Here is a 57,671-nt window from a genome sequence, read left to right on the forward strand (position 1 = left end):
AACATCATTCACGTTTCCGGCAAAGTTAATCCGGCAGACGATATTGAAGTTATCAATACCGAGCTGGCTCTGGCGGATCTCGACACCTGTGAACGTGCGATTCACCGCGTACAGAAAAAAGCCAAAGGTGGCGATAAAGACGCGAAAGCCGAGCTGGCGGTACTGGAAAAATGCCTGCCACAACTGGAAAACGCAGGTATGCTGCGCGCGCTGGATTTAAGCGCAGAAGAAAAAGCAGCTATTCGTTACCTGAGCTTCCTGACGTTGAAACCGACGATGTACATCGCTAACGTCAACGAAGACGGTTTTGAAAACAACCCGTATCTGGACCAGGTGCGTGAAATCGCGGCGAAAGAAGGTTCTGTTGTCGTTCCGGTTTGTGCTGCTGTTGAAGCCGACATTGCCGAACTGGACGACGAAGAACGTGACGAATTTATGCAGGAGCTGGGACTGGAAGAGCCGGGTCTGAACCGTGTGATCCGTGCCGGTTATAAACTGCTGAACCTGCAAACTTACTTCACCGCCGGGGTGAAAGAAGTGCGCGCATGGACCATTCCGGTTGGTGCAACCGCGCCGCAGGCTGCTGGCAAAATCCACACTGATTTTGAAAAAGGCTTTATCCGTGCACAAACCATCGCGTTTGAAGATTTCATCACTTACAAAGGTGAACAAGGCGCGAAAGAAGCAGGAAAAATGCGTGCAGAAGGTAAAGATTACATCGTTAAAGATGGCGATGTGATGAACTTCCTGTTTAACGTTTAATTCCGCGTCATCTCCTGACGGTTAATAATGAGCCATTATGTGAATCGCACATAATGGCTTTTTTACGCCTGCTACGCTGCTTCTTTCAATTCTGAGCTACCAAAACTCATAATCAGACTTCTGGCAATATTAACAATGCGGTCTTTATGTGATAACAATCACAGTGCATTAACTGTTCAAGATTTTGTCATGAAAAAAACATTTACCTTCAGCCTGTTAGCAATTGTCTTTGCGAGCCTGTTAAGTGCTTGTGTTCCTCACCATCATCACCGCCACAGCGATGGCCCGCGTGGTCCTGCTGCTTCCGGTAAGCCAATGCCACCTTCAAATGGTGGGCCAAATCATGGCAGTCATGGTCGCTATTAATTAGCAAGTCATACGCGGGAGAGTGCATACTCCCGCTATCCCCGGCGCTTAAACTGCCCCGCATCAATGCCATATTGTTTCATTTTTCGCCACAGCGTGGTGCGACCAATTCCAAGTAACGCCGACATTTCCAGAATACGTCCGTCAGTCACCTGGGCGGCGTTAATAATCGCTTCTTTTTCGACTTCCGCAAATGACAGACTGGTGGAAAGACGCGTGGCGCTGATATCTTCTGTCGCCTGTTCGGTAAACAGATGTTCAGGCAAATTACTGACGCGAATACGCCCGTTGTCGCTGCTCAGGGCAAGGTTCTCAATGACGCTATACAGTTCAAAATCATTACCGGGCCATGCGCAGGAGACCAAACGAGCAAGCGCATCATCATCAATCTTCAAACGGGTTGAGAAGCGTTTTTCGAGATTACGCAATTTATTATTCACCAGCGCCGGAATACTGCCGCGCCGCATACGCAGAGGCGGGATGGTAATTTCAAATGCATGGAGCGCGTAATAAAGCTGGCGACTAAAGCGATTTTGTTCCACCAGCATTGCCAGATCTGCGGTCGTTGTGGCAATCACTTTGACATCAATCGGGATTAAACGCCGCGCATCCAACCGCGTGATAACGCCCTGCTTGATGACCTGAAGCAATGCTGACTGTAACTCCACCGCCAGATACTCAATCTTTTCGAGAAACAGCGTGCCGCCGTGTGCCAGTTCCAGACGACTCAGACGGCCATTTTTATTCTCCGTGCGATCGCCGCCAATAAATTCTTCCACCAGCGTCGTATCACCATATAACTCGCAATTGACGGCGATATAGGGACCTGCGGCGCGTTCGCTTTCATTATGAATCGCCTGACTTAACAGGGCTTTACCAACGCCTTCTTCTCCACAAAGTAACACCGGAAAACTGCTGCGCGCCGCCTGACGACCAAAATGAATCAAGCGGCGGGTTTGCGGATCATCCTGTGGCATATGAGCAAAAGTATGACTAACTTTGCCTAATTGACTGGTCATCAATTGCCGCATCTGTTCCACTGGATGCAGCAGCAGAATAAAGCTGGTTCCCTGAGCTTCAACTATCGGTTTAAGGGTAATGACCGTATCAATAAACTGGTGCTGACTTTCAAAGGTCGCTTCCACATGTTTGAGCGGATGTGCCTGTTTTATTGCCTGTTGCAACACGGCGGGTAACGTTAACAGTTCCGTGATTGCTCTTCCCTGACTTGCCGTCACATCCAGACGTAAAACACGCGCCGCCTGAGCATTGATAAATTGCAGATTACCCTGCTCATCCCAGCTAATCACGCCATCGTCCATACTTTCTAACAGGGCGTTAAGCTGATTTAAATGCCGATTAGTTTCAGCCAGCAAACTGTCCGTTAGCAGTAAGTTTCCCACCTCGCGAGCAATTGCCAGCGTCAACGGCAAATCGGCTGCTGTCGATTGTTCCGCCGGACACGCCAGGGCTATCGTCCCCGTCAATCGCCCCTTGCTGTCAAACAGCGGCGTTGCACAAAATGCCCATTTCCAGAGCGCCTGTTTAAAATGTTGATCGGCTATCGTTTTCACCGCCTGACCAGAGATAGCCGCTAACGATAACGCACAAGTACCGATGATTCCTTCGGCACAATAAGTGCCGTCATTAAATCCCAACGCACTAAGCTGCTCCATAGTCTGTGGATCACCATAACGGCTAAGGATGCAGGCAGTTTCATCGAGAATAAGCAAAACGCACGCTCGTGGCGCCATATATTCCAGGGCATCTTCCAGCGCCGCCTGACCAAGTGTCAGCATCGCCTTTTTACGCCGACAGATAGTAGCAAATGTCACGCCCTGGGCCTGGTGCGGTATGCTCCACGCTTCCCGTTTCATCAGTTTGCGGCATCGCTCCCAGGATGCTGCAATCCAGGGAGAGTTAGCCTGGTCATCGTTGTGAAAACCGCCTCTCATATTCCACTCGCTTCTGGCAAAAGGTGTTCTGACTCGCAATTTTAAGTATCAGGGCATTCTTATGTTCCATTATGGAACATTTATTAAAACATATGTTTCACCATGAAACATAATTTGTATGAATTTTCTTTTCCTAAGTCTGATGCACAATGGATTCATCGGCAGTCAGTGGTCGCCGTGTCGTTGAACATCATCCATGCCCTACGATAATTGCTGGAGCAAAATAATGAAAAAATTGATCAATGATGTGCAAGACGTACTGAACGAACAACTGGCAGGGCTGGCGAAAGCGCATCCTTCGCTGACATTGCATCAGGATCCGCTGTACGTCACACGAGCCGATGCACCGGTTGCCGGAAAAGTCGCCCTGCTGTCAGGCGGCGGCAGCGGGCACGAACCGATGCACTGCGGTTATATCGGTCAGGGAATGCTCTCGGGGGCTTGTCCGGGCGAAATTTTCACTTCACCGACCCCCGATAAAATCTTTGAATGCGCCATGCAAATTGATGGCGGCGAAGGTGTACTGCTGATCATCAAAAATTACACCGGCGATATTCTTAACTTCGAAACAGCAACCGAATTACTCCACGACAGTGGCGTAAAAGTGACCACGGTGGTCATTGATGACGACGTCGCGGTGAAAGATAGTCTTTATACCGCCGGGCGGCGCGGTGTTGCCAATACGGTATTAATAGAAAAACTTGTGGGTGCGGCGGCGGAACGTGGCGACTCACTGGACGCCTGTGCGGAACTGGGGCGTAAGCTGAATAATCAGGGGCACTCAATTGGTATCGCTCTCGGTGCCTGTACCGTTCCAGCCGCTGGCAAACCCTCATTTACGCTGGCAGATAATGAGATGGAGTTTGGCGTCGGTATTCATGGCGAGCCGGGTATCGATCGTCGCCCCTTCTCTTCCCTTGATCAAACCGTCGATGAAATGTTCGACACACTGCTGGAAAATGGCACATACCATCGCACACTACGCTTCTGGAATTATCAACAAGGAAACTGGCAGGAAGAGATACAAACCAAACAGCCGCTACAATCTGGCGATCGGGTGATTGCGCTGGTCAACAATCTCGGCGCCACGCCACTTTCTGAGCTTTACGGCGTCTATAACCGTCTGGTTACGCGTTGTCAGCAAGCGGGGCTGACTATCGAACGTAATTTAATCGGCGCGTATTGCACTTCACTGGATATGACCGGTTTTTCCATCACCTTACTGAAGGTTGATGACGAAACGTTGGCGTTATGGGATGCCCCAGTCCACACCCCGGCGCTGAACTGGGGTAAATAAGGAGATAACGATGTCACTGAGCAGAACTCAAATTGTTAACTGGCTTACTCGCTGTGGGGAAATCTTCAGCAAAGAGAGCGATTATCTTACCGGACTGGATCGTGAAATTGGCGACGCTGACCACGGGCTAAATATGAATCGAGGATTTAGCAAAGTGGTGGAAAAACTACCCGCCATTGAGGACAAGGATATTGGTTTCATCCTCAAAAATACCGGTATGACGCTGCTTTCCAGCGTCGGTGGTGCCAGTGGTCCGCTATTCGGTACATTCTTTATTCGCGCCGCGCAGGCAACTCAGGCGCGCCAAAGCCTGACGCTGGAAGAGCTTTATCAGATGTTCCGCGATGGTGTGGACGGCGTAATCAGCCGGGGGAAAGCCGAACCTGGCGATAAAACCATGTGCGATGTCTGGAAACCAGTGGTTGAGTCGTTACGCCAGTCCAGCGAGCAAAATCTCTCTGTTCCGGCGGCGCTCGACGCAGCCAGCGGAGTGGCTGAATCCGCTGCACAAAGCACGATTACGATGCAAGCTCGCAAAGGCCGTGCCAGTTATCTCGGTGAACGCAGTATTGGTCACCAGGATCCTGGCGCGACCTCAGTGATGTTTATGATGCAAATGCTGGCGTTAGCCGCGAAAGAGTAAGGAATTGGTGATGGTAAACCTGGTCATAGTTTCACATAGCGCCCGGCTGGGTGAAGGTGTCGGTGAATTAGCCCGTCAGATGTTAATGAGCGATAGTTGTAAAATCGCCATTGCCGCAGGGATTGATGACCCGCAAAATCCCATTGGTACTGATGCCGTCAAAGTGATGGAAGCCATCGAATCCGTTGCTGATGCCGACCATGTGCTGGTTATGATGGACATGGGAAGCGCGTTATTGAGTGCAGAAACCGCTCTGGAATTGCTGGCGCCAGAGATCGCCGCAAAAGTACGTTTGTGTGCAGCGCCATTGGTCGAAGGAACTCTGGCGGCAACGGTTAGCGCGGCATCGGGTGCAAGTATCGACAAAGTTATTCATGATGCTATGTCTGCGCTGGAAGCCAAACGCGAACAACTGGGTTTACCGTCATCCGCCACTGAGATATCTGACACATGCCCGCCGCACGATGAAGAAGCCCGTTCCCTCGCTGTGGTGATTAAAAACCGTAACGGCCTCCACGTGCGCCCGGCCTCTCGACTGGTCTATACCTTATCGGTATTTAATGCAGATATGTTGCTGGAGAAAAACGGCAAATGCGTCACGCCGGAAAGTATTAACCAAATTGCGCTATTACAAGTCCGCTATAACGATACTCTGCGCCTGATCGTGAAAGGGCCAGAAGCTGAAGAGGCGCTGGCCGCTTTCCGCCAGTTGGCTGAAGATAACTTTGGTGAAACAGAAGATATTGCGCCACCAACTCTGCGCCAGGTTACTCCTGTCACGGGTAAAGCCTTTTATTATCAACCGGTTTTATGCACAGTACAGGCAAAATCAATCCTGACGGTGGAACACGAACAGGAACGATTACGCCAGGCTATTGACTTTACGTTGTTAGACCTGATGACGTTAACGGCAAAGGCAGAAGCAAGCGGGCTTGACGATATCGCCGCGATCTTTTCCGGTCACCATACTCTGTTAGACGATCCTGAACTACTGGCGGCAGCAAGCGAACTTCTTCAGCATGAACATTGCACCGCAGAGTATGCCTGGCAGCAGGTTCTTAAAGAACTTAGCCAGCAATATCAGCAGATTGATGATGAATATCTGCAGGCGCGCTATATCGATGTGGATGATCTTCTGCATCGCACCCTACTCCATCTGACACAGACAAAAGAAGAACTACCGCAATTTAGTACACCGACCATTTTGTTGGCAGAGAACATTTATCCCTCCACCGTGCTGCAACTGGACCCGACGGTCGTTAAAGGCATCTGCCTTAGTGCCGGAAGTCCGGTATCCCACAGCGCCTTAATTGCCCGTGAACTGGGTATTGGCTGGGTTTGCCTGCAGGGGGAAAAACTGTACGCGGTACAACCTGAAGAGACGTTAACTCTGGACGTTAAAACCCAACGTTTTAGCCATGATGGCTAAAACAGTGTTCGGATGGCATCGCTACGATGCCATCCGAAAAAGCCGTACGCTATTAGCCAGCGTACTGACCATGTTGTAAATCCTGTACTACTTTGTTCATTTTCGCTTCATTCAACAGATAAAACTTAATAGAAATTGCAGTCAGGAAGTAGAAGAATGCCGGCAGGAGGGTAAACAGTAACACTACGCCCTGTACTGAATTAGCGGATTGAGTTGTGCTACTGGTTGCATAACCATAATAAGCCAGTACCCAACCAATCACCGCCCCACCTACCGCAACACCCAGTTTGATGACAAAAATATTCGCAGCAACGTTCATCCCCGTAATACGACGACGCGTTTTCCATTCACCATAGTTATTCGCATCGGTAATCATTGACCACTGGAGCGCACCATTTCCGCCCTGAATAATCTGAATTGCCAGATGAGCCAGTAATGGAATAATCCAGTATTCCACCGGCAGGAAATAACAGAGCACGCCCAACGCTGCGTTAATAATATTAACCCAGAATGAAAGTTTAATTTTACAAAAGCGAGTACCAAATGGTTTCGCCAGTACAGAACCTAACATAGAAGCAAACATTCCGCCGAGCATAAACCACGTAAGAATATCTGAACCTTTATTTAAAACGGTATTAACATAATAAACAACAGCACCGCCACGGATAACCACCGCCACCAGCATCATAAAATTATAAACAGAGAGAATGCGCCACTGATCATTCTTAAAAAGAATCTTCAAATCGCGCGCGATATTCAGATTTTCTTCCTGAATAGGTTGTACACGCTCTTTGGTGGTCAGGAAACAAATTAAGAACATAATGCAGCCAATAACGCCAAAAACCGCCATCGCAATCTGGATACCAGTAGCCCGGTCCCCAGGAGAGAGGAAGTCAGCGACAGGCAGGATAAATGCAGTACCTAACGCACCACCAATAGGCGTGATGGCAAAACGCCAGGATTGCAGTGACAGGTTTTCACGCGGATCGGACGTCAACGCCGCGCCCAATGAGCAGTAAGGGATATTAATGGCCGTATACATTAATGTCATAAATATATAGGCGGCAACCGCATAGACAACCTTACCGCTGTCAGAGAAATCAGGAATGGAGTAAACCAGCACGCAACTGACCGCAAACGGTACACAGATGGCCAACAGCCACGGACGGAAACGCCCCCAACGAGATGAGGTTGCATCGGCGATTGCCCCCATAATCGGATCGGTAATTGCATCCAGTAGACGCACCAGTAAAAACATGGTTCCCATTACGGCTGGCGGCAGACCATAAATATCGGTATAGAAATAAGCGAGGATGGCAACAGAAGAATCAAAGACGATATGGCTGGCAGCATCACCCAGGCTATAGCCTATTTTTTCTTTTATTGGCAATTTTTCCACATTAGACATGTTTTATCCTTATCTATAAATTTACTTCACGTAATACCTTTCACTGGCGCAATTCTTCACGGAAGTTTTTGGTCGGTCTATTATGTTTTTTCATTAAATTCTTATGATTTTTTTCTTCTGTGATCGCACAGCAAAAGTCACTGCCCATTTAATAAACAACATATATTTTGTGAATATATTGCAACACTATTTATGCCTTTAATTACACCATCCATATGCCTGACACTTCGCAGAATGAGATTTCAATCATGCAGTTGCCGCGATCCTGAACTAAGGTTTTCTGATACTTGATTACCGTTTTGTTCGGTATCGCCAAAGGAGAATGATTGATGAAACCACGTGTCCCTCGTCACCTGCAAAGAATGGCGTTAATTCCCACCACCGTTTTATTGTGTTTTGCCACGCTATCGGCACAAGCGGAAGAAATCGCTGTCACACCACAATCGCCTGATATTTTGTTGGGACCGTTGTTTGACGATGTGCAAAACGCCAAACTTTTTCCTGATCAAAAAACCTTTGCCGACGCCGTGCCCAACAGCGACCCGCTAATGATCCTCGCTGATTACCGGATGCAGCAGAACCAGAGCGGGTTTGATTTACGGCACTTTGTGAAAGTTAATTTCACTCTGCCAAAAGAAGGCGAGAAGCATGTCCCACCGAAGGGACAGTCGCTGCGTGAACATATTGATGGACTTTGGCCGGTATTAACCCGCACAACGGAAAGCACCGAAAAATGGGACTCTCTGTTGCCATTGCCGAAACCCTATGTCGTGCCAGGAGGCCGTTTTCGGGAAGTGTATTACTGGGACAGTTACTTCACCATGCTGGGGCTTGGCGAAAGCGGTCACTGGGATAAAGTGGCGGATATGGTGGCGAATTTTGGTTATGAAATAGATACTTATGGACATATTCCCAACGGGAACCGCAGCTACTATTTAAGCCGTTCGCAGCCGCCTTTCTTTGCATTGATGGTGGAGTTACTGGCGCAACATGAAGGCGACGCCGCGTTGAAACAGTATCTGCCGCAACTACAAAAAGAATATGCTTACTGGATGGACGGCGTTGAAAATCTGCAAGCCGGGCAACAGGAAAAGCGCGTTGTAAAGCTCAAGGATGGCACCATTCTTAACCGCTACTGGGACGACCGCGATACACCTCGTCCGGAATCATGGGTAGAAGATATCGCTACCGCTAAAAGCAATCCAAATCGTCCTGCCACTGAAATTTACCGTGACCTGCGTTCTGCCGCCGCATCTGGCTGGGATTTCAGCTCGCGCTGGATGGACAATCCACAGCAGTTAAGTACATTACGCACCACCAGCATCGTACCGGTCGATCTCAATAGCCTGATGTATAAAATGGAAAAAATCCTTGCCAGCGCCAGTAAAGCCGCCGGGGATAATGCGATGGCCAGCCAATACGAAACGCTGGCGAATGCCCGTCAGAAAGGGATCGAAAAATACTTGTGGAATGATCAACACGGCTGGTATGCCGATTACGATCTGAAGAGTCATAAAGTACGTAATCAGTTAACTGCCGCCGCCCTGTTCCCGTTGTACGTTAATGCAGCAGCGAAAGATCGCGCCAGTAAAATGGCAACGGCGACCAGAACGCATCTGCTGCAACCTGGCGGACTGAACACCACCTCGGTGAAAAGTGGGCAGCAATGGGATGCGCCAAATGGCTGGGCGCCGTTACAATGGGTCGCTACTGAGGGATTGCAAAACTACGGACAGGAAGATGTGGCGATGGACATTAGCTGGCACTTTCTGACCAATGTTCAGCACACCTATGACCGGGAGAAAAAGCTGGTGGAGAAATATGATGTCAGCACCACCGGAACAGGTGGCGGTGGTGGCGAATATCCGTTGCAGGATGGTTTTGGTTGGACCAACGGCGTAACGCTGAAAATGTTGGATTTGATCTGCCCGAAAGAAAAACCGTGTGACAACGTTCCGGCAACGCGCCCGACCAGTGCTTCCGCAACGCAGCCAACAAAAGTCACAGAACCCACACCTTAATCTTTTCTTCTCCCGACAGCGTCATTCTGCTTATCTGGATGACGTTGCCGTTTTATCTGGTTTTCAAACACCGTGAGATTTACACATAATTTGAAAGCGGATAGTGATGCCTGCACCGCTATCCGCCAGAAAGATTACGTTATTCTCTTCGCAGGAGGCGGAATACCCCCAGCACCAGGATAGCGCCGACCACCGCCACCAGGAAGCTATGTAAATTAAAACCACTGATGGAGCCGCCAATGCCAAACATGGTCGCCAGCCAGCCGCCGACAACCGCACCGACTATCCCGAGAATGCAGGTCAGGAAAAATCCACCACCATCACGCCCTGGCATGATCAGCTTGGCGATAATGCCGGCTATCAGGCCAAAAATAATCCAGGCAATAATTCCCATGTTCAGGCCCTCGTTTCGATGAATCGGACGCAAGAAATGCTTACGTCAACGCTCTAAGTATAGGCAAGCACAGGATCAATGGTGGGAGGCTGTCGGTTGAATTAGTCGTAAGTTGTAAAAAAAATTCACGCATTTGTATTAAGTTTTGTTAGTCCCTACCGATAAACCAAAGACAGTTTGTCGGTCAGGAGTTTTTCCGCGTGAGTCATTACCATGAGCAGTTCCTGAAACAAAATCCGTTAGCAGTCCTGGGCGTTTTACGCGATTTACATAAAGCCGCAGTACCACTGCGTATCAGTTGGTCAGATGGTCAGTTGATCAGCAATATACTGGCGATAAGCCCTGATAAACTGGTGCTGGATTTTGGTAGTCAGCAAGAAGACAACAATGCCGTGCTTAAAGCGCGACAAATCACTATTACCGCCGAAACGCAAGGCGCCAAAATCGAATTTACCCTTGCTCAATTACAGCAAAGTGAATATTTGCAGCTTCCGGCGTTTATCGCCACTCCCCCTCCCGCATTATGGTTTGTGCAACGACGCAGATATTTCCGCATCTCCGCCCCACTTCATCCGCCTTATTATTGTCAGACCAAACTGGCGGATAACAGTACGTTACGTTTTCGCCTGAGTGATTTATCACTAGGTGGCATGGGTGCATTACTGGAAACGGAAAAACCGGCCGGATTGCACGAAGGTATGCGCTTCGCACAGATTGAAGTCAACATGGGACAATGGGGCGTTTTTCACTTTGACGCCCAGTTACTGACCATCAGCGAGCGCAAAGTGATTGATAGCAGAAATGAAACTATCTCCACTCCCCGCCTGAGCTTTCGTTTTCTTAACGTCAGCCCGACGGTGGAGCGGCAATTACAGCGGATTATATTCTCACTCGAACGGGAAGCCCGGGAGAAAGCGGACAAAGTGCGCGACTGAGTTACATCGCGTCCAGCGCCTGCTCAAGTTTGTAGATATAGCGTGGAGCCTGCGGTGCAGGGTGATTTCTTGCTACGTGATCGAGGAACTCATCAGCATCCAGATCATTAATTTTGCTGATCGCTTTTTTCCGATCTGATGAGAAAGTCCGCAGCAACGCACCAGCCCCGTTAGCGTATGACACCACCAGCGCATATTGCAGTACCTTCGGATCTTCAATGCCTGCCAGCGGGCCGGTTTCCAGAATATTCAGGTAAGCCGCCCCCATTGAGATATTACGCTCCGGGTTTTTCAGCTCGCTGGTCGTCGGCTCGCCACTCCAGCCCATACGGCGATAAACATCACGTCCGGAGGTTGAGGCTTTTAACTGCATTAAACCAATAGCATTCGATTTACTTACCGCGTTCGGGTTACCACCCGATTCGATAGCGATAATTGCCGTGATCAATTGCGGATCGACGCCCCAGGCCGCTCCGGCTTTCTGACTTATTGGCATCCACTGCATCGCACGTTGTACCGGGACTTTCGCATTCCACGGCGGGTTCGTATAGTCATGTTTTGAAGAACAACCCGCTAATAACACAATCAAAAAGGCAAACCATCTCAATTTCACTTCATCAATCCTTATAGCCTGGAATCGCCGTTGAGGTGACAACGGCACACCTAAGCGGCATGATATACATTTCGTTTCTGTTGTCAGCAAGGAATTGCCATGTCTCTGTTTCACTTAATTGCCCCGTCGGGTTACTGCATTAATCAGCACGCCGCACAGCGCGGCGTTCAGCGCCTTACCGATGCGGGGCATCAGGTCAATAACGTCGGGGTTATTGCCCGTCGCTATGAACGTTTTGCTGGTACGGAAACGGAGCGTCTGGAAGATCTCAATGCCCTTGCCAGACTGACCTCACCCAACACCATCGTGCTGGCAGTACGCGGCGGTTACGGTGCCAGTCGCTTACTGGCGGATATTGACTGGCAGGCTCTGGTGGCTCGCCAACAAAATGATCCGTTGCTTATCTGCGGGCATAGCGATTTTACGGCCATTCAGTGCGGTCTTCTGGCACAAGGCAATGTCATCACCTTTAGCGGCCCGATGCTGGTGGCAAATTTTGGCGCGGATGAGCTGAATGCCTTTACCGAGCACCACTTCTGGCTGGCGTTACGCAATGAAACGTTCAGCATTGAATGGCAAGGGGAAGGCCCGGCGTGTCAAACAGAAGGAACATTGTGGGGAGGCAACCTCGCGATGTTGATTTCGCTTATCGGTACGCCGTGGATGCCACAAATTGAGAACGGTATTCTGGTACTGGAAGACATCAACGAACATCCGTTCCGTGTCGAACGCATGTTGTTACAGCTTTATCATGCTGGAATTTTACAGCGCCAGAAGGCGATTATTCTCGGTAGCTTCAGTGGCAGCACGCCCAATGATTATGATGCGGGTTACAACCTGGCGTCGGTGTACACGTTCTTGCGTTCCCGCCTGTCGATTCCGCTGATTACCGGCCTCGACTTTGGTCATGAACAACGCACAGTGACGCTGCCGCTGGGTGCACATGCTATCCTCAAAAACGACAAAAACGGCACACAATTGACAATTAGCGGTCATCCTGTTCTGAAAGCGTAAAAAAATCACGCTTCCGGGCTAACTAAAACGCTGTTTCTGCCGTGAATATGGTAGGTTTATAGCACGAGACAGCGTAATCAGGAGTAACCGACCGTTGGATGCCGCAACAATTATTAGCCTTTTTATCTTAGGCTCCATCCTTGTCACCAGCAGTATTTTACTTAGTTCATTTTCTTCCCGCCTTGGCATTCCGATTCTGGTTATTTTCCTGGCGATCGGTATGCTGGCTGGAGTCGATGGTGTCGGCGGCATTCCGTTTGATAATTATCCTTTTGCCTACATGGTAAGTAACCTGGCACTGGCGATTATTTTGCTCGATGGCGGAATGCGCACCCAGGCCAGTTCATTTCGCGTGGCGTTAGGACCTGCACTTTCACTGGCGACGCTGGGCGTGCTTATCACCTCCGGTTTAACCGGCATGATGGCGGCATGGCTGTTTAATCTTGATTTGATTGAAGGCTTATTGATTGGCGCAATTGTCGGCTCCACCGACGCCGCAGCGGTCTTTTCTCTGCTGGGCGGCAAAGGGCTTAACGAACGTGTTGGCTCGACGCTGGAAATAGAGTCCGGCAGCAATGATCCGATGGCGGTCTTTCTGACAATAACCCTGATTGCGATGATCCAGCAGCATGAAAGCACTATTAGCTGGATGTTCGTTGTCGATATCCTGCAACAATTTGGCCTGGGGATCGTAATCGGTCTTGGCGGGGGTTATTTACTGCTGCAGATGATTAACCGCATCGCCCTGCCTGCGGGCTTGTATCCATTGCTGGCATTAAGCGGCGGTATTTTAATTTTTGCTTTAACCACGGCGCTGGAAGGCAGCGGCATTCTGGCAGTTTATCTGTGCGGTTTTCTGCTGGGTAATCGTCCGATTCGCAACCGCTACGGCATTCTGCAAAATTTCGACGGCCTCGCCTGGCTGGCACAAATCGCTATGTTCCTGGTGCTGGGGCTGTTGGTTAACCCGAGCGACCTGTTGCCTATTGCCATTCCGGCGCTCATTTTGTCTGCATGGATGATTTTCTTCGCCCGCCCCCTTTCGGTATTTGCTGGATTGCTACCGTTCCGTGGCTTCAATCTGCGCGAGCGCGTGTTTATTAGTTGGGTTGGATTACGCGGCGCAGTGCCGATCATCCTGGCGGTATTCCCGATGATGGCGGGGCTGGAGAATGCGCGTCTGTTCTTTAATGTCGCCTTCTTCGTAGTTCTGGTTTCACTGCTATTGCAGGGAACATCGCTGTCGTGGGCAGCGAAAAAAGCCAAAGTGGTGGTTCCGCCAGTGGGACGTCCGGTATCACGCGTTGGGCTGGATATTCATCCGGAAAATCCGTGGGAGCAGTTTGTTTACCAATTGAGTGCCGATAAATGGTGCGTGGGCGCGGCGCTGCGCGATCTGCATATGCCAAAAGAGACGCGCATTGCGGCACTGTTTCGTAATAACCAGTTGCTTCACCCCACCGGCAGCACACGACTGCGCGAAGGCGACGTGTTATGCGTGATTGGTCGGGAACGAGATCTTCCGGCACTCGGAAAACTGTTTAGCCAGTCGCCGCCGGTCGCGCTTGATCAACGCTTCTTTGGTGACTTCATTCTCGAAGCCAGCGCGAAATATGCCGATGTGGCGCTGATCTATGGTCTGGAAGACGGTCGGGAGTATCGCGATAAACAGCAAACGCTGGGTGAAATTGTTCAGCAATTGTTAGGTGCGGCTCCGGTTGTCGGCGACCAGGTGGAGTTTGCCGGGATGATCTGGACGGTGGCTGAGAAAGAAGATAACGAAGTGTTGAAGATTGGCGTTCGGGTGGCGGAGGAAGAAGCCGAATCTTAAGTTTGATGCGGCTGATATCGCCGGATGCGATGCTTACGCATTTTATCCGGCTTGCCACAAGTTACACCGTCACAACAGGTACACGTAGCGCCAGCGCGCACATCAACTCATAGCCCACCGTTCCGGCAGCGGCGGCGACATCATCAATTTTGATCTCCTTGCCCCACAGCTCAACTGGCGTACCAATACCCGCCTGCGGGCAAGGCGTCAAATCGACCGCCAGCATATCCATCGAGACTGTCCCCACCGTCATGGTGCGCACGCCGTCCACTAAAACAGGTGTTCCGGTTGGTGCATGACGCGGATAGCCGTCGGCGTATCCGGCGGCGACAATGCCGATTCGCTGCTCATCGAGCGCAGTATAGCGACCGCCATAGCCCACACGTTCGCCCGCTTTTAGCGTCTGAACACCAATAATCTCACTGCTTAACGTCATTACCGGACGTAATCCGGTATTGGCGATATCGCGCCACTGACCGGACGGCGAAGCACCATATAAAATAATGCCAGGTCGAACCCAGTCAAAATGCACTTCCGGATGCCACAGGGTTGCCGCCGAATTAGACAACGAGCGCCGACACTCCAGCCCTTCCGCTGCCTGCTCAATACGCGCCATCGCGCCGGAAATCCCATCAGGATGCTCCGCATCGGCAAAATGCGACATCAGCGTCATTTCGCCAACGTTCGCCATCGCCCGCAGCTGCTGCCAGACAGTGAGCACGCGATCGGGCTGGAACCCCAACCGATTCATCCCACTATTCACCTTAAGGTAAATATCCAGCGGCGCTTTTAGCCGCGCATTTTGCAGTGCTTTGAGCTGCCAGTTACTGTGCACGCAGGTGGTCAGGCGGTACTGGTCATAAATTTCCAGATCCTGAGCGTGAAAAAAACCCTCCAGCATCAGGATTGGCCCTTTCCAGCCGCGCTCGCGCAGGATAATAGCCTCTTCAAGATTAAGTAACGCAAAACCATCGGTCGCCCCGAGCGCGCTCCAGATACGCTCGATACCGTGCCCGTAAGCGTTCGCTTTTACCACCGACCAGACGCGCGCGTGCGGCGCGGCCTGGCGGACAATGGTCAGATTTTGTTTTAATGCCTGCAGATCGAGGCTGGCCTGTATCGGACGAGTCATCTCGATTCCTTAACTGTGCGCGCCATGTAAATGGCCTGGACGTGATGGCGTAAATCCACGACTGTAGCGCGCTACACTTAGATCCTCATACGGGATCGCTGGCGTGCGCCCTGACAGCAGATCGCTTAACAACTGACCGGAACCGCAAGCCATCGTCCAGCCAAGCGTGCCGTGACCGGTATTCAGCCACAAATTTTTAAAGCGTGTACGCCCCACAACCGGCGTGCCGTCTGGTGTCATCGGGCGCAGACCGGTCCAGAAAGTAGCCTGCTCAACATGGCCGCCGCGCGGATAAAGGTCGCGAACCACCATCTCCAGCGTTTCACGACGCGGTTGCAACAGCTCGGTGTTAAAGCCAACAATTTCCGCCATCCCGCCGACGCGGATACGGTTATCGAAACGGGTAATAGCGATTTTGTAGGTTTCATCAAGAATGGTGGACACCGGCGCACCGTCTTCATGCGCAATCGGAATGGTCAAAGAATAACCTTTCAGCGGATAAACAGGGATATCGACAATGCCCTTGAGCATCGCCGTCGAGTAAGAGCCAAATGCCATAACATACGCATCGGCCTTAATCACCTCATCACCACACTTCACGCCATAGATCTGCTCGCCGTCACAAAGCAGTTGATCGACTGGTGTATTAAAGCGGAATTTAACCCCCGCCTGTTCCGCCATTCGCGCCAGATTCTGGGTAAAGAGCTGACAGTCACCGGTTTCGTCATTGGGTAGTTGCAGGCCGCCAGTCAGTTTGTGCGCAACTTCCGCCAGCGCAGGTTCCACTTCCGCCAGGCGACTGGATTCCAGCAATTTATATGGCACGCCTGCATCTTCCAGTACGGCGATATCGCGAGTGGCGTTTTCATACTGTTGTTCAGTGCGGAACAGTTGCAGCGTCCCGCCCTGCCGGCCTTCATACTGGATATTGGTTTCGGCGCGCAATGCTTTCAGGCAATCACGGCTGTATTCTGCCAGGCGCACCATCCGCCCTTTGTTTTCCATATAGTGGCTGGTGTCACAGTTACGTAACATTTGCCACATCCATTTCAACTGGAATTGCGAACCATCGAGACGAACCGCCAGCGGCGCATGGCGCTGGAACATCCATTTAATCGCTTTTAAAGGCACGCCTGGCGCCGCCCACGGCGCGGCATATCCGGGAGAAATTTGCCCGGCATTTGCTGCGCTGGTTTCCAGTGCTGCGCCCGGCTCCCGATCAATGACGGTGACCTCATGTCCTGCCTGATTTAAATACCAGGCGCTGGCAACGCCTACCACACCACTTCCCAGTATGACAACTCGCATAGCCACTCCGATAACGGTAGATACAGTAAAAGAACAATAATCCAATTACATCTTGATAACCCAGATGAAAATATTATTCAACATATGGCTTTTTTATGGTGAGCTGGCTCACATCTCCCTGACTCTGCGGGAATATGGCGTCTTTGGTATCTCCTGCTGGTCGAGCTTTATATCCAGCAGAAAATTCCGTTCAGAAGCTAATTATTGGCACTCCGATAATAAGAAATCGCAAAGAAAAAAATTCTCCAGCGACGCGGTTTTTAACTGGTGTTCTATGCTTGAAATGAGGTGCTCCACACAGAGAGCGCCGACAACAATGAGGTGCGCGTATGGCGACGATCGATTCTATGAATAAGGACTCCACACGTTTGAGCGATGGACCTGACTGGACGTTCGACCTGCTGGATATTTATCTGGCAGAGATAGACCGGGTGGCAAAACTCTACCGGCTGGATACCTACCCGCACCAGATTGAAGTAATTACATCAGAGCAAATGATGGATGCCTACTCCAGCGTCGGGATGCCAATTAACTATCCGCACTGGTCGTTTGGCAAAAAGTTTATTGAAACCGAGCGTCTGTATAAGCACGGTCAGCAAGGGCTGGCCTATGAAATCGTTATTAACTCTAATCCGTGCATCGCTTACCTGATGGAAGAGAACACCATTACCATGCAGGCGCTGGTGATGGCTCACGCCTGTTATGGCCATAACTCTTTCTTCAAAAACAATTACTTATTCCGTAGCTGGACCGATGCCAGCTCGATTGTCGATTACCTGATTTTCGCCCGCAAATACATTACCGAGTGCGAAGAACGCTATGGCGTTGATGAGGTAGAAAAGCTGTTGGACTCGTGCCATGCGCTGATGAACTACGGTGTGGATCGTTATAAACGCCCACAAAAAATCTCGCTGCAAGAGGAGAAAGCCCGGCAGAAAAGTCGCGAAGAGTATCTGCAAAGCCAGGTCAATATGCTCTGGAGAACGCTGCCTAAGCGCGAGGAAGAGAAAACCGTTGCCGAAGCGCGCCGCTATCCATCCGAGCCACAAGAAAACCTGCTCTATTTTATGGAGAAAAATGCGCCGCTGCTGGAATCATGGCAGCGTGAAATCCTGCGCATTGTACGTAAAGTGAGCCAGTATTTTTATCCGCAAAAACAGACTCAGGTGATGAACGAAGGCTGGGCGACCTTCTGGCACTACACCATCCTTAACCATCTGTATGATGAAGGGAAAGTGACCGAACGTTTTATGCTGGAGTTCTTGCATAGCCACACCAATGTGGTCTTCCAGCCGCCCTATAACAGCCCGTGGTACAGCGGAATTAATCCGTATGCCCTCGGATTCGCTATGTTTCAGGATATTAAACGGATTTGTCAGTCGCCAACGGAAGAAGACAAATACTGGTTCCCGGATATCGCCGGTTCCGACTGGCTGGAAACGCTGCATTTCGCGATGCGTGACTTCAAAGATGAGAGCTTTATCAGCCAGTTCCTGTCACCGAAAGTAATGCGTGATTTCCGCTTCTTCACAGTACTGGATGACGATCGGCATAATTATCTGGAGATTTCCGCCATTCATAATGAGGAAGGTTATCGGGAGATCCGTAACCGTTTATCGTCGCAATATAACTTAAGTAATCTGGAGCCGAATATTCAGATCTGGAACGTAGATTTACGCGGCGACCGTTCGCTGACGCTACGTTACATTCCACATAACCGCGCACCACTGGATCGGGGGCGTAAAGAAGTGCTGAAGCATGTACATCGCCTGTGGGGGTTTGATGTGATGCTCGAACAGCAAAACGAAGACGGCAGCGTTGAGTTACTGGAACGTTGCCCGCCAAGAATGGGAAATCTGTAAATATCCCTCCTCGTTTGAGGAGGGTTTATTTTGCCGGATGCGGCGTAAACGTCTTATCCGGCTTATAGAACATAGCAAATTCAATATATTGAAGGCCTGATAAGCATAGCGCATCAGGTAACTATGCATTAGTCATCAGTATGGATGGATTATCGCCCCTGAATGGCTAAATCACCCGGCAGGTTTTTCTGCATCCGGTGCCAAATCTCGCCACTCTCATGCCCATAGCGGCGTACTGTTTCGTAAACCTGGTCGTGGGCGCCTTCACTGCACAACGCAGACAGCTTGTGGTAGAAGCCCAGCGCCAGACTACGCGCTTCCGGATTGGCGAAATAGTGACGACCAATGCGCGTATACAACCCTTTCATTCCGTTAAGGATCAGACCATAAATCGGGTTACCAGAGGCAAACGCCAGACCGCGAAAAATGTTGTAATCCAGATCAGCAAAAGCGTCTGCGTGATCGGCCACTTCATTAGCCGTTGCCAGCACTTCCTGCGCTTTATCAGGATGCTGGCGAAACGCGGTACGAATAAAAATGGTCGAAATATTGGTACGCACTGACAGCAAATTATCTATGAGTTGCGGTACACTTTCGTGATCCAGTCGCGCCAGCGTCTCAAGGATATTCAACCCGGAGGTTTCCCAGAAATTATTCACCTTCGTCGGTTTGCCGTGTTGAATGGTCAGCCAGCCGTCTCGCGCCAGGCGCTGTAACACTTCGCGTAACGTCGTTCTCGTTACACCAATTAATTCTGAAAGTTCACGTTCTGCGGGCAAAATAGTCCCGGGTGGGAAGCGGTTATTCCAGATACTTTCAATAATGTACTCTTCCGCGAAACCCGCCGGGCTTTGCGCCTTAATGACCATAGTGAGATTTCCATAACACAGCAAAACAAAGTTGGACTCATCATACCAGAGGGCTAACAACGCTGATAGCAGACAAAAAGAAGAAAAAAGGGATCAAGGCTTCATTTTCTGTATCTCTTTCCCCTTGACTATCAAGACTTGCCTCGATCCCCCCTGACCGTTAAGCTTTGCGTTCTAACATAAAAACATCATTTATTATTTGTAAGGTAAGGGAAACCATCATGGAGATCTCCTGGGGCCGCGCGTTATGGCGCAATTTTTTGGGTCAGTCACCTGACTGGTACAAACTTGCCCTTATTATTTTCTTAATTGTTAACCCGTTAATTTTCCTCATCAGCCCTTTTGTTGCTGGCTGGCTGCTTGTCGCGGAATTTATTTTCACTCTGGCGATGGCTCTGAAATGCTATCCGCTGCTCCCCGGCGGTCTATTGGCTATCGAAGCTGTCTTCATCGGCATGACCAGTGCGGAACACGTCCGTGAAGAGGTGGCGGCAAATCTTGAAGTCTTACTGTTACTGATGTTTATGGTGGCGGGCATCTATTTTATGAAACAGCTTCTGCTGTTCATATTTACCCGTTTACTGTTAAGCATTCGCTCCAAAATGCTGCTGTCACTCTCTTTTTGCGTGGCGGCGGCGTTTCTCTCTGCGTTCCTCGATGCCTTAACCGTAGTTGCTGTGGTGATCAGCGTTGCTGTTGGTTTTTATGGTATTTATCACCGCGTAGCTTCTTCCCGCACCGAAGATACCGACCTGCAAGACGACAGCCATATCGACAAGCATTACAAAGTGGTTCTGGAGCAGTTCCGTGGTTTTCTGCGTAGCCTGATGATGCATGCGGGTGTCGGCACTGCATTAGGCGGCGTGATGACTATGGTAGGCGAACCACAGAACCTGATCATTGCCAAAGCTGCTGGCTGGCATTTTGGCGATTTCTTCCTGCGCATGTCACCGGTGACCGTCCCTGTCCTGATTTGCGGTCTGTTAACCTGCCTGCTGGTGGAGAAGCTGCGTTGGTTTGGCTACGGCGAAACGCTGCCGGAGAAAGTCCGCGAAGTGCTGCAACAGTTTGACGATCAAAGCCGCCTCCAGCGTACACGTCAGGATAAAATTCGTCTGATTGTCCAGGCGATTATCGGCGTCTGGCTGGTCACCGCGCTGGCGTTGCATCTGGCAGAGGTCGGCTTGATTGGTTTGTCTGTCATTATTCTGGCGACATCACTGACCGGTGTAACTGATGAACATGCAATCGGCAAAGCCTTCACCGAATCTCTGCCATTCACCGCACTGTTGACGGTCTTTTTCTCGGTAGTGGCGGTGATTATCGACCAACAACTGTTCTCCCCAATTATCCAGTTTGTATTGCAGGCATCAGAACACGCTCAGCTATCGCTGTTTTATATCTTCAACGGTTTGCTGTCTTCAATTTCGGATAACGTCTTTGTAGGGACGATTTATATCAATGAAGCAAAAGCGGCAATGGAGAGCGGTGCTATTAGTATGAAGCAATATGAACTGCTGGCAGTCGCCATTAACACCGGAACCAACCTGCCCTCCGTCGCCACGCCGAACGGACAGGCAGCGTTCTTATTCCTGTTGACCTCAGCACTTGCGCCATTGATACGTCTTTCTTATGGCCGCATGGTGTGGATGGCTCTGCCCTATACTCTCGTACTGACCCTCGTCGGATTACTCTGCGTAGAGTTTACTCTTGCTCCTGTAACTGAATGGTTTATGCAAATGGGGTGGATTGCAACGCTTTGATAACAACTTACCGGGCATATTTATGCCCGGTTTGCCTTTCCGCCCGATAATTGTTCAATTACATCCTATTTTTACTCCCTCCTGGTGGCGCAACGAATGAATTGGTTTAAACTGCGCATTCGATGCATATTGCAGGGAAATTATTATGTTGCGATTTTTGAACCAATGTTCACAAGGCCGGGGGGCGTGGCTGTTAATGGCGTTTACCGCTCTGGCACTGGAACTGACGGCGCTGTGGTTCCAGCATGTGATGTTACTTAAACCTTGCGTGCTCTGTATTTATGAACGCTGTGCGTTATTCGGCATTCTGGGCGCCGCGCTGATTGGCGCTATCGCCCCGAAAACTCCGCTGCGTTATGTGGCGATGATCATCTGGCTGTATAGTGCTTTTCGTGGCGTGCAATTAACTTACGAGCACACCATGCTCCAGCTCTATCCTTCACCGTTTATGACCTGTGATTTCATGGTCCGATTCCCGGACTGGCTGCCGCTGGATAAATGGGTGCCACAAGTGTTTGTCGCCTCTGGTGATTGCGCTGAGCGTCAGTGGGATTTTTTAGGTCTGGATATGCCGCAGTGGCTGCTCGGTATTTTTGTTGCTTACCTGATTGTCGCAGTGCTGGTGGTGATCTCTCAGCCGTTTAAAGCGAAAAAACGTGACCTGTTTGGTCGCTAATCAATTCGGCGCTCCTGCGGGAGCGCCTGTCTGGCTTCATCTTGTCGATAGCTTAATGTTGGATGCGGCGTGGACGCCTTGCCCGACCTACGGCATTTCTGGCGGCGTAATCCCGAAGTGGTTCCACGCCCGCACTGTCGCCATACGCCCGCGTGGCGTGCGCTGCAAAAAGCCCTGCTGAATCAAATAAGGTTCCAGCACATCTTCAATGGTTTCACGTTCTTCGCCAATGGCCGCTGCCAGGTTATCCAGGCCTACCGGCCCACCGAAGAATTTATCAATTACCGCCAGCAATAACTTGCGGTCCATATAATCGAAACCTTCAGCATCAACGTTCAGCATATCCAGCGCCTGAGCAGCGATATCTGCCGAGATGGTGCCATCATGCTTCACTTCGGCGAAATCTCGCACACGACGCAGCAGGCGGTTGGCGATACGTGGCGTACCTCGCGCCCGGCGAGCCACTTCCAGCGCGCCATCGTCACTCATCTCAAGCCCCATAAACCGTGCGCTACGACTGACGATATATTGCAGATCAGGCACTTGATAAAACTCAAGACGCTGCACAATACCGAAACGATCTCGTAGGGGGGACGTCAGCGAGCCAGCACGCGTGGTCGCTCCAATAAGGGTGAACGGGGGAAGATCGATTTTAATTGAACGCGCTGCCGGGCCTTCACCAATCATAATATCCAACTGGTAATCTTCCATGGCCGGATACAACACTTCTTCCACCACAGGCGAAAGGCGGTGGATCTCATCAATAAACAACACATCGTGTGGTTCAAGGTTGGTGAGCATCGCCGCCAGATCGCCCGCCTTTTCCAGCACCGGGCCAGAGGTGGTGCGTAAATTGACGCCCATTTCATTAGCGACGATGTTGGCAAGTGTGGTTTTACCCAGACCCGGAGGACCAAAAATCAATAGATGATCAAGGGCATCGCCGCGCAGTTTCGCCGCTTTGATGAAAATTTCCATCTGTGAACGAACCTGCGGCTGACCAACATACTCTTCCAGTAATTTGGGGCGAATGGCGCGATCTACCACATCTTCCGGTAAAGTCGTACCGGCAGAAATCAGACGGTCTGCTTCAATCATCCTTTACCTCATAACGCGGCGCGCAGGGCTTCGCGGATTAATGTTTCACTGCTGGCATCAGGGCGAGCGATTTTGCTCACCATGCGGCTGGCTTCTTGTGGTTTATAGCCCAGCGCCACCAGCGCAGCAACAGCTTCCTGTTCGGCATCGTCGGTTGCTGGGCTTGCCGGTGAGGTCAATACCAGATCGGCAGCCGGTGTGAACAGATCGCCATGCAGACCTTTAAAACGATCTTTCATTTCAACAATCAGGCGTTCAGCTGTTTTCTTACCAATGCCGGGTAATTTCACCAGTGCACCCAGTTCTTCACGCTCAACGGCATTCACAAACTGCTGCGCTGACATACCCGAGAGGATCGCCAGTGCCAGTTTCGGTCCCACGCCGTTAGTTTTGATCAACTCTTTAAACAACGTGCGCTCTTGTTTATTGTTAAAACCATACAGTAGCTGCGCATCTTCACGCACCACAAAGTGAGTGAAAACAATCGCTTCCTGGCCCGCTTCAGGGAGTTCATAAAAACAGGTCATCGGCATATGCACTTCATAGCCTACGCCGCCCACTTCAAGTAACACCAGCGGGGGTTGTTTTTCCAGAATGATGCCTCTCAGCCTGCCTATCACATGACGCTCCTGCGTAATGAATCAAAGATAATGTTGTATGATAAAAAAATGCTGGATAGATATCCAGCGAAGGATGAAGAAAAATTGCGAGGCGTCTCGATGAACTGAAAAATGACGCAGTATAATTGATCCGCTAAGTCATCTTTAAAATAAATATTGTAATGTTAAATATTTAGAGGATAAATCCACTAAAAAAATAAATCTTTCCGTTCCTGCAAAAAAATATTTTTTATGGTATTACGTATATTCATATTTATTTCAATGGAATGACAAAGTGAAAATTAATTACCCTTCTGAATATGAAGTTGGCGATATTGTATTTACATGTATAGGTGCTGCCTTATTTGGTCAAATATCTGCCGCATCAAATTGCTGGAGTAATCACGTCGGGATCATTATCGGTCATGACGGCGATGATTTTCTGGTCGCAGAAAGTCGTGTTCCCCTCTCCACAATCACCACACTGTCCCGCTTTATTAAACGCTCTGCTAACCAACTCTATGCAGTAAAGCGATTAGGTACCGGGCTAACAGAACAGCAAAAACAACGGCTGGTAGAACAGGTTCCCTCCCGGCTGCGCAAGCTCTACCATACCGGTTTTAAATACGAATCTTCCCGCCAGTTCTGTTCAAAATTCGTTTTTGATATTTATAAAGAGGCGCTATGTATCCCGGTGGGTGAAATAGAGACATTTGGAGAACTGTTAAACAGCAATCCGAATGCAAAGCTTACTTTCTGGAAATTCTGGTTTTTAGGTTCGATTCCGTGGGCGCGTAAAACCGTCACGCCAGCGAGTTTGTGGCATCATCCGGGTCTGGCGTTGATATATGCAGAAGGAATAGAAACACCTCAGCCAGAATTGACTGAGGCGGTATAACTTAACGCAGTCGCCCGCGAGCCAGGTTCAGCCTCGATTCGCTCATCTGCATCGCATTCTGGCTGACATGGCAGTGGGTGATGGCAATCGCCAGCGCATCGGCGGCGTCCGCCTGTGGGTTAGCGGGTAGTTTTAGCAAGGTACGCACCATATGTTGCACCTGGCTTTTTTCAGCACTACCAATACCTACCACCGTTTGTTTGACCTGACGGGCAGCATATTCAAACACCGGCAATTCCTGATTAACCGCTGCCACAATCGCCACGCCGCGTGCCTGCCCCAGTTTCAGGGCAGAGTCGGCATTCTTCGCCATAAAGACTTGTTCGATTGCGAAATAATCGGGCTGGAACTGGGTGATGATTTCCGTCACGCCCGCATAGATGAGCTTCAGACGAGACGGTAAATCATCCACTTTGGTGCGTATGCATCCACTGCCCAGGTAGGACAGTTGCCTGCCCACCTGACGGATAACGCCGTAGCCGGTAACGCGCGAACCCGGGTCAATACCGAGAATAATAGACATCACGCGTCTCCGTTTTGTTGGTTAGCCGGCCTCATCAGAGGGTCGCTGCAACCTCATCAGAGATCTCACCGTTATGGTAAACTTCCTGCACGTCGTCACAGTCTTCCAGCATATCGATCAGACGCATTAGTTTCGGTGCAGTTTCTGCATCCATATCGGCTTTGGTTGACGGGATCATGGAAACTTCTGCGCTGTCTGCTTTCAGACCAGCCGCTTCCAGAGCATCACGTACTTTACCCATCTCTTCCCACGCAGTGTAGACGTCGATTGCGCCGTCATCATAGGTCACAACGTCTTCTGCACCTGCTTCCAGCGCCGCTTCCATGATGGTGTCTTCATCACCTTTCTCAAAGGAAATCACACCTTTTTTGCTGAAAAGATAGGCTACGGAACCGTCAGTACCAAGGTTGCCGCCACATTTGCTGAATGCGTGACGCACTTCAGCAACAGTACGGTTACGGTTGTCAGACAGACATTCAATCATGATTGCAGTGCCGCCAGGACCGTAACCTTCGTAGATGATGGTTTCCATATTCGCATCATCATCACCGCCCACACCACGTGCAATTGCGCGGTTCAGGGTGTCACGAGTCATGTTGTTAGACAGTGCTTTATCAATGGCTGCACGCAGACGCGGGTTAGCATCCGGATCGCCACCGCCCAGTTTCGCTGCGGTCACCAGCTCACGAATGATTTTAGTGAAGATTTTACCGCGCTTAGCATCCTGCGCAGCTTTACGATGTCTGGTGTTGGCCCATTTACTATGACCTGCCATAAAAATATCTCCAGATAGCCCTGCCTGTTCAGGCAGCGTTAATTACAAACTGTTCAATCGCCTGCCGGTTGCTCCATGACTTAGTGAGCGCCGCCGCAGCAGGCGCATCAAGCCACTTGTAGGCCAGATGTTCAGTAAAAACAATCTGACGTTCGTGCGGGAGCGCAAGGCAGAACCATGATTCTGTATTGCGCGTCACGCCCGGCGCATAGCGATGACGTAAATGTGAAAAAATTTCAAACTCTACCGTGCGCTGACAGTCAATTAAGGTCAGTTGTTCAGACACAACATCAATGGTGACCTCTTCCTTTACTTCGCGCATGGCAGCTTGCGGCGCGGTTTCACCCTCTTCCACGCTGCCGGTTACCGACTGCCAGAAATCGGGATCGTCACGCCGCTGCAACATCAGCACCCGTTTCGTATCTTGTGCATAGATGACCACTAAGATCGAAACGGGACGCTTATAAGTCATATCAATTATTCTCAGCCTTCTTTACAACCTGAATGCTCAGCTCAGCCAGAGCAGTCGGGTTGGCAAAGCTCGGAGCTTCAGTCATCAGACACGCTGCCGCCGTGGTTTTCGGGAAGGCGATAACGTCACGGATGTTGTCGGTGCCAGTCAGCAGCATGGTCAGACGGTCAAGGCCAAATGCCAGACCTGCGTGCGGCGGAGTACCGTATTTCAGGGCGTCGAGCAGGAAGCCGAATTTCTCGCGCTGTTCCTCTTCGTTGATACCCAGAATACCAAACACCGTCTGCTGCATATCACCATTATGGATACGCACAGAGCCACCGCCTACTTCGTAACCATTGATGACCATATCATAAGCGTTCGCCACCGCATTTTCCGGCGCCGCTTTCAGCTCGGCAGCAGTCATGTCTTTCGGTGCGGTGAACGGATGGTGCATCGCGGTCAGGCCGCCTTCGCCGTCGTCTTCAAACATCGGGAAGTCGATAACCCACAGCGGTGCCCATTTGCTTTCGTCAGTCAGACCAAGGTCTTTACCCACTTTCAGACGCAGTGCGCCCATCGCGTCGGCAACAATTTTCTTGTTGTCGGCACCGAAGAAAATCATATCGCCATCTTGCGCGGCAGTACGATCCAGGATGGCTTCGATGATTTCAGCGTTGAGGAACTTCGCTACCGGGCTGTTGATACCTTCCAGACCTTTCGCGCGTTCGTTGACTTTGATGTAAGCCAGACCTTTCGCGCCGTAGATTTTGACGAAGTTACCGTATTCATCGATCTGCTTACGGGTCAGCGATGCACCGCCCGGAACACGCAGAGCAGCAACACGACCTTTCGGATCGTTCGCCGGACCCGCGAATACCGCAAATTCAACAGATTTCAGCAGGTCTGCAACGTCGGTCAGTTCCATCGGGTTACGCAGATCCGGTTTATCGGAACCGTAACGGCGTTCGGCTTCCGCAAAGGTCATTACCGGGAAATCGCCCAAATCCACGCCCTTCACTTCCAGCCACAGATGACGCACCAGGGCTTCCATCACTTCACGCACTTGCGGCGCGGTCATGAAAGAGGTTTCCACATCGATCTGGGTAAATTCTGGCTGACGGTCAGCACGCAGGTCTTCGTCACGGAAGCATTTTACAATCTGATAATAACGGTCGAAACCGGACATCATCAGCAGCTGTTTGAACAACTGCGGCGATTGCGGCAGCGCATAGAATTTACCTTTATGCACACGAGAAGGCACCAGGTAGTCACGCGCACCTTCCGGCGTCGCTTTGGTCAGCATCGGGGTTTCGATGTCGAGGAAGCCATGGTCATCCATAAAACGGCGCACCAGGCTGGTGATTTTTGCGCGGGTTTTCAGGCGTTGAGCCATTTCCGGGCGACGCAGATCAAGATAGCGGTATTTCAGACGCGCTTCTTCGGTGTTGACGTGGTTAGAGTCCAGCGGCAGAACGTCTGCGCGGTTGATGATGGTCAGCGAGGACGCCAGCACTTCGATTTCGCCGGTCGCCATATCGCGATTGATATTTTTTTCGTCACGCGCACGTACGGTGCCCGTTACCTGAATGCAGAACTCATTACGCAGTTCAGAGGCCAGCTTTAACGCGTCCGCACGATCCGGATCGAAAAATACCTGCACGATACCTTCGCGGTCGCGCATATCGATGAAGATCAGGCTACCAAGATCACGACGACGGTTGACCCAACCACACAGAGTCACCTGCTGCCCCACGTGGGACAAACGGAGCTGTCCACAATATTCTGTACGCATGAGATATCCCTTAACTTAGCTGCCGGCGGACGTCCCCTGCTGCGCAGGTGACCTAAGTCGCAGCGTTAGCTGTATGTCACAACTGAATGAAAAAAGGCGGCTATTATACTGGAAATTCTGCCGCACCGTAAGAGTCTGGCCCGCTCTGGAACGACTCGTTACCACTTTATATCAGGCCTGAAATCAGACTCTACCCTTGTTTGCTATAAAGGTGTTGCCTGAGCACATAAAAATTAACAAAATTTGTCGTTCTGCCATCGGCTAATCGCATTAAGGTGAGAGGCTCGATTTTGTTTTATCTGGAGTCATCATGCTTGAACTGAATGCTAAAACCACTGCGCTGGTGGTGATTGATTTACAAGAAGGTATCTTACCTTTTGCCGGTGGACCGCATACTGCTGAAGATGTCGTTAATCGCGCCGGGAAACTGGCGGCGAAATTTCGAACTAACGGTCAGCCTGTGTTTCTGGTGCGCGTCGGCTGGTCTGCCGATTACGCCGAAGCATTAAAACAGCCAGTTGATGCTCCCTCACCTGCCAGAACGTTACCGGAAAACTGGTGGCAACATCCTGCGGCGTTAGGTGCAACTGACAGCGATATCGAAATCATCAAACGTCAATGGGGGGCGTTTTACGGTACGGATCTGGAGTTGCAATTACGCCGTCGTGGCATTGACACCATCGTCTTATGTGGGATCTCAACCAATATTGGCGTCGAATCAACCGCCCGCAATGCCTGGGAACTCGGCTTTAATCTGGTGATAGCCGAAGACGCCTGCAGTGCAGCCAGCACCGAACAGCACAATAACAGCATCAACCATATCTACCCGCGCATTGCCCGCGTGCGTCGCGTGGAAGAGATCCTCAACGCATTATGATTTACATCGGTCTGCCGCAATGGTCGCATCCCAAATGGGTGCGGTTGGGGATCTCCAGCCTGGAAGAGTACGCCCGCCATTTTAACTGTGTGGAGGGCAACACCACCCTTTATGCTCTGCCAAAGCCGGAAGTGGTTCTGCGCTGGCGCGAGCAGACCACCGATGATTTTCGTTTTTGCTTTAAGTTTCCGGCGACTATTTCGCATCAGGCAGCATTGCGGCATTGCGATGATTTAGTGACTGAATTTTTGACACGCATGTCACCGTTAGCGCCGCGCATTGGACAATACTGGCTGCAACTGCCCGCCACGTTTGGTCCACGGGAGCTGCCAGCTCTTTGGCACTTTCTTGATTATCTTCCTGACGAATTTACCTATGGTGTGGAAGTACGCCATCCGCAGTTTTTCACCAAAGGCGAGGAAGAACAAACGCTTAATCGCGGTTTGCATCAGCGTGGCGTTAATCGGGTGATTTTAGACAGCCGTCCGGTTCATGCAGCACGTCCACATAGTGAAGCCATTCGCGACGCGCAGCGGAAAAAACCGAAAGTTCCGGTACATGCCGTGTTGACGGCGACGAATCCGCTGATCCGTTTTATCGGTAGCGATGATATGACACAAAACCAGGAATTATTTCAGGTCTGGTTGCAAAAATTAGCGCAATGGCAACAGACCACCACGCCTTATCTTTTCCTGCATACACCAGATATCGCCCAGGCACCGGAACTGGTACATACTCTGTGGGAAGACTTGCGTAAAACACTCCCAGAGATCGGAGCAGTTCCGGCTATTCCACAGCAATCTTCTCTTTTCTGAAATTGCCACCTATCATAGACAAGTGCCATCGGCCATTTTAAAGGGAGTTTGTATGGTAAGCGCGCTGTATGCCGTTTTAGGTGCGTTGTTATTAATGAAGTTCTCTTTTGATGTTGTTCGCCTGCGAATGCAATATCGCGTTGCCTATGGCGACGGCGGTTTTAGCGAACTGCAAAGCGCCATTCGCATTCACGGTAACGCGGTGGAATATATTCCCATCGCGATTGTGTTGATGCTGTTTATGGAAATGAATGGCGCAGAAACCTGGATGGTGCATATTTGCGGCATCATTCTACTTGCTGGTCGTCTGATGCATTATTACGGTTTTCATCACCGTCTGTTTCGCTGGCGACGTTCCGGCATGAGCGCCACCTGGTGTGCGCTGTTGCTGATGGTGCTGGCGAATCTTTGGTATATGCCCTGGGAGTTGGTTTTCTCCCTGCGTTAGCGCACAATACGCCACTTTCTTTTTCCCGGATTTTTACGTTATGTCTCACCGCGACACGCTATTTTCTGCCCCTATCGCCAGTCTGGGTGACTGGACCTTTGATGAACGGGTAGCCGAAGTCTTCCCGGATATGATCCAGCGTTCCGTTCCTGGCTATTCCAATATTATTTCAATGATTGGGATGCTGGCTGAACGCTTTGTACAACCCGGTACGCAGGTCTACGATTTGGGCTGTTCTTTGGGCGCCGCGACGCTCTCGGTGCGTCGCAACATTCATCATGATAATTGCAAAATTATTGCCATCGACAACTCTCCAGCGATGATCGAACGCTGCCGTCGCCATATCGATGCATACAAAGCGCCGACACCTGTAGACGTGATCGAGGGTGACATTCGCGATATCGCTATTGAAAACGCGTCAATGGTGGTACTGAATTTTACCCTGCAATTCCTGGAACCTTCTGAACGTCAGGCATTACTGGATAAAATTTATCAGGGGCTGAATCCTGGCGGCGCGCTGGTGCTTTCGGAAAAATTCAGTTTCGAAGATGCCAAAGTTGGTGAACTGCTGTTCAACATGCACCACGACTTTAAACGAGCCAACGGTTACAGCGAGCTGGAAATCAGCCAGAAGCGCAGCATGTTAGAAAACGTAATGTTGACTGATTCCGTTGAAACCCACAAAGCGCGTCTGCATCAAGCCGGGTTTGAACATAGCGAGCTATGGTTCCAGTGCTTTAACTTTGGTTCGCTGGTGGCATTAAAAGCAGAGGACGCTGCATGATCGACTTTGGTAACTTTTATTCTCTGATTGCCAAAAATCACCTTTCGCACTGGCTGGAAACACTGCCCGCGCAGATTGCCAACTGGCAGCGTGAACAGCAGCACGGTCTGTTTAAACAGTGGTCCAATGCGGTGGAATTTCTGCCTGAAATTAAACCGTATCGTCTTGATTTACTGCATAGCGTGACGGCAGAAAGCGAAGAGCCGCTGAGTGCCGGGCAAATTAAACGCATTGAAACCCTGATGCGCAACCTGATGCCGTGGCGCAAAGGGCCGTTCTCGCTGTATGGCGTTAACATTGATACCGAATGGCGTTCCGACTGGAAGTGGGATCGTGTTCTGCCCCATCTCTCTGATTTGACCGGGCGCACGATCCTCGATGTCGGCTGCGGCAGCGGTTATCACATGTGGCGCATGATTGGCGCGGGCGCACATCTGGCGGTGGGTATCGACCCTACGCAACTGTTTCTGTGCCAGTTTGAAGCGGTGCGTAAACTACTGGGTAACGATCAGCGCGCACATTTGTTACCGTTAGGTATTGAACAACTTCCGGCACTGAAAGCCTTTGATACCGTCTTTTCGATGGGCGTGCTTTACCATCGCCGTTCGCCGCTGGAGCATCTCTGGCAGTTGAAAGATCAGCTGGTGAATGAAGGTGAACTGGTACTGGAAACGCTGGTTATTGATGGCGACGAAAACACCGTGCTGGTGCCGGGCGACCGTTACGCGCAAATGCGTAATGTCTACTTCATTCCTTCGGCGCTGGCGCTGAAAAACTGGCTGAAAAAGTGTGGTTTTGTTGATATCCGCATTGTGGACGTGAGCGTCACCACAACAGAAGAGCAGCGACGCACCGAATGGATGGTTACCGAGTCTCTGTCCGATTTCCTCGACCCGCATGATCCGGGTAAAACGGTAGAAGGTTATCCTGCGCCTAAACGCGCGGTGCTGATTGCGCGTAAGCCGTAAAAATTTAGCGCCCATTTCCGGGCGCTATTTATTTCTTACGCCTGAATGGCTGGCTGATCAAACGCCGTTAACTTCGGCGAATTGCCCGTGTATTTTTCGATATACACCAGCGAGGTGTTACCGGCACAGGCATTCGCCAGCTGCGAGCTGGGGATATCCGCCGTTAACACGTTTGCGCAGCCGTTTTTACACAAGCCATTTTCCAGATCTGGCCATGCGCCTTCATGCACGCACACCACGCCTTTTTTGATCCCGTCAGTCACCACGGCTCCAGTCAGGATCTGACCGCGTTTGTTCCAGACGCGTACCAGATCGCCGTTCGCAATGCCAAAACGAGCAGCATCTTCGGTGTGAATGGTGATCGGCTCACGATCGGCAACCGCATATTTTTTACGCAACTCCGCATAGTTAAGCTGACTGTGTAAACGGTGTGCCGGATGCGCGGTCAGAAGCTGCAACTGCTTCTCGTCGGCGGTGCCTTTCCACTCATCAGGTGCAAGCCAGGTTGGGTGCGCCGGGCAATCCTTATAAGCAAATTTTTCCAGCGTTTTGGAATAGATCTCAATTTTGCCGCTTGGCGTACCCAGCGCGTTTTTCACCGGATCGGCGCGGAAATCGCCATAGCGAACATATTGCTCGTTCTTCTCGCTGCGGCGCATTTCGAGCAGTTTATTTTGCAACCAGAAGGTATTAAACACTGGCATGGTAACACGCTGCGCACGGGCGCTTTTCTGAGCGGCATCATAAAAGAATTTCAGCCACGCCATTTCATCTTTACCTTCGGTATAGATCTCTTTTCCGCCAGGTTTCAGTAATTCAGCAAGGTCGGCAAACACGTCAAAATCGTTACGTGCTTCAAACTGCGGCGCAACCACTTGCTTCATCGGTACGATGTGCTGGTTGCTGTAGTCGCCGGTCATCGTCAGGTCATTGCGCTCAAACGATGTGGTGATCGGTAATACGATATCCGCGTGTTTAGCTGCTGCCGTCCAGTAGCATTCAGAAACGACGATCAGCTCTGGTTTCTGCCAGGCTTTTATCAGACGATTGGTATCCTGGTGATGGGTGAAATTACCGCCGCCAGCCCACCAGATCATTTTGATATTTGGGTAAGTTTGTTCTTTACCATTGTGCTGATATTTGCCGCCAGGATTTTCTAGCGCATCGACAATACGGGCGACAGGGATCGCAGTCATTCCGCCATCATCAGCGGACTCACTGGCCTGTCCGGCAACCGCCGCAGACATTTCCGGCAGTACGCCGCCAACGCGTGTTGGGTTGCCACCGTTGGAGTAATGATAAGAGAAACCAAAGCCGCCGCCCGGCGTACCAATCTGTCCTAACATCGCCGCCAGGGTCACCAGCATCCAGTGTTTCTGTTCACCATATTGCTGGCGCTGAATTCCCCAACCTGCCATCAGCATCGTGCGATTCGCCGCCATCAGTTCGGCGAGTTTGACTATCTGCGCCTCCGGCACACCGGTAATTTCCGCCGCCCAGGCCGCGCTCTTCGGCGTATTATCTTTCTTGCCGGTCAGATACTCTTCAAACTGCGGATAGCCAGTGGTGTATTTTTCAAGGAACGCTTTATCGTGTTTGCTTTGTGTCATCAGGGTGTGCGCAACCCCTAACATCAGCGCCACGTCTGTGCCCATATTCGGCGCGATCCAGGTGGCGTTATCGCCAAAGAACTCGATCGTTTCGGAGCGGATAGGATCAATGGCAATCACCGGTTTGCCGGATTTCTTCAGTTGATGGAAGTACTCCAGCCCCTGCTCATCGGTACTGCTCCAGGCAATTTTTAAGGTATTCAGCGGGTTCATCCCCCACAACACCACCACCTGGCTGTTTTCCAGAATCAGCGGCCAGGAGGTCTGCTGTTCATAAACCTCTACGGAACCGACAACGTGCGGCATGATCACCTGCGCAGCCCCGGTCGAGTAATCGCCACTATGTCCTGAATAACCGCCCGCCAGATTCATATAACGTTGCAGTAAAGTTTGCGCTTTATGCAACACGCCAGAAGAACGCCAGCCGTAAGATCCGGCAAAAATGGCCGATGGTCCATTGGCCTTGCGGATGCGATCGTGTTGTTCATGAATCAGTTTTAATGCCTGTTCCCAGCTCACCTGAACGTAACTGTCGTCGCCGCGACCTTTCGCCGGTTGCTGTGGATTGTCGAGATAGCTTTTTCTCACCATCGGATGCTGAATACGCGCCGTGGTATGCACCTGATCCGCCGCCGTAGATTGCAAAGAGTTCGGGATGGTCTTCGCCAGCGCGCCTGTAGAAGAAACAATTTTACCGTCCTTCACTTCTACGTTCATCGCCCCCCAACGGCCTGCGGTAAGAATTTTACCGCCCTTCTCTTCTGCCCAGGCAGGTAACGGTACAGCCGATGTCACCACCAGCGCCCCTGCCGCAATACCGCTATGTTTAATAAATTCACGTCTTGTTAATGTCATAACTTCCTCCCTGATCAACGAAGATCACTGTTTCTCGGTAATATCTTTAGCGTTGTACTGGAAGTACCGCGTCAAAATATCCAGTTCGTTTTCGCTCATGCTGGTTCGCGCCCCCATCCCTTTGGCAATGGACGGCCAGGCATTGACGGTGTAATGGTCGGCGGCAATAGGCGCATGGCAACCAGCGCAATAGGTGTCGTCAAGTTTTTCAGCGTATTGCCATAGCGGTTTACGGTCTGCTAATGCGGGATCGGTAAGCGTCCCCTGTAATGACGCCTGACGCCATTGATTACCGTATTCGTCAGCTTTCCATTCCCCGTTTATCGTTAGCGCCTTGATACCTTCTTCGCTTAGTGTGGCTAACGTCAGTCGTTGACCTGCCGCCAGGTAGAGCGTGTTTTCACTGCCCTGCATCTGATATCCCTGCAACAGGACGAGCGGCTGTTTGCCACTGGCATCAACAACCGTGAGATCGGTGCCAGGATTCACAGTAGCCAGTTCACCTATGCGGGAAGGTTTGAAAGGATAAATATGCGCGCCATTAGTCACTGATGTGGCGGCCTGACTTTCCAGTTCATGCTCCGCCTTGTCATCCATTTTTATTTCAGGCGGAAAATGGGCAATGCCTTTATGACAATCGATACAGGTTTCGCCATCCTTTTGCGCTTTGTTGTGCATTTTCTGCGCAGCTTCACTTTGCGAAGCAATATCCATGGCATCAAAAGAATGGCAACTACGGCACGTTGCAGAGTCTGAGGCCTTTAATTCTTTCCACACTGTTTCGGCCATTTCCTGACGATGGGATTCGAACTTATCGTCGCTGTCTATTTTGCTGCTAACAAATTCATGATAAATATCTTTAGATGCCTTTAATTTAGCAAATAAATAATCCATTCCTGACTTTGGAATATGGCAATCGGCACATTCAGCACGAATACCTTTTTGATTAGAAAAATGGACAGTCCCCTGATATTCCTCAAACGGTTTGCTCATTGAGTGGCAGGAAAGACAAAATGCCGTTTCCGACGTTTTATGCAACGTTTTTTGCGCCAGCAATAACCCACCGCCACCCACCACTACTGCCATGAGCAGAAAAAATAACCAAATGCGTTTTTTCCCTCGCATAGATTCCTCTAATTAAATTCCAGTACACCGAACTAGTTGTATAAATAAATACACAACGAATTAATAACTCACTAAATTCGGCACAACACTGCCTGAAATAATCGACAAAGAATATGATTTATTGCAATTTAACCATTAATTATTAAAGAAGAAAGCAGTCGTTATTTTTAATATATATTTGGTGGTTTTAATAATTTAAATTACATAGTTAATATGAATATATATAACATTTTAGCAGCATGAATTTGCGTACTATCACACGACAATTGTTCATTTTTTATACTATTCAAGAATAAAAAAAGGCCCCTGTTGAATGGGCAGGGGCCTGGTACGAGCAAGCATCATATTGGGCGACATGATGCAACGGTAAAAATCATTTGGCCTGATGGCGCTCAATGATTCCTTTCATTTCAGCAACCGCCGTCCCGTCTACGACATAACGCGAATACTCGTCCGCGCGTGCATCTGATGACATGGACAATCCCTGATTACGATAACGCATCGGTGAGGCTTGCCACGCTCCTGCAGAGCTATGGACTTCCAGCACTCCGGCATTGAGGAAATGGTGCAGGTTTTCTGCACGGACTCCTGCTCCGGCCATGATGATTGGAGCATCACCATAGGCAATAAGTTCCATAATTTTTGATAAACCTTGCAATGCATCTGATTTTTGCCCCGATGTCAGCACCCTGGCAACGCCTAATTCAGCAAGGTTATTCAGTGTATTTAAAGGGTTAGCGCACATATCGAAGGCGCGATGAAAAGTGACTGCCAGCGGACCGGCAGCCGCCATTATTTTTTCCATTCGTGGCATATCGACATTACCGTCAACATCCAGAACGCCCGTCACCAGCCCAGGAAATCCTAATTCGCGTACTGTGCGGATATCTTCAAGAATGGCGGCAAACTCACCGTCGCTGTAGCAAAAATCGCCACCGCGTGGGCGGATGATCGGATGTACGGGGATCGTAACATGCTGGCGCACGGACTTAAGAACGCCCAGCGACGGCGTTAGCCCCCCTTCTTTCGGTGCCGCACACAATTCTATTCTGTCGGCACCGTTTTGCTGCGCCGTCAGCGCGCACTCCATGCTGTAACAGCAAATTTCCAGTAATGCCATTTTTGCTCCTTAATCACGCCGACTGCTCACTGGCGACAATCTCTTCGATAGACCACGGATGAAACTTAATCGTCGTTTTGCCATCGGTGACCGCCAGCGTCGGATTTGGTAATCGCTCATGTTCACCTTTTGGCGAGCTGGTTTTAACCGAGATCCCCGGCTGGCGGAGTCCTTCATCAGAAAGCAACGCCAGCGCACGGGCATTCAACGTTTCCGGCTCTCCTGGCAGAACAATTTCGATATGTTCCCAGCCTTCGTGCGGGTAGCGTTTTTCCCCAGGCCACGGTAGCTCAACAATCGAAAACTGCCAGTGAGCAACCTGTACCGGTTCACGCAATTTAAACAGGCAAATCGGTCTGCCATTGATAATATTTTCTGACAGGAGTTCGCCGCACTGTTCAAACCCGCGACGCCAGCGTTCAGCCGTGGCGTTTTGATGGCAACGCAAAGAAATGTGATCGGCAGTCAGCGGGGTAATATCCAGCCCCAGGCGGTGTGAAAGTTGGTCTAATGCGTGGATAAATCGCGGTAAATCCGTTGCAATATCCTGCAACTCGTCGATAGATTGCCAGTTCGCCATAATCACTCTTCGTCTTTCAGTAAAAGCGTTAATTTACCCTGTTGCCCTGCGCCAACCAACCGCTGATTTCGCGCCGCTCCTGATGCAATAGTGAAAACGGCAATACGCCACGCGCACGTTGCTGACGAAAACAGCCATTTGCAGTATACTCCCGCCCTAATTTCTTTAACTGGTGCGGGCAATTTTTGCTCGCTTCATCAATGTAAGGTATTCCGGTGAATATTCAGGCTCTTCTCTCAGAAAAAGTCCGTCAGGCCATGATTGCGGCAGGCGCGCCTGCGGATTGCGAACCGCAGGTTCGTCAGTCAGCAAAAGTTCAGTTCGGCGACTATCAGGCTAACGGCATGATGGCAGTTGCTAAAAAACTGGGTATGGCACCGCGACAATTAGCAGAGCAGGTGCTGACTCATCTGGATCTTAACGGGATCGCCAACAAAGTTGAGATCGCAGGTCCTGGTTTTATCAACATTTTCCTTGATCCGGCATTCCTGGCTGAACATGTTCAGCAGGCGCTGGCGTCCGATCGTCTCGGTGTTGCTACGCCAGAAAAACAGACCATTGTGGTTGACTACTCCGCGCCAAACGTAGCGAAAGAGATGCACGTCGGTCATCTGCGTTCCACCATTATTGGTGACGCGGCAGTACGTACTCTGGAGTTCCTCGGTCACAAAGTGATTCGCGCTAACCACGTTGGCGACTGGGGCACTCAGTTCGGTATGCTGATTGCGTGGCTGGAAAAGCAGCAGCAGGAAAACGCCGGTGAAATGGAACTGGCTGACCTTGAAGGTTTCTACCGCGATGCGAAAAAGCATTACGACGAAGATGAAGAGTTCGCCGAACGCGCACGTAACTACGTGGTAAAACTGCAAAGCGGTGACGAATATTTCCGCGAGATGTGGCGCAAGCTGGTCGACATCACCATGACGCAGAACCAGATCACCTACGATCGTCTGAATGTGACGCTGACCCGCGATGACGTGATGGGCGAAAGCCTTTATAACCCGATGCTGCCGGGTATCGTGGCAGATCTGAAAGCCAAAGGTCTGGCAGTAGAAAGTGAAGGCGCGACCGTCGTATTCCTTGATGAGTTCAAAAACAAGGAAGGCGAACCGATGGGCGTCATCATTCAGAAAAAAGATGGCGGCTATCTCTACACCACCACCGATATCGCCTGTGCGAAGTACCGTTACGAGACGCTACATGCCGATCGCGTGCTGTATTACATCGACTCCCGTCAGCATCAACACCTGATGCAGGCGTGGGCGATCGTCCGTAAAGCAGGCTACGTGCCGGAATCCGTACCGCTGGAACACCACATGTTTGGCATGATGCTGGGCAAAGACGGCAAACCGTTTAAAACCCGTGCGGGCGGTACGGTGAAACTGGCGGATCTGCTGGATGAAGCACTGGAACGTGCACGTCGTCTGGTGGCAGAGAAGAACCCGGACATGCCAGCTGACGAGCTGGAAAAACTGGCTAACGCGGTTGGTATTGGTGCGGTGAAATACGCGGATCTCTCCAAAAACCGCACCACCGACTACATCTTCGACTGGGACAACATGCTGGCGTTTGAGGGTAATACCGCGCCGTACATGCAGTATGCCTACACCCGTGTATTGTCCGTGTTCCGTAAAGCGGAAATTAACGAAGAACAACTGGCTGCCGCTCCGGTGATCATTCGTGAAGATCGCGAAGCACAACTGGCTGCTCGCCTGCTGCAGTTTGAAGAAACCCTCACAGTGGTTGCTCGTGAAGGCACGCCGCATGTGATGTGTGCTTACCTGTACGATCTGGCCGGTCTGTTCTCTGGCTTCTACGAGCACTGCCCGATCCTCAGCGCAGAAAACGAAGAAGTGCGTAACAGCCGCCTGAAACTGGCACAACTGACGGCGAAGACGCTGAAGCTGGGTCTGGATACGCTGGGTATTGAGACAGTAGAGCGTATGTAATCCATTTTTCGTGAGAATGAAGCCTGATCAGGGTTACCCGATCAGGCTTTTTTATTGCCATCTAAATGTATTCTGAAAATGGACATACCATCGTTTTCTCACTGTTGGGTAAGAGGCCAGAAGCGTAATATCCAGCCCCAGGGAAACGGTAACGGTTGATTTTAAGGAATACCGCAGTGTTTAAATTTCTTGTATTAACATTAGGCATTATTTCTTGCCAGGCTTACGCAGAAGATACGGTTATAGTAAATGACCATGACATTTCAGCCATCAAAGATTGTTGGCAAAAAAATTCAGATGATGATACTGACATTAACGTGATCAAATCATGCCTGCGACAAGAATACAATCTCGTCGATGCGCAATTAAATAAAGCCTATGGTGAAGCTTATCGTTATATAGAACAGGTGCCACGCACAGGTGCAAAAAAACCTGATACCGAACAACTTAACTTGCTTAAAAAATCACAACGAGCCTGGCTGGACTTTAGGGACAAAGAATGTGAATTAATCCTTTCAAATGAGGACGTTCAGGATTTAAGTAACCCTTATTCTGAATCAGAATGGCTATCATGTATGATCATCCAGACCAATACGCGAACTCGCCAGTTGCAGCTATACCGTAACTCTGAAGATTTTTATCCAAGCCCTTTGACAAGAGGGTAATTCACATATTTTTGGCATGTTTTGTTGCAAGCTATTCCTGATAAATAATTGCAACAAAACATGGAGCCTTTTTCACTGAGTTATTAAACATGCTCGCGAGCGCGTATTTTTTATTTGTACTTCAGCGATAATTCACAATCACTTCATTACGTTGTACCTTCAGCGGCGGAATTAACCGCCCACCGCCAGGCACTTCCCAGATAAAGCGCAACGGTTCTGCTGCCGGTATGCCGGAAAAGGCCACAGTGTTCCCGCTCTGCCCGTCTAATTCGACACAACGAGATTGCGAGCACAAGCGAACCCGCAGCCCCGATGGTGTCGGGCCGATAAGCTGATAACGCCACGCCACCAGCGTCATCAATCCTGAAACAGGTTGTCGCGAAGAAAGAGGTGCTGACGACATCGACTCACCGCGATGATTTAGCGTAACGCCCACACTACTTGTCTGCCACATCCCCTCCCCGGCGGCTTGTACAACCAGCGGAAACAACAATATCGCCAGTAAGATCCTCATTACTTACCACCAATAGTCGCCGTCATCCGAATCTGCCGGTTATCAGAGAGTTCGAGATTCGACAGCACCACCAGTTGCGGCAGGCTACGGCGCAGAAAGCGAGACAATAGCGGGCGCAGCGCGTGGTTCACCAACAGTACTGGCGGCGCACCCAGCATCTCCTGACGGGATAATGCTTCCTGGGTTTGCGCCAGCAAACGATCCGCCAGCCCCGGTTCCAGTCCGCCACCGCCCTGCAACGCCTGTAACAGTAACCGCTCCAGTGGCGTATCCAGACCAATAACGTGAACTTCATCTTTACCGGGGAACCACTGCTGAGTAATTGCCCGCCCCAGCGCCACGCGGACGACGGCGGTTAATTCATGCGGATCGCTCTGGATGGGCGCGTGTTCCGCCAGCGTTTCGAGAATGGTGCGCATATCGCGGATCGGTACTTTTTCATCAAGCAGGTTTTGTAGCACTTTATGCAGCGTAGTGAGCGTGACAACGCCAGGAACCAGATCCTCCGTCAGTTTTGGCATCTCCTGCGCCACGCGATCCAGCAACTGCTGCGCCTCCTGGCGACCAAACAGTTCTGCGGCATGTTGACTAATGAGGTGGTTAAGATGCGTTGCCACCACTGTACTGGCTTCAACTACCGTATATCCCTGAATCTGCGCTTGTTCTTTAAGCGCACTTTCGATCCAGATAGCATTAAGACCAAATGCCGGATCGACAGTCACTTCACCGGGAAGCGTCCCGGCGGCTGTTCCTGGGTTAATGGCCAGCCAGCGCCCCGGATAAGCATCACCACTGCCAATCTCAACGCCTTTCATCAAGATACGATAGCGGGCAGGTTGTAGATCCATATTGTCGCGGATGTGCACCACTGGTGGCAGAAAGCCCATCTCCTGAGCAAATTTCTTGCGAATACTGCGAATACGACCAAGCAACTCGCCATCCTGCTGAAAATCGACCATCGGGATCAGCCGATAACCCACTTCCATTCCCAGAGAATCTTCCAGTTGCACATCGTTCCAGGTCGCTTCGACAACGGCATTATTTTCCGCCATCTTCACTGGTTTCGGTTCAGCAGGCGCGTTTTGTTCGCGTCCACGTATCCACCATGCCAGCCCCAGCAATCCCGCTGTGAACAGTAAAAATACCAGGTTTGGCATTCCTGGCACCAGACCAAGTAAACCCAACACAGCGGCACTTAACAGCATGACTCTGGGGTTACTGAAAAGCTGATTCACCATCTGCTCGCCAACATCCTGATCGGTGCTGACTCGCGTGACGATAACCCCCGCAGCGGTAGAAATAACCAGTGCTGGTATTTGCGCGACCAGGCCATCACCGATGGTCAACAGCGTATAACTTTCCGCTGCATGACCCATGCTCATGCCATGTTGCAACACACCAACCAGCAATCCGCCAACAACGTTAATGACCATGATGAGGATCCCGGCGATGGCGTCACCACGGACAAACTTACTCGCCCCGTCCATTGAGCCGTAAAAATCAGCTTCCTGGGTCACTTCTGAACGTCGCTTTTTTGCTTCATCTTCGCCAATCAGGCCAGCGTTGAGGTCGGCATCAATCGCCATCTGCTTACCCGGCATACCGTCGAGAACAAAGCGCGCGCCCACTTCCGCGATACGTCCGGCACCTTTGGTGATAACCATAAAGTTGATGATCACAAGAATGACGAACACCACAATGCCAATGGCAAAGTTACCGCCCACGAGAAAATGACCGAACGCTTCGACGACCTTCCCTGCCGCCGCCGCACCGGTATGGCCTTCCATCAAAATGATACGCGTGGAGGCCACATTAAGCGCCAGACGCAACAGCGTGGTAAACAACAGAATGGTCGGAAACGCGGCAAACTCAAGCGTGCGCTGGGTAAACATCGCCACCAGCAACACCATAATCGACAAGGCAATATTGAAGGTAAACAGCAGATCGAGAATGAATGCAGGCAATGGCAGCACCATCATCGACAAAATCAGCAAGATCAAAATAGGCCCGGCAAGGATCTGCCATTGTGTCGATTTCAGGTTTGCGGGCAGGCGCAGCATCGCGGCCAGATTACTCATGGGACGGTTTCTCGTTGATAAAATCCAGGGCTTCCGGCACCGGAAGATGAGTGGGTTGTACAGGGCGTTGTCCACCGGCCAGACGCCAGCGTTTCAGTTGCCAGACCCAGGCCAGCACTTCCGCCACGGCGGCATACAGTTGACCGGGAATTTGTTGGCCGATTTCTGCGTGTCGATACAGTGCGCGCGCCAGCGGCGGCGCTTCAAGAGTCGGGACGTTATTTTCAGCGGCAATTTCACGAATGCGTAACGCCACCAGCCCCGCGCCTTTAGCAACGACCTTCGGTGCACTCATTTTGTTTTCGTCATATTGCAATGCCACTGAGTAGTGAGTTGGGTTATTAACAATGACGTCCGCTTTCGGCACATCGGCCATCATCCGACGCCGCGCGGCAGCACGCTGCATCTGACGAATTCGCCCTTTGACATGCGGATCGCCTTCGCTTTGTTTGAACTCATCACGAATATCCTGTCGTGACATACGCAGCTTTTTCAGATGGCTGAAAATTTGAAAAAAGACGTCAAATCCCACCATCGGAATGACACCTAGCACCACTAAAAGCGCGCATAACCCCACAACATCCATCGCGTTAGCCATTGCGGTAATGGGGGACTGCGCCATTAAGCGCATCATCTGCGGCCAGTGATGCCAGAGATAAAAGCCAGTAACACAGCCAACCAGTGTAGATTTCAGGATAGCTTTCAGCAGCTCCGCGCCAGTTTGCGCCGAGAACATACGTTTAATGCCCGGTAGCAGGTTGAGTTTAGAAAACTTCGGTTGCAATGATTTACCACTGAATACCAGCCCCCCCAGCATGACCGGCGAAATAAGCGCCACCAGCACCACCCCGCTAATCAGCGGCAACAGTGCCAGCATGGCTTCTCTGATCAGCAAAATAATCTGTCCGAGGATCAGGTTGGGATCATTAATGATGCTGTGATCAAAATGCAGCCCGGCGGAGAGCATCCCCGACAACCGCCGTGCCAGAGACGCGCCACCAAACCAGATAACACACACGCCAACCAGCAAAATCAGCAGTGAAGTCAGCTCACGGGAGCGTGGGATCTGCCCCTCTTCCCGCGCTTTTTCAAGTCGGTGAGGTGTGGGGGCTTCTGTTTTGTCGTCGCTCTCGTCAGACACGTCGCCAATCCTGGAAATGGTGATAAGCGTGAATAATGCCAGAGCGGAAAGCGTTCAATGCCTGGAGTAAGGGGCAAAACAGGTGGGATTTGGGGCTTTTGCCGCAATACACCAGGCATGGTGCACGTTTGTCGGATGTGGTGTAAACGCCTTATCCGACCTCCTGATATGACGCGGTCACGTCACATCAGGCAATACAAATCAAAACCCAAGGCTATCCAGTAAATCGTCAACCTGATCCTGACTGGCAACCACACCGGCTTTGCTGGTATCGACCTGTGGTCCGTTAAGCAAACTCTGGTTTTCACGTTTCGGGCGCGCATCCTGCTCCGGGATGTTTTCCAGCAGCACCATCAACAGCTGGCGTTCAATTTCCTGAATCACATCCATCATCCGTTTAATCACCTGCCCGGTGAGATCCTGAAAATCCTGCGCCATCATAATTTCCAGTAACTGCGCGTTAGTGAAGCTGGTATGAGCGGGCACATCCGCCAGAAATTGCCGCGTATCCGTCACCAGTTCCCGGGCATCGGCAAGGTCAATCGGATCGGCAAACCAGTCATCCCAACGTTGGGTTAATGCTTTTGCCGATTTCTCCATTTGATCTTGATGCGGTTGTGACGCCTCAACGCTGTTCAGCGCCCGCTCTGCGGCCTGTGCGGTCATCTGCACAACGTAGAACAGGCGATCGCGGGCATCAGGGATGGCTTCCGCTGCTTCGGCTATCGCCTGATCCAGCCCCAGCTCACGCAGGCTGTCACGCAGCATACGCGTCAGGCTGCCGATGCGCGCTATGATATCGCCGGCTGCATGTTCATCAGCAGGTTTGATTGATGGTTGCATCATAGTCGCATCCTCACATGCCCAGTTTCTCAAAGATTTTGTTGAGTTTTTCCTCCAGCGTCGCGGCGGTAAATGGCTTAACTACATAGCCACTGGCCCCCGCTTGTGCTGCCGCGATAATGTTCTCTTTCTTCGCCTCTGCGGTCACCATCAGCACTGGCAGCGCCGACATCACCCCATCGGCACGAATGGTTTTCAGCAACTCCAGACCATCCATATTCGGCATATTCCAGTCGGAGATCACAAAACCATAACCACCCGCCTGTAACTTGTTGAGAGCATCAGCGCCATCTTCTGCTTCCTCAACATTGTTGAAACCCAACTCTTTCAGTAGGTTACGCACAATGCGTCGCATGGTGGAAAAGTCATCCACAACCAAAAATTTAAGTTCTTTATCCGCCATTTCACACTCCTGATTTAAATACGTATCGCCTGTCCGGCACTGATTTTCGCCAGCATTTGCTGGCTTACCTGGCTAAGATCGACCACTTCGCAGACGCCCCCCAGATTGATAGCCTCGCGCGGCATACCGAACACCACACAGCTTGCTTCGTTTTGCGCAAGGGTCCATGCCCCCGCCTGACGCATCGACAACATTCCCGCCGCACCGTCGTTGCCCATACCGGTGAGGATCACCCCAACCGCGTTGCGCCCCGCCTGTCTGGCGACAGAATGAAACAACACATCCACTGACGGTCGATGACGGTTAACCGCCGGGCCATCGTGAATTTTGATTTGATAGTTCGCGCCGCTGCGCGCCAGTTCCATATGTCGATCGCCTGGGGCGATATAGGCATGTCCCGGTAAGACGCGTTCACCGTCTTCCGCCTCTTTCACGCCGATTTGACACAGCTTATTCAGGCGGTCGGCAAAAGAACGGGTAAAGCCAGGCGGCATATGCTGGGTGATTAACAGTGCCGGGCTGGAAAGCGGCAGCGGCTGCAATACGTGCCGAATTGCCTCAGTTCCCCCCGTCGAAGCGCCAATCGCAATCAGTTTTTCAGAACTCAACAACGGCCCCGCCTTCAGTGTTGCCGGAGCCGATAATGGTTTATGCGCCGCGAGGCTCGCCCTTGACGCCGTACGCACCTTTTCAGCGATCATTTCGCTGTACGCCAGCATCCCTTCTCGAATACCCAGTTGCGGTTTAGTGACAAAATCTATCGCTCCCAACTCCAGCGCGCGCAGCGTCACTTCAGAACCTTTGCCGGTCAGAGAAGAAACCATCACAACGGGCATTGGACGCAAACGCATTAACTTTTCGAGGAAATCCAGTCCGTCCATCCGTGGCATTTCAACATCCAGCGTCAGCACATCGGGGTTGAATTTCTTAATCAAATCTCGTGCGACCAGCGGATCGGGCGCCGTTGCCACCATTTCCATATCGCTATGGCTGTTGATGATTTCCGTCATGATCTGGCGCATCAGTGCCGAATCATCGACAGACAACACCCTGATTTTGCTCATGGTTAATCCTTACTTAGCGCATACACCGTCTGCCCACGCAGCGTGAAGCTGCGCTCAAGGTGGCTGAAATTTTCAGAGTGCCCCGCAAACAGCAATCCGTCAGGTTTAAGTAGTGGTACGAAGCGGCGCAAAATCTCCTGTTGGGTCGTTTGATCAAAGTAGATCATGACGTTACGACAGAAGATCGCATCAAACGGCCCCGGTACGGTGTACTGTTTCGCCAACAAATTCAGCGGGGAAAAATCGACATAGCTCGCCAGTTCCTGGCGCACGCGCACCAGCCCTTCATGCGGCCCCGTGCCGCGCATGAAGTAACGCTGGAGTTGTTGTGGCGTCAGGTTTTTCAGTTCTTCATGGCGATAAATACCGCTTCTGGCTTTTTCCAGCACTTCGGTGTCGATATCACTGGCGAACACTTTCCAGCGTCCGGGCGCGGTGCCTAATGTGTCCGCCAGCGTCATGGCAATGCTGTACGGCTCTTCACCTGTCGACGCCGCCGCGCTCCATACACGATATTCTCCGGAACGACGGCGAGCGTGAGCCGCGATCAGTGGGAAATGATGCCCTTCACGAAAAAATGCCGTCAGGTTGGTGGTCAGCGAGTTAATAAATGCCTGCCACTCGCCGCTGAGCTGATTAGATTCCAGCATGTTCAGATAATGACCAAAATCGGCCAGTCCCAGCGAACGCAAACGGCGTATCAACCGGTTGTAGACCATGTCACGCTTGTGATCGGCCAGAACGATCCCCGCCCGTTGATAGATCAATTGGCTTATCCGCCGAAAATGAACGTCGGAAAGCACCAGGCGCTCGGTCATCTGTAACAATAAAGACGTTTGCCCACAGGGCTGAGATGATGTCATAGCGCCTTCTCAATCACTTCAGGAAACCACTGACACAGCCTGTAACTGCGCCGATTGTGTTGTAATAGCGCCATCAGAGACGATAAGCGCGACGTTCTGTTGCATCATCGGCCTCATCTGGCGGCAATGGCGCCTGGGTAAATACCCATCAAAATGTTTCCCAGTTTGGCTCTTGTTCCGCGATACGCCGCCGCGACTGTGCTGGTGATTGCTCACTGGCAGGCCGGGATTTTAGTGGTGGTTTGTGGTTTAGCTGACTGGCTGCCAGACGAAATGCGGATACAGCCTGAGTTAAACGGCTGGCCTGCTCTTCCAGTGCGGCAGCAGCGGCGGCTGACTCCTGCACCAACGAGGCATTCTGTTGAGTGACGCGATCCATTTCCGACACGGCCAGCGCAACTTGATCAATGCCACGGCTCTGCTCATCGGAGGCTGAAGCAATTTCCCCCATAATGTCGGTGACGCGCGTAACCGCATTAACGATATTCGTCATCGTTTCCCCGGCGCTTTCGACCAGCACCGAACCGGTATCAACACGGGAAACTGAGTCTTCTATCAGAGCTTTGATCTCTTTTGCTGCCTGGGCGCTGCGACTGGCAAGATTACGCACTTCGCCCGCCACCACAGCAAAACCACGCCCCTGTTCCCCGGCACGCGCGGCTTCAACAGCGGCATTCAGCGCGAGGATATTGGTCTGGAATGCAATGCCGTCGATTACGCTAATAATGTCGGCGATTTTCTTCGAACTGTCGGCGATTTCATGCATGGTTTTCACCACACCATCCACCACTTTTCCACCGTGCATCGCGGTGTCGGAGGCACTTTTTGCCAGTTGCGAGGCCTGGCGGGCGTTATCGGCGTTCTGTTTTACCGTCGCGGTGAGCTGTTCCATGCTGGCGGCTGTTTCTTCCAGCGCGGATGCCTGCTGTTCAGTACGGGAGGAAAGATCGGTATTGCCCGCTGCAATTTCACGTGTGCCGGCATAGATGGCGTCCGCCCCCTGCCGCACGTGAGTAACTGTGTCGGTCAAGGAACGCTGCATATGCGAAACGCTCTGTGCCAGCTCGCCCATTTCACTGCGCCCATCAATGATGAGGCTATTCGCCAGGTTACCGCCGGCAATTTCGCGAATGTGAGCAATGATTTTCGCCAGCGGGTTAAGCAACATGCGGCGGATGCCGAACCATGCCACCAGCAAAATCAATACCACCACCAGCGCGATAATCGCCAGTTGCCACTGGGAAAAGCGGTAATCTTCTGCATTGTTAGTGACGATATTGCGGTAAAGTTTTTCACTACTAAGGGCGTACTGAGCAAATGCTTCGCCCATCGCATTTTGCATTCCCTGGGTTGGTTGAGCGAAGTAGGCGCCAGTATTGCCATAATCAAGATAATCAATCAGTTCTGTTAATGCTGTGTGATAGTTTTTGTATTTTTCATCAATATTACGACTGGTGGCGACCATTTCAGGTAACGGCGCCATGCTTTTGAATTTTTTATAATGGGTAGACGCCTGTGCCAATGTTTTCCTGGCGCTATCGAGCAATTCAACTTTTGCACTGCTTTGTTGATTGGATGAATCCATCATCATCCGCACCGCGGAACGACTCAGGTTAATGCGCGTTTGTAGCATTAAATCCCAGGTTGAGGTTAGCTCACTCTGTTGTTCCCGTAGTTCATTGGAAACGACAAAGCTTTTCTGGCTATGGTGAAGCGAAGAAAAAAACAGACTGCCGGAAATAAGCTGTAACAGTGCAAATACCCCCAGCACCATCATCAGCAGCGTGACTACGCGGATACGGTTAATCATAAGGCACCTTCCTGAAAACAAGTTGTTTTCGTTATCGGCAGGAAGAAGGGAAACTTTATTGCTGATGCCAGTCATGGCGAAATGAAGTAAAAAAACCCGATGCGCAGGTCATCGGGTTCATTTCAGTACAGCAGGATAAATTACGCCACCTCTGACGCTGCGCTATCTAACAGCGCCATCTCTTCACTATTGAGCAGTTTTTCGATATTCACCAGAATTAACATGCGGTCACCCAGCGCCCCCAGCCCGGTGAGATATTCAGTAGAAAGCGTCACAGCAAATTCCGGTGCCGGACGAATTTGCTCCGCCGTCAATGAAAGAACGTCTGACACGCCATCAACCACAATGCCGACCACACGCTGCCCCAGATTCAGGACGATGACCACCGTGTTGTCGTTATATTCCACATCCACCTGGCTGAATTTAATGCGTAAGTCGACAATCGGCACAATAACGCCGCGCAGGTTAGTGACACCTTTGATAAATGCAGGCGTGTTCGCAATCCGCGTAACCTGATCGTAGCCACGGATCTCCTGCACTTTCAGAATATCAATACCGTACTCTTCATCACCGAGGGTAAATATCAGAAATTCCTGGCCTGACGGTTCGCTGGCCAGTTTTGTTACATTTGTCATACCGGTCATATTTATTACCTTTTTACTCATTCAGGCGGCGGTGTTCGCCATACGTTGTTCGCGATTTATCGTCTGCAAGGCAGATACATCAACAATCAGTGCCACGCTGCCGTCGCCGAGAATCGTTGCGGCGGATATTCCCGGGATTTTGCGATAGTTACTTTCCAGGTTTTTCACTACCACCTGGTGTTGACCAATTAATTGATCCACCAGCAAGGCGTAGCGGCGACCGCCACTTTGCAGGATCACCACAATGCCCTGAGTGGCTTCAGTTTTCGCGCCTGCAACGTTGAACACTTTCCACAGTTCGACGATGGGCAGATATTCACCTCGTACTTCCAGTACCCGCTCGCCACCCGCCAGTGGATGCATATCAGCTTCACGAGGTTGCAATGATTCCATGACGGCATTCAGCGGCAGAATGAAAACTTCATCTGCAACACGCACAGACATGCCATCGAGGATCGCCAGCGTCAGCGGCAGTAAAATACGGATTGTGGTTCCTGCGCCCGGCTTCGATTTGATTTCGACATGACCGCCCATCTCCTGGATATTACGTTTGACGACATCCATACCGACGCCGCGTCCAGAGACATCGGTAACCTGCTCTGCTGTAGAAAAACCAGGAGCAAATATCAGCATTGCCACTTCGTCATCCGTCATGTTGTCGCTGACGGTCAGACCCTGTGAAACAGCTTTTGCCAGAATCCGTTCCCGGTTCAGCCCCGCGCCATCGTCGGTCACTTCGATGCAGATGTTGCCGCCCTGATGTTCAGCAGACAGAACCAAATTTCCGACGCTGTTTTTGCCTGCGGCGAGGCGTTTGTCCGGCAGTTCAATTCCGTGGTCGAGACTGTTGCGTACCAGGTGGGTCAGCGGATCGATAATGCGTTCTATCAGACTCTTGTCGAGTTCGGTGGAACTGCCCACCAGCGTCAGTTCCACCTGCTTGCCGAGTTTTCCCGCCAGATCACGCACCAGCCGGGGATAGCGACTAAAGACATATTCCATCGGCATCATGCGGATCGACATCACCGATTCCTGCAAATCACGAGCGTTACGTTGTAACTGCCCCATGCTGGTAATCAAATCACCATGATTAACCGGGTCCAGTTCGCTGGAACGCTGGGCCAGCATTGACTGGGTGATAACCAGTTCGCCGACAAGGTTAATCAGTTGATCAACCTTCTCCACCGCCACACGGATACTGGTGGATTCGCTGCCGCGCGGCGGTTTTTCCCGCTCCACGCGACCGGTTGGCGCTTGTTCGGCTGCCAGTTTAAGCACTGGTGGGGTGGATATTTTGGGCGAGACTTCTACTGTTTCAAAGGTAATCTGATCGGCTTCAATCACAAAACAGAGTACCGCTGTGATGTCATCTTCGGCGATGTCGCCCGGTAATATTGCCGAGAGAGAATCCGCCCCTTTCACCACGTCAGTTAACGTTGTCAGATGCCCCAGCTCTTCTTCCAGCAGGTCGACTTCCCCGGCCTTCAGGCGCGAAAGGATAATTCGTCGCGGCGACTGATTGCGGCTCTGCTCATCTTGCGGTTCACTTTTGGCAACCACACTTAATCGGGTCACTGCGGATGGCGTTTCGCCTTTCGCTTCTAATGCCAGTTGACGCAAGGCCTGGCAGATATAATCGAAGCTGGCGGTATCCGGCTCTTGCGACTGTTTATAAGCGTCGAGCTGTTCTTGCATGATGTCCTTCGTTTCCAAAAACAGATTGATAATGTCGGTATTAAGCTGCATCTCACCGCGTCTGGCTTCATCGAGCAGATTTTCCATCAGATGCGTGGTTTCCTGTAACACAGTAAAACCAAACGTTCCTGCCCCTCCTTTGATGGAATGGGCTGCACGGAAGATGGCATTCAACTGTTCGGCATCTGGCGCTTCTGGTTGCAAATTAAGCAGATGCTGCTCCATATCGGCTAACAGTTCGTCCGCTTCATCAAAAAATGTCTGATAAAAATCGCTTATATCCATGCTCACGCTGTCACCTCGGTTCGGCTGATGGCATTGTGGGAACACTGACCTGCGGTGCGCTCCCTGTTTTTTCCAGAACACTTACCGGTTCATTCTGGCTTTCGGCGTTTTCATGCAAAATGGCCTGTTCGGCTTGTCTGTTCAGAACCAGCAGGCTGATTCGACGGTTGACGGCATCATCAGGTCCACGATCGCTTAAACGCATGGTGGCTGCCATGCCGACGACGCGCAGAATTTTGCCATCAGCCAGACCGCCCACCATTAGCTCACGGCGCGACGCATTAGCGCGTTCGGCAGAAAGCTCCCAGTTGCTATAGCCTTGCTCACCCTTGGCGTAAGGGAAATCATCGGTATGACCGGAGAGACTGATACGGTTAGGAATACCGTTCAGCACAGGCGCAATACTCCGCAGAATGTCACGCATATAGGGTTCGACGTCAGCACTGCCGGTTTTAAACATCGGGCGATTCTGGCTGTCGATAATCTGAATGCGTAAACCTTCCTGCACCAGATCGATTTTGAGATGTGGACGCAGCGCCCGTAGTTTCGGGTCTGATTCAATAAGCTGGTCGAGATCGCCCCGCAATTTCCGCAGCCGACTTTGCTCCATGCGTTTTTTCAGTTCTTCAATGTCTGGCTGCTTATTCACTTCTCCCTGGCTTTGGGTGTAATCATCACCCCCGCCAGGAATTGGGCTTTCACTATTCGAAATGCGATCGCCGCCCGTTACTGCCGTCGCCAGCGGCGTGCGGAAATATTCCGCAATCTGAATCAGCTCTTTTGGGCTGGAGATGGAGATCAGCCACATCACCAGAAAAAAAGCCATCATCGCGGTCATAAAGTCGGCATAAGCAATCTTCCACGATCCATGCGCCGAGCCGTGACTTTTCGCTTTACGTCGCTTGACGACAATAATTGGATGCGCGTGATTCTTCATGCTTCCTCGGTTGTCGTCTGCTGTTGCGGATTTTTCACTGCACGAACGTGCTCTTCCAGTTCGACGAACGACGGGCGCTCGCTGGAGTAGAGCGTTTTGCGACCAAATTCAACCGCAATTGGCGGTGCATAACCGTTGAGATTAGAAAGCAGTATGACTTTGACGCACTGCATCATTTTGCTGGTCTCTGCGCTTTTCTGGCGCAAAACACTTGCCAGCGGGGAAATAAATCCGTAAGCCAATAAGATACCGAGGAAAGTCCCCACCATCGCATGAGCAATCAGCGCCCCCAGTTCGGCGGCAGGACGATCGGCTGAACCTAACGCGTGAACCACCCCCATCACTGCGGCGACAATACCAAATGCCGGGAGCGAGTCACCGACCAGTGCCAGACTGTTTGCCGGGACTTCCGCCTCGCTTTCGTGAGTCTCGATCTCTTCATCCATCAAAGCTTCGATTTCGAAGGTATTCATGTGACCACTAATAATCAGGCGCAGATAATCGACAATAAAATCAAGCATGACGGCATCTGCCATAATGCGAGGATAACTGGCGAAGATCTCGCTCTCGCGAGGATTTTCAATATCGCGCTCCAGCGAAAACATGCCCATCTGGCGTGATTTCGCCATTAGCCGGTAAAGCAGTGCCAGCAGATCCATATACATCGCTTTGGTGTATTTGGAGCGGCGAAACAGTAACGGCAGCGCCTTAAGCGTGCCTTTGATGGCTTTACCGTTGTTGCCGACAATAAACGACCCAATGCCTGCACCGGCAATAATCACCAGTTCAGCGGGTTGATAGAGTGCTCCAAGACTTCCGCCGGTCATCAAATAACCGCCGAAAACTGTACCGAGAACAACCAGGTAACCTAATAAGATAAGCACGACATCATCCTTTCACTGTTGACCATGACAGGATGTTCAGTCGTCGGGCGTTAACTTACGGTCGGGGAAAAAAAGCAGCGACAATCACTTGCCGCTGCTGGAATGTTTCGCCATATCGCGTGAGTTAAACAGCCTGTACTCTCTGTTCATCCAGCAGTTGAGGGATAATATCGGCAGGGTCTTGAGAAAGTTTACGTCTTTTTACCGCTCGTGATGGCGGCTGACATAAGCTGCAGGCAAAGCTGCCAACAGGCTGATGGGCATGGGTGATAAAATTACCGCCGCAGCACTTGCAACTGGAAAGTTGTAGTAAACCACTTTCAACAAATCGCACCAGTGTCCAGGCGCGTGTCAACGCCAGCAGAGGGCCTTCTTCGGCTTGCGGACACTGTTCGAGGTATAAACGATAGGCTTTGATCACGGCATCGACGCCGTTACATAACCCGGTTTTCAGCAAAAACTGCCATGCATTACAAAACATCGACGCATGAACATTTTGTTCCCAGGTCATAAACCAGTCGGTGGAGAATGGCAGCATACCTTTCGGCGGCGGACTTCCGCGCAGTTCTTTATAGAGTTTGATCAGACGTCCGCGACTTAATTGTGTTTCACTTTCCAGCATCTGCAAACGAGCGCCGAGGGTGATCAATTCCATTGCCAGCTGAATATCCCGGGCTTCCTGAACAATGCTTTTTTCGCTCATTATCAGGCCCTTTTTTTACGCAGCACTTCTTCGGGCTGATTAACATCATTCAACAAACGTGTAGAGAGCATGATACCGGTATGAACTTGCTGGAGATCGTCAACGCGGGAATCCTGCGTCAACTGATTAATAGTCTGGTGGCTGTCAAAGCGGAAATGACAAATCAGTTGATTAGTTTCTGCCAGTTTAACCATTTGCGGAAGCGTCAGCGTCGCTAACGTTGTTGCCATTTCTTCATTAATACCGAGACGAAACATGGCGGACGCTTTGTCCTGAACGATCAGACGTTGTGCAAGAAGTAAATATGACAAATTGATGTCATAAATATGTTTCAGCAACTCGGAGGTATGCATTATTCCCATCCAGAATAACTAACTTTATTTTTATGCGGTATCACCGCACCCCGTGATGTCGCCGGGAAATCCCGGTAAAAAGTAAATAACCATGGAATAGTTGCGATCAACGAAAAAACACAGGCATCGTAAGAGATGAAACAATCCCTTACAGAGAGTAGTGTTTTTTACACTTATCTAAGATTTTTCCTAATTCGACGCAACTGTACTCGTCACCACTCACACATACAACGGAGCGACGCTGCGATTTTCGATAATGTGTGACTCAGATCACACAAAACACTCAATTACTTAACATTAATGTATAAGTCATACTTTTGTTTTGGTGATATTTCATTCTGTTAAAAAGTTTTTCAGCGCCCCTGACTTCAAAAATGAAGTGGATGCATAAAATTATTATGTTGCGCACTGTTAATATAAATCACCGTAAATAACCATATGTTATGTATGAAATAAATTTATTTATCCTCTATAAATTATTTTCAAACAGAGAGTTACATAACATGGGCCTGTTCAAGTGAAAATAAAGCCGGGAACCCTCCAAATGTTACACAAATGTTTTGCAGATATTATCCATTTGTTTTATAAGGAAAATAGTTAATTTCACTTCTTATAACCACACTGGTGATCGCATGATAACATTGCGGTACTAATTAATTATTCTTACTAGTAACCAGCCTAATATTTACCTTTTTGACTGAGTTGTTATTGCATCAGTGCCTCATTCAGAGTAAAGCTGTAATAACACCTGAAGTTCACAGAATAAGGAGCAGGTTATGAGCTATACCAATGTTCTTGTTGCTGTAGCTGTCTCGCCAGAAAGCCAGCAACTGTTAACAAAAGCGGTATCTATCGCCCGTCCGGTTCATGGACGCATAAGTTTGATCACTCTCGCTTCCGACCCGGAAATATTCAATCAATTAGCCGCACCGATGCTTGAAGATTTACGCAGCGTGATGCATGAAGAAACACAAAACTTTCTTGATAAATTAATTAAGGATGCGGGATATCCGGTAGAAGAGACGTTTATTGCTTGCGGAGAGTTAAGCGAACATATTCTGGCAGTGTGCCGTAAACATAAATTCGATTTGGTGATTTGCGGCAATCATAACCACAGTTTCTTTTCGCGAGCATCCTGCTCAGCGAAAAGTGTGATTGCCTCAAGCGAGGTCGATGTACTACTGGTTCCGCTTAAGGGAGATTAACCGCGATTACGCCAGTTTCGGAAAGGTAGCAACTTTATCGCGCTGCTGACTTTCCGCGCTTCGCGGAACTATCTGCTTTAGGTCGCGAATAAAATTCTCCTGCCAGTGATTAATGTCGTTTTTCACAATAACTTCCAGCATTTCTGCATGGCGGGAAATACGTTCCGCCAGCGACATTGTCAACGCCCGATTGAGCGCCGCCGCAACTTCATCACGATCGTATGGGTTTACAATTAACGCCGACGTCAGTTCGTTTGCCGCCCCGGCAAATTGCGAAAGTACCAGTACGCCCGGATTGGCAGGATCTTGTGCGGCAACATACTCTTTCGCGACCAGGTTCATTCCGTCGCGCAGCGGCGTCACTAATCCAACATCGGAATAGCGGAAGATTTTCATCAGTAATTTACGATCAAAATGCTGATTCAGATAATAAAGCGGCGTCCAGCCTAATTGACCATATTTGCCGTTAATTCTCCCGGCTTCATTTTCCAACTGATGACGAATATCCTGATACGCTTGCACATCACCACGCGACGTTGGCGCAATCTGGGTATAGCGAATTTTACCGTGATGTTGCGGATATTTTTCCAGCAACGCTTCATAGGCGAGAAAACGCTCCGGCAAACCTTTGGAATAATCCAGTCGTTCGACAGAAAAGATATTCTGTACATTTTTCAGTTCCGCTTTTAGTTGCGCCAGTTTTGCCGGCAGTGGTCCGGCAGCCTGTTTGGCAATCTCATCTGGTTCAATGCCAATGGGGTAAACTTCGGTTCGAAACGCTTTGCCCCAGGCCGTATGGCTTTTTGAGCTACGCGTCGTAACGCGGGTCAGGTTAGAAAGGCAATCCAGGAACGCCAGACGATCGTTCTCTGTCTGGAAACCCAGTAAATCATAATCACAAAGCTGTTCAAGCAAGGTGTCATACGTCGGCAGCGCATTGAAGATTTCCGGCGTCGGGAAAGGAATATGCAGGAAGAAACCAATGCGATTATTCACCCCACGTTTGCGTAATTCATGCGCAAATGGCAACAGGTGATAATCGTGAACCCAGATAATGTCATCGTCTTCCAGCAGCGGCAGTAATTTATCTGCCAGTAACGCATTTACGCGTAGATAGCCGTCCCAGGCAGGACGCTGAAATTGCACCAGATCGAGTCGATAATGAAATGCAGGCCAGAGAACGGCATTAGAGAATTGGTTGTAGTATTCGTCGAGATCCTGTTCGCTGAGGTTAAAAGAGGCCCAGGTAATATTTCCTTTTTTCACCTTTTTTAGCGGCTGATCCTCATTCCCTGTTTCGCCACTCCAGCCAAACCACAGTCCACCTGCGGCTTTCAGTGCCCCCAGTATGCCGACAGCAAGGCCACCGGCACTGGCGGCGTGCTCGTCTGGTGGTGCAATCCGGTTAGATACTACGACTAAACGACTCATAGTCATCACTCCTGTTATTTTCTCTTTTTTGTTGTTGTAATGCGTTGGTTATCATTTCAAGCCAGCTCCAGACATCCGGCACGCCCGCCAGCCGCCATGATGCCTGAGTCGCTCCGGTGCCAATTTTCACTGACATTCCACCCAGTCGGTTAACGACCGCGAAGCCAGATTCATCGGTTAAATCATCGCCCAGAAAAACGGGCTTACGGCCGACAAAGGGAGCTTCCTGCATAAAGGCTGCAATCGCCTCCCCTTTACTGGTGTTTCCTGGTTTAATCTCGACGACACACTTTCCCTGCTGTAATGCCATTTGCGGCCAAATCTGGGTAATGCGTTGCGCTAATGTCAATAAGGCGTCTTCGTGCTGCGGCGCCTGACGATAATGCAGCGCAAACGCCATCCCTTTGGCCTCCACTTCCGCACCGGGATAGTGGCTGATTGCCGTATGCAGTTGAACGCTAATATCGCGGGCAATCGCATCCGGCAAATGAACGATATGCGTTTTACCATTGATGTCACGGCGCTCCGCCCCATGCACGCCCGCTAACGGGAAGCGATAAGGTTTTGCCAGTGCGTCAAGCTCGACCATTGAGCGCCCTGATATC

General features: G+C 50.7%; 55 protein-coding genes and 1 pseudogene (2 of these 56 cut by a window edge). 21 read left to right on the forward strand and 35 right to left on the reverse strand.

Annotated features, from left to right (window positions below; genetic code table 11):
• Both ychF and BEG40_RS13005 read left to right on the forward strand, forming a co-directional pair.
• Positions 1-762, forward strand: the 3' portion of a protein-coding gene (gene ychF, locus BEG40_RS13000) for a redox-regulated ATPase YchF (RefSeq protein WP_000505865.1). The gene continues 330 nt to the left of window position 1, outside the view; the window shows 762 of its 1,092 coding nt (coding positions 331-1,092); its start codon lies off the left edge, out of view; its stop codon occupies positions 760-762.
• 189 nt (positions 763-951) lie between these two features.
• Positions 952-1,128, forward strand: a complete 177-nt coding sequence (locus BEG40_RS13005) for a hypothetical protein (protein ID WP_016158417.1) — start codon at positions 952-954, stop codon at positions 1,126-1,128.
• A gap of 35 nt (positions 1,129-1,163) precedes the next feature.
• Here the strand turns inward: BEG40_RS13005 and dhaR are convergent, their stop codons facing one another.
• A complete protein-coding gene (gene dhaR, locus BEG40_RS13010) occupies positions 1,164-3,083 on the reverse strand; it encodes a dihydroxyacetone kinase operon transcriptional regulator DhaR (RefSeq protein WP_105285521.1) in 1,920 nt (639 codons plus the stop codon).
• Between the two features lie 226 nt (positions 3,084-3,309).
• On the opposite strand from dhaR, the gene dhaK reads away from it, so the two are divergent.
• The 3 genes from dhaK to dhaM are packed head-to-tail and all read left to right on the forward strand — an operon-like array spanning position 3,310 to position 6,452.
• Positions 3,310-4,380 (forward strand): dihydroxyacetone kinase subunit DhaK, encoded by a 1,071-nt coding sequence (dhaK, locus tag BEG40_RS13015; RefSeq protein WP_105285522.1) that lies wholly within the window; start codon positions 3,310-3,312, stop codon positions 4,378-4,380.
• Positions 4,381-4,390: 10 nt separating this feature from the next.
• Positions 4,391-5,023, forward strand: coding sequence for a dihydroxyacetone kinase subunit DhaL (dhaL, locus tag BEG40_RS13020; RefSeq protein ID WP_000059414.1), 633 nt, complete (start codon positions 4,391-4,393; stop codon positions 5,021-5,023).
• A gap of 10 nt (positions 5,024-5,033) precedes the next feature.
• Positions 5,034-6,452 carry a dihydroxyacetone kinase phosphoryl donor subunit DhaM gene (dhaM, locus tag BEG40_RS13025; protein WP_105285523.1) on the forward strand — a complete coding sequence of 473 codons (1,419 nt, stop codon included), beginning with the start codon at positions 5,034-5,036 and terminating at the stop codon, positions 6,450-6,452.
• Between the two features lie 52 nt (positions 6,453-6,504).
• Here the strand turns inward: dhaM and BEG40_RS13030 are convergent, their stop codons facing one another.
• Positions 6,505-7,860 carry a glycoside-pentoside-hexuronide (GPH):cation symporter gene (locus BEG40_RS13030; protein ID WP_000072948.1) on the reverse strand — a complete coding sequence of 452 codons (1,356 nt, stop codon included), beginning with the start codon at positions 7,858-7,860 and terminating at the stop codon, positions 6,505-6,507.
• Between the two features lie 329 nt (positions 7,861-8,189).
• Between BEG40_RS13030 and BEG40_RS13040 the strand changes: the two genes are divergently transcribed.
• A complete protein-coding gene (locus BEG40_RS13040) occupies positions 8,190-9,881 on the forward strand; it encodes an alpha,alpha-trehalase (RefSeq protein ID WP_000804566.1) in 1,692 nt (563 codons plus the stop codon).
• A 139-nt stretch (positions 9,882-10,020) separates the two neighbouring features.
• On the opposite strand, the gene BEG40_RS13045 is transcribed toward BEG40_RS13040, so the two are convergent.
• A complete protein-coding gene (locus BEG40_RS13045) occupies positions 10,021-10,275 on the reverse strand; it encodes a GlsB/YeaQ/YmgE family stress response membrane protein (RefSeq protein WP_000511315.1) in 255 nt (84 codons plus the stop codon).
• 200 nt (positions 10,276-10,475) lie between these two features.
• On the opposite strand from BEG40_RS13045, the gene ycgR reads away from it, so the two are divergent.
• Positions 10,476-11,210: a flagellar brake protein YcgR gene (ycgR, locus tag BEG40_RS13050; RefSeq protein WP_000020171.1), complete on the forward strand. Its 735-nt coding sequence runs from the start codon at positions 10,476-10,478 to the stop codon at positions 11,208-11,210.
• Position 11,211: 1 nt separating this feature from the next.
• Here the strand turns inward: ycgR and emtA are convergent, their stop codons facing one another.
• Positions 11,212-11,823, reverse strand: coding sequence for a membrane-bound lytic murein transglycosylase EmtA (gene emtA, locus BEG40_RS13055; RefSeq protein WP_001295616.1), 612 nt, complete (start codon positions 11,821-11,823; stop codon positions 11,212-11,214).
• 99 nt (positions 11,824-11,922) lie between these two features.
• On the opposite strand from emtA, the gene ldcA reads away from it, so the two are divergent.
• Positions 11,923-12,837: a muramoyltetrapeptide carboxypeptidase gene (ldcA, locus tag BEG40_RS13060; protein WP_105285524.1), complete on the forward strand. Its 915-nt coding sequence runs from the start codon at positions 11,923-11,925 to the stop codon at positions 12,835-12,837.
• A 94-nt stretch (positions 12,838-12,931) separates the two neighbouring features.
• Positions 12,932-14,602, forward strand: a pseudogene (locus BEG40_RS13065) (potassium/proton antiporter); the annotation flags it as partial.
• Here the strand turns inward: BEG40_RS13065 and BEG40_RS22360 are convergent.
• The 3 genes from BEG40_RS22360 to dadA are packed head-to-tail and all read right to left on the reverse strand — an operon-like array spanning position 14,540 to position 17,108.
• Positions 14,540-14,686, reverse strand: coding sequence for a hypothetical protein (locus BEG40_RS22360; protein ID WP_423779532.1), 147 nt, complete (start codon positions 14,684-14,686; stop codon positions 14,540-14,542). The pseudogene BEG40_RS13065 and the gene BEG40_RS22360 overlap by 63 nt on opposite strands.
• A gap of 43 nt (positions 14,687-14,729) precedes the next feature.
• A complete protein-coding gene (dadX, locus tag BEG40_RS13070; protein ID WP_000197886.1) occupies positions 14,730-15,800 on the reverse strand; it encodes a catabolic alanine racemase DadX in 1,071 nt (356 codons plus the stop codon).
• A 9-nt stretch (positions 15,801-15,809) separates the two neighbouring features.
• Entirely contained in the window at positions 15,810-17,108 is a 1,299-nt protein-coding gene (dadA, locus tag BEG40_RS13075) for a D-amino acid dehydrogenase (protein ID WP_001266888.1), read from the reverse strand.
• A gap of 329 nt (positions 17,109-17,437) precedes the next feature.
• Between dadA and BEG40_RS13080 the strand changes: the two genes are divergently transcribed.
• Complete coding sequence (locus tag BEG40_RS13080) at positions 17,438-18,970, forward strand: SpoVR family protein (protein WP_000190825.1); 1,533 nt, start codon at positions 17,438-17,440, stop codon at positions 18,968-18,970.
• 149 nt (positions 18,971-19,119) lie between these two features.
• On the opposite strand, the gene fadR is transcribed toward BEG40_RS13080, so the two are convergent.
• On the reverse strand, positions 19,120-19,839 hold the full coding sequence (fadR, locus tag BEG40_RS13085) for a fatty acid metabolism transcriptional regulator FadR (RefSeq protein WP_010350948.1): 720 nt from the start codon (positions 19,837-19,839) through the stop codon (positions 19,120-19,122).
• A gap of 221 nt (positions 19,840-20,060) precedes the next feature.
• Between fadR and nhaB the strand changes: the two genes are divergently transcribed.
• Together nhaB and dsbB are read left to right on the forward strand one after the other, a co-directional pair.
• Entirely contained in the window at positions 20,061-21,602 is a 1,542-nt protein-coding gene (nhaB, locus tag BEG40_RS13090; RefSeq protein ID WP_000406399.1) for a Na(+)/H(+) antiporter NhaB, read from the forward strand.
• A 145-nt stretch (positions 21,603-21,747) separates the two neighbouring features.
• On the forward strand, positions 21,748-22,278 hold the full coding sequence (dsbB, locus tag BEG40_RS13095; RefSeq protein ID WP_000943445.1) for a disulfide bond formation protein DsbB: 531 nt from the start codon (positions 21,748-21,750) through the stop codon (positions 22,276-22,278).
• A gap of 87 nt (positions 22,279-22,365) precedes the next feature.
• On the opposite strand, the gene ruvB is transcribed toward dsbB, so the two are convergent.
• On the reverse strand, positions 22,366-23,376 hold the full coding sequence (gene ruvB, locus BEG40_RS13100) for a Holliday junction branch migration DNA helicase RuvB (RefSeq protein ID WP_000568526.1): 1,011 nt from the start codon (positions 23,374-23,376) through the stop codon (positions 22,366-22,368).
• A gap of 8 nt (positions 23,377-23,384) precedes the next feature.
• Positions 23,385-23,996 carry a Holliday junction branch migration protein RuvA gene (gene ruvA, locus BEG40_RS13105; RefSeq protein ID WP_000580341.1) on the reverse strand — a complete coding sequence of 204 codons (612 nt, stop codon included), beginning with the start codon at positions 23,994-23,996 and terminating at the stop codon, positions 23,385-23,387.
• 274 nt (positions 23,997-24,270) lie between these two features.
• Between ruvA and BEG40_RS13110 the strand changes: the two genes are divergently transcribed.
• Entirely contained in the window at positions 24,271-24,873 is a 603-nt protein-coding gene (locus BEG40_RS13110) for a YebB family permuted papain-like enzyme (RefSeq protein ID WP_105285526.1), read from the forward strand.
• Between the two features lies 1 nt (position 24,874).
• Here the strand turns inward: BEG40_RS13110 and ruvC are convergent, their stop codons facing one another.
• From ruvC to aspS, 4 genes are read right to left on the reverse strand one after another with little or no spacing between them, the layout of a single operon-like run.
• Entirely contained in the window at positions 24,875-25,396 is a 522-nt protein-coding gene (ruvC, locus tag BEG40_RS13115) for a crossover junction endodeoxyribonuclease RuvC (RefSeq protein WP_010350951.1), read from the reverse strand.
• Positions 25,397-25,430: 34 nt separating this feature from the next.
• Entirely contained in the window at positions 25,431-26,171 is a 741-nt protein-coding gene (locus BEG40_RS13120; RefSeq protein ID WP_000907234.1) for a YebC/PmpR family DNA-binding transcriptional regulator, read from the reverse strand.
• Between the two features lie 28 nt (positions 26,172-26,199).
• Positions 26,200-26,652 carry a dihydroneopterin triphosphate diphosphatase gene (gene nudB / locus BEG40_RS13125; protein WP_105285527.1) on the reverse strand — a complete coding sequence of 151 codons (453 nt, stop codon included), beginning with the start codon at positions 26,650-26,652 and terminating at the stop codon, positions 26,200-26,202.
• Positions 26,645-28,417: an aspartate--tRNA ligase gene (aspS, locus tag BEG40_RS13130; RefSeq protein ID WP_001258657.1), complete on the reverse strand. Its 1,773-nt coding sequence runs from the start codon at positions 28,415-28,417 to the stop codon at positions 26,645-26,647. Before aspS ends, nudB begins: the two co-directional genes overlap by 8 nt.
• 310 nt (positions 28,418-28,727) lie before the next feature.
• On the opposite strand from aspS, the gene BEG40_RS13135 reads away from it, so the two are divergent.
• Genes BEG40_RS13135 through cmoB form a run of 5 tightly spaced genes read left to right on the forward strand, consistent with a single transcriptional unit; the run spans position 28,728 to position 32,309 of the window.
• Positions 28,728-29,294, forward strand: coding sequence for a hydrolase (locus tag BEG40_RS13135; protein ID WP_085460798.1), 567 nt, complete (start codon positions 28,728-28,730; stop codon positions 29,292-29,294).
• Positions 29,291-30,109, forward strand: a complete 819-nt coding sequence (locus BEG40_RS13140) for a DUF72 domain-containing protein (protein WP_105285528.1) — start codon at positions 29,291-29,293, stop codon at positions 30,107-30,109. The genes BEG40_RS13135 and BEG40_RS13140 overlap by 4 nt, the downstream gene beginning before the upstream one ends.
• Positions 30,110-30,161: 52 nt before the next feature.
• On the forward strand, positions 30,162-30,557 hold the full coding sequence (locus tag BEG40_RS13145) for an MAPEG family protein (RefSeq protein WP_002462319.1): 396 nt from the start codon (positions 30,162-30,164) through the stop codon (positions 30,555-30,557).
• A 40-nt stretch (positions 30,558-30,597) separates the two neighbouring features.
• Positions 30,598-31,341, forward strand: a complete 744-nt coding sequence (gene cmoA / locus BEG40_RS13150; RefSeq protein WP_000019621.1) for a carboxy-S-adenosyl-L-methionine synthase CmoA — start codon at positions 30,598-30,600, stop codon at positions 31,339-31,341.
• On the forward strand, positions 31,338-32,309 hold the full coding sequence (gene cmoB / locus BEG40_RS13155) for a tRNA 5-methoxyuridine(34)/uridine 5-oxyacetic acid(34) synthase CmoB (protein ID WP_105285529.1): 972 nt from the start codon (positions 31,338-31,340) through the stop codon (positions 32,307-32,309). Before cmoA ends, cmoB begins: the two co-directional genes overlap by 4 nt.
• 35 nt (positions 32,310-32,344) lie before the next feature.
• On the opposite strand, the gene torZ is transcribed toward cmoB, so the two are convergent.
• From torZ to BEG40_RS13175, 4 genes are all read right to left on the reverse strand, one after another.
• Positions 32,345-34,774: a trimethylamine N-oxide reductase TorZ gene (gene torZ, locus BEG40_RS13160; RefSeq protein ID WP_105285530.1), complete on the reverse strand. Its 2,430-nt coding sequence runs from the start codon at positions 34,772-34,774 to the stop codon at positions 32,345-32,347.
• Between the two features lie 24 nt (positions 34,775-34,798).
• Positions 34,799-35,899 carry a NapC/NirT family cytochrome c gene (locus BEG40_RS13165; protein WP_105285531.1) on the reverse strand — a complete coding sequence of 367 codons (1,101 nt, stop codon included), beginning with the start codon at positions 35,897-35,899 and terminating at the stop codon, positions 34,799-34,801.
• A gap of 373 nt (positions 35,900-36,272) precedes the next feature.
• Positions 36,273-37,019, reverse strand: coding sequence for a copper homeostasis protein CutC (gene cutC, locus BEG40_RS13170; RefSeq protein ID WP_021550918.1), 747 nt, complete (start codon positions 37,017-37,019; stop codon positions 36,273-36,275).
• A 13-nt stretch (positions 37,020-37,032) separates the two neighbouring features.
• Positions 37,033-37,599, reverse strand: coding sequence for a VOC family protein (locus BEG40_RS13175; protein ID WP_021550919.1), 567 nt, complete (start codon positions 37,597-37,599; stop codon positions 37,033-37,035).
• A gap of 215 nt (positions 37,600-37,814) precedes the next feature.
• On the opposite strand from BEG40_RS13175, the gene argS reads away from it, so the two are divergent.
• On the forward strand, positions 37,815-39,548 hold the full coding sequence (gene argS / locus BEG40_RS13185; protein ID WP_001025300.1) for an arginine--tRNA ligase: 1,734 nt from the start codon (positions 37,815-37,817) through the stop codon (positions 39,546-39,548).
• A gap of 41 nt (positions 39,549-39,589) precedes the next feature.
• Here argS and yecV read toward each other — a convergent pair whose 3' ends face one another.
• Complete coding sequence (yecV, locus tag BEG40_RS22120) at positions 39,590-39,634, reverse strand: protein YecV (RefSeq protein ID WP_211180499.1); 45 nt, start codon at positions 39,632-39,634, stop codon at positions 39,590-39,592.
• A 90-nt stretch (positions 39,635-39,724) separates the two neighbouring features.
• Between yecV and BEG40_RS13190 the strand changes: the two genes are divergently transcribed.
• Positions 39,725-40,213, forward strand: a complete 489-nt coding sequence (locus tag BEG40_RS13190) for a lysozyme inhibitor LprI family protein (protein ID WP_016158432.1) — start codon at positions 39,725-39,727, stop codon at positions 40,211-40,213.
• 121 nt (positions 40,214-40,334) lie between these two features.
• Here BEG40_RS13190 and flhE read toward each other — a convergent pair whose 3' ends face one another.
• From flhE to flhD, 14 genes are all read right to left on the reverse strand, one after another.
• Positions 40,335-40,727, reverse strand: coding sequence for a flagellar protein FlhE (flhE, locus tag BEG40_RS13195; RefSeq protein ID WP_001221460.1), 393 nt, complete (start codon positions 40,725-40,727; stop codon positions 40,335-40,337).
• Positions 40,727-42,805, reverse strand: coding sequence for a flagellar biosynthesis protein FlhA (gene flhA / locus BEG40_RS13200; RefSeq protein WP_000066958.1), 2,079 nt, complete (start codon positions 42,803-42,805; stop codon positions 40,727-40,729). Before flhA ends, flhE begins: the two co-directional genes overlap by 1 nt.
• On the reverse strand, positions 42,798-43,946 hold the full coding sequence (gene flhB / locus BEG40_RS13205; RefSeq protein ID WP_105285532.1) for a flagellar biosynthesis protein FlhB: 1,149 nt from the start codon (positions 43,944-43,946) through the stop codon (positions 42,798-42,800). The genes flhA and flhB overlap by 8 nt, the downstream gene beginning before the upstream one ends.
• Positions 43,947-44,147: 201 nt before the next feature.
• Positions 44,148-44,792: a protein phosphatase CheZ gene (gene cheZ / locus BEG40_RS13210; protein ID WP_000983594.1), complete on the reverse strand. Its 645-nt coding sequence runs from the start codon at positions 44,790-44,792 to the stop codon at positions 44,148-44,150.
• Between the two features lie 10 nt (positions 44,793-44,802).
• A complete protein-coding gene (gene cheY, locus BEG40_RS13215) occupies positions 44,803-45,192 on the reverse strand; it encodes a chemotaxis response regulator CheY (RefSeq protein ID WP_000763857.1) in 390 nt (129 codons plus the stop codon).
• A 14-nt stretch (positions 45,193-45,206) separates the two neighbouring features.
• Positions 45,207-46,256, reverse strand: coding sequence for a protein-glutamate methylesterase/protein glutamine deamidase (gene cheB / locus BEG40_RS13220; RefSeq protein WP_000036400.1), 1,050 nt, complete (start codon positions 46,254-46,256; stop codon positions 45,207-45,209).
• A 2-nt stretch (positions 46,257-46,258) separates the two neighbouring features.
• Complete coding sequence (gene cheR, locus BEG40_RS13225) at positions 46,259-47,119, reverse strand: protein-glutamate O-methyltransferase CheR (protein WP_000204526.1); 861 nt, start codon at positions 47,117-47,119, stop codon at positions 46,259-46,261.
• A 148-nt stretch (positions 47,120-47,267) separates the two neighbouring features.
• Positions 47,268-48,929: a methyl-accepting chemotaxis protein II gene (tar, locus tag BEG40_RS13230; protein ID WP_105285533.1), complete on the reverse strand. Its 1,662-nt coding sequence runs from the start codon at positions 48,927-48,929 to the stop codon at positions 47,268-47,270.
• 140 nt (positions 48,930-49,069) lie between these two features.
• The gene (gene cheW / locus BEG40_RS13235) at positions 49,070-49,573 is read right to left on the reverse strand and encodes a chemotaxis protein CheW (RefSeq protein WP_105285534.1); all 504 of its coding nucleotides are present in this window, start codon (positions 49,571-49,573) and stop codon (positions 49,070-49,072) included.
• Between the two features lie 21 nt (positions 49,574-49,594).
• The gene (cheA, locus tag BEG40_RS13240) at positions 49,595-51,559 is read right to left on the reverse strand and encodes a chemotaxis protein CheA (protein ID WP_105285535.1); all 1,965 of its coding nucleotides are present in this window, start codon (positions 51,557-51,559) and stop codon (positions 49,595-49,597) included.
• 4 nt (positions 51,560-51,563) lie between these two features.
• On the reverse strand, positions 51,564-52,490 hold the full coding sequence (gene motB, locus BEG40_RS13245; protein WP_016158436.1) for a flagellar motor protein MotB: 927 nt from the start codon (positions 52,488-52,490) through the stop codon (positions 51,564-51,566).
• A complete protein-coding gene (gene motA / locus BEG40_RS13250) occupies positions 52,487-53,374 on the reverse strand; it encodes a flagellar motor stator protein MotA (RefSeq protein WP_000906346.1) in 888 nt (295 codons plus the stop codon). Before motA ends, motB begins: the two co-directional genes overlap by 4 nt.
• Before the next feature lie 124 nt (positions 53,375-53,498).
• Entirely contained in the window at positions 53,499-54,077 is a 579-nt protein-coding gene (gene flhC / locus BEG40_RS13260; protein ID WP_001291598.1) for a flagellar transcriptional regulator FlhC, read from the reverse strand.
• Between the two features lie 2 nt (positions 54,078-54,079).
• On the reverse strand, positions 54,080-54,430 hold the full coding sequence (gene flhD, locus BEG40_RS13265; RefSeq protein WP_001516558.1) for a flagellar transcriptional regulator FlhD: 351 nt from the start codon (positions 54,428-54,430) through the stop codon (positions 54,080-54,082).
• Between the two features lie 776 nt (positions 54,431-55,206).
• On the opposite strand from flhD, the gene uspC reads away from it, so the two are divergent.
• Positions 55,207-55,635 carry a universal stress protein UspC gene (gene uspC / locus BEG40_RS13270; RefSeq protein WP_105285536.1) on the forward strand — a complete coding sequence of 143 codons (429 nt, stop codon included), beginning with the start codon at positions 55,207-55,209 and terminating at the stop codon, positions 55,633-55,635.
• A gap of 6 nt (positions 55,636-55,641) precedes the next feature.
• Here the strand turns inward: uspC and otsA are convergent, their stop codons facing one another.
• Entirely contained in the window at positions 55,642-57,066 is a 1,425-nt protein-coding gene (gene otsA, locus BEG40_RS13275) for an alpha,alpha-trehalose-phosphate synthase (protein ID WP_105285537.1), read from the reverse strand.
• Positions 57,041-57,671: the 3' portion of a trehalose-phosphatase gene (gene otsB / locus BEG40_RS13280; RefSeq protein WP_000138762.1), read on the reverse strand. The gene runs 173 nt beyond the window's last position; the window shows 631 of its 804 coding nt (coding positions 174-804); its start codon lies off the right edge, out of view — the gene reads right to left on this strand; its stop codon occupies positions 57,041-57,043. The genes otsA and otsB overlap by 26 nt, the downstream gene beginning before the upstream one ends.

Origin of the sequence: Escherichia sp. MOD1-EC5495 (assembly GCF_002965965.1) — a bacterium.
Lineage (GTDB): Bacteria > Pseudomonadota > Gammaproteobacteria > Enterobacterales > Enterobacteriaceae > Escherichia > Escherichia ruysiae.

What these genes read in the sequence shown, in the direction of transcription:
- BEG40_RS13030 (WP_000072948.1), bottom strand. Translation starts at nt 7,860, where the DNA reads ATGTCTAATGTGGAAAAATTGCCAATAAAAGAAAAAATAGGCTATAGC.
- BEG40_RS13120 (WP_000907234.1), bottom strand. Translation starts at nt 26,171, where the DNA reads ATGGCAGGTCATAGTAAATGGGCCAACACCAGACATCGTAAAGCTGCG.
- dhaR (WP_105285521.1), bottom strand. Translation starts at nt 3,083, where the DNA reads ATGAGAGGCGGTTTTCACAACGATGACCAGGCTAACTCTCCCTGGATT.
- cheY (WP_000763857.1), bottom strand. Translation starts at nt 45,192, where the DNA reads ATGGCGGATAAAGAACTTAAATTTTTGGTTGTGGATGACTTTTCCACC.
- ldcA (WP_105285524.1), top strand. Translation starts at nt 11,923, where the DNA reads ATGTCTCTGTTTCACTTAATTGCCCCGTCGGGTTACTGCATTAATCAG.
- BEG40_RS13045 (WP_000511315.1), bottom strand. Translation starts at nt 10,275, where the DNA reads ATGGGAATTATTGCCTGGATTATTTTTGGCCTGATAGCCGGCATTATC.
- torZ (WP_105285530.1), bottom strand. Translation starts at nt 34,774, where the DNA reads ATGACATTAACAAGACGTGAATTTATTAAACATAGCGGTATTGCGGCA.
- BEG40_RS13165 (WP_105285531.1), bottom strand. Translation starts at nt 35,899, where the DNA reads ATGCGAGGGAAAAAACGCATTTGGTTATTTTTTCTGCTCATGGCAGTA.
- dadX (WP_000197886.1), bottom strand. Translation starts at nt 15,800, where the DNA reads ATGACTCGTCCGATACAGGCCAGCCTCGATCTGCAGGCATTAAAACAA.
- otsA (WP_105285537.1), bottom strand. Translation starts at nt 57,066, where the DNA reads ATGAGTCGTTTAGTCGTAGTATCTAACCGGATTGCACCACCAGACGAG.
- uspC (WP_105285536.1), top strand. Translation starts at nt 55,207, where the DNA reads ATGAGCTATACCAATGTTCTTGTTGCTGTAGCTGTCTCGCCAGAAAGC.
- BEG40_RS13040 (WP_000804566.1), top strand. Translation starts at nt 8,190, where the DNA reads ATGAAACCACGTGTCCCTCGTCACCTGCAAAGAATGGCGTTAATTCCC.
- cutC (WP_021550918.1), bottom strand. Translation starts at nt 37,019, where the DNA reads ATGGCATTACTGGAAATTTGCTGTTACAGCATGGAGTGCGCGCTGACG.
- BEG40_RS13005 (WP_016158417.1), top strand. Translation starts at nt 952, where the DNA reads ATGAAAAAAACATTTACCTTCAGCCTGTTAGCAATTGTCTTTGCGAGC.
- flhD (WP_001516558.1), bottom strand. Translation starts at nt 54,430, where the DNA reads ATGCATACCTCCGAGTTGCTGAAACATATTTATGACATCAATTTGTCA.
- dsbB (WP_000943445.1), top strand. Translation starts at nt 21,748, where the DNA reads ATGTTGCGATTTTTGAACCAATGTTCACAAGGCCGGGGGGCGTGGCTG.
- dadA (WP_001266888.1), bottom strand. Translation starts at nt 17,108, where the DNA reads ATGCGAGTTGTCATACTGGGAAGTGGTGTGGTAGGCGTTGCCAGCGCC.
- cheB (WP_000036400.1), bottom strand. Translation starts at nt 46,256, where the DNA reads ATGAGCAAAATCAGGGTGTTGTCTGTCGATGATTCGGCACTGATGCGC.
- tar (WP_105285533.1), bottom strand. Translation starts at nt 48,929, where the DNA reads ATGATTAACCGTATCCGCGTAGTCACGCTGCTGATGATGGTGCTGGGG.
- fadR (WP_010350948.1), bottom strand. Translation starts at nt 19,839, where the DNA reads ATGGTCATTAAGGCGCAAAGCCCGGCGGGTTTCGCGGAAGAGTACATT.
- nhaB (WP_000406399.1), top strand. Translation starts at nt 20,061, where the DNA reads ATGGAGATCTCCTGGGGCCGCGCGTTATGGCGCAATTTTTTGGGTCAG.
- cheR (WP_000204526.1), bottom strand. Translation starts at nt 47,119, where the DNA reads ATGACATCATCTCAGCCCTGTGGGCAAACGTCTTTATTGTTACAGATG.
- BEG40_RS13080 (WP_000190825.1), top strand. Translation starts at nt 17,438, where the DNA reads ATGGCGACGATCGATTCTATGAATAAGGACTCCACACGTTTGAGCGAT.
- flhC (WP_001291598.1), bottom strand. Translation starts at nt 54,077, where the DNA reads ATGAGCGAAAAAAGCATTGTTCAGGAAGCCCGGGATATTCAGCTGGCA.
- dhaL (WP_000059414.1), top strand. Translation starts at nt 4,391, where the DNA reads ATGTCACTGAGCAGAACTCAAATTGTTAACTGGCTTACTCGCTGTGGG.
- BEG40_RS13175 (WP_021550919.1), bottom strand. Translation starts at nt 37,599, where the DNA reads ATGGCGAACTGGCAATCTATCGACGAGTTGCAGGATATTGCAACGGAT.
- motB (WP_016158436.1), bottom strand. Translation starts at nt 52,490, where the DNA reads ATGAAGAATCACGCGCATCCAATTATTGTCGTCAAGCGACGTAAAGCG.
- cheZ (WP_000983594.1), bottom strand. Translation starts at nt 44,792, where the DNA reads ATGATGCAACCATCAATCAAACCTGCTGATGAACATGCAGCCGGCGAT.
- aspS (WP_001258657.1), bottom strand. Translation starts at nt 28,417, where the DNA reads ATGCGTACAGAATATTGTGGACAGCTCCGTTTGTCCCACGTGGGGCAG.
- flhE (WP_001221460.1), bottom strand. Translation starts at nt 40,727, where the DNA reads ATGAGGATCTTACTGGCGATATTGTTGTTTCCGCTGGTTGTACAAGCC.
- cmoB (WP_105285529.1), top strand. Translation starts at nt 31,338, where the DNA reads ATGATCGACTTTGGTAACTTTTATTCTCTGATTGCCAAAAATCACCTT.
- ruvC (WP_010350951.1), bottom strand. Translation starts at nt 25,396, where the DNA reads ATGTCTATTATTCTCGGTATTGACCCGGGTTCGCGCGTTACCGGCTAC.
- BEG40_RS13140 (WP_105285528.1), top strand. Translation starts at nt 29,291, where the DNA reads ATGATTTACATCGGTCTGCCGCAATGGTCGCATCCCAAATGGGTGCGG.
- ruvB (WP_000568526.1), bottom strand. Translation starts at nt 23,376, where the DNA reads ATGATTGAAGCAGACCGTCTGATTTCTGCCGGTACGACTTTACCGGAA.
- cheW (WP_105285534.1), bottom strand. Translation starts at nt 49,573, where the DNA reads ATGACCGGTATGACAAATGTAACAAAACTGGCCAGCGAACCGTCAGGC.
- BEG40_RS13135 (WP_085460798.1), top strand. Translation starts at nt 28,728, where the DNA reads ATGCTTGAACTGAATGCTAAAACCACTGCGCTGGTGGTGATTGATTTA.
- flhA (WP_000066958.1), bottom strand. Translation starts at nt 42,805, where the DNA reads ATGAGTAATCTGGCCGCGATGCTGCGCCTGCCCGCAAACCTGAAATCG.
- BEG40_RS13145 (WP_002462319.1), top strand. Translation starts at nt 30,162, where the DNA reads ATGGTAAGCGCGCTGTATGCCGTTTTAGGTGCGTTGTTATTAATGAAG.
- cmoA (WP_000019621.1), top strand. Translation starts at nt 30,598, where the DNA reads ATGTCTCACCGCGACACGCTATTTTCTGCCCCTATCGCCAGTCTGGGT.
- dhaM (WP_105285523.1), top strand. Translation starts at nt 5,034, where the DNA reads ATGGTAAACCTGGTCATAGTTTCACATAGCGCCCGGCTGGGTGAAGGT.
- dhaK (WP_105285522.1), top strand. Translation starts at nt 3,310, where the DNA reads ATGAAAAAATTGATCAATGATGTGCAAGACGTACTGAACGAACAACTG.